This is a genomic window from Virgisporangium aurantiacum, assembly GCF_016863635.1.
In the GTDB taxonomy this organism is placed as follows: Bacteria; Actinomycetota; Actinomycetes; order Mycobacteriales; family Micromonosporaceae; genus Virgisporangium; species Virgisporangium aurantiacum.
Map to the genome: position 1 here is coordinate 1 of NZ_BOPG01000113.1, position 57,671 is coordinate 57,671.

General features: G+C 72.2%; 48 protein-coding genes (1 of these 48 running past the window's edge). 18 read left to right on the forward strand and 30 right to left on the reverse strand.

The window, feature by feature from the left end:
* Nucleotides 1–295 precede the first annotated feature (295 nt).
* On the forward strand, nt 296–490 hold the full coding sequence (locus Vau01_RS58795) for a DUF7455 domain-containing protein (protein ID WP_204012464.1): 195 nt from the start codon (nt 296–298) through the stop codon (nt 488–490).
* Nucleotides 491–601: 111 nt separating this feature from the next.
* Entirely contained in the window at nt 602–1,810 is a 1,209-nt protein-coding gene (locus tag Vau01_RS58800; RefSeq protein ID WP_204012466.1) for an oxygenase MpaB family protein, read from the forward strand.
* On the opposite strand, the gene Vau01_RS58805 is transcribed toward Vau01_RS58800, so the two are convergent.
* Nucleotides 1,807–2,997, reverse strand: a complete 1,191-nt coding sequence (locus Vau01_RS58805) for a TetR/AcrR family transcriptional regulator (RefSeq protein ID WP_239152970.1) — start codon at nt 2,995–2,997, stop codon at nt 1,807–1,809. The genes Vau01_RS58800 and Vau01_RS58805 overlap by 4 nt on opposite strands.
* 39 nt (nt 2,998–3,036) lie before the next feature.
* On the reverse strand, nt 3,037–3,903 hold the full coding sequence (locus tag Vau01_RS58810) for a LysR family transcriptional regulator (RefSeq protein ID WP_204012468.1): 867 nt from the start codon (nt 3,901–3,903) through the stop codon (nt 3,037–3,039).
* Nucleotides 3,904–4,015: 112 nt separating this feature from the next.
* Between Vau01_RS58810 and Vau01_RS58815 the strand changes: the two genes are divergently transcribed.
* Genes Vau01_RS58815 through Vau01_RS58840 form a run of 6 tightly spaced genes read left to right on the forward strand, consistent with a single transcriptional unit; the run spans nt 4,016 to nt 10,678 of the window.
* Nucleotides 4,016–4,648, forward strand: a complete 633-nt coding sequence (locus Vau01_RS58815) for a dihydrofolate reductase family protein (RefSeq protein WP_204012469.1) — start codon at nt 4,016–4,018, stop codon at nt 4,646–4,648.
* A 5-nt stretch (nt 4,649–4,653) separates the two neighbouring features.
* Nucleotides 4,654–5,445 carry a methyltransferase domain-containing protein gene (locus Vau01_RS58820; RefSeq protein ID WP_204012470.1) on the forward strand — a complete coding sequence of 264 codons (792 nt, stop codon included), beginning with the start codon at nt 4,654–4,656 and terminating at the stop codon, nt 5,443–5,445.
* Nucleotides 5,446–5,467: 22 nt separating this feature from the next.
* Nucleotides 5,468–6,646 (forward strand): hypothetical protein, encoded by a 1,179-nt coding sequence (locus Vau01_RS58825; RefSeq protein ID WP_204012472.1) that lies wholly within the window; start codon nt 5,468–5,470, stop codon nt 6,644–6,646.
* A complete protein-coding gene (locus Vau01_RS58830; RefSeq protein WP_204012474.1) occupies nt 6,640–8,622 on the forward strand; it encodes a hypothetical protein in 1,983 nt (660 codons plus the stop codon). Before Vau01_RS58825 ends, Vau01_RS58830 begins: the two co-directional genes overlap by 7 nt.
* Complete coding sequence (locus tag Vau01_RS58835) at nt 8,619–9,812, forward strand: aminotransferase class I/II-fold pyridoxal phosphate-dependent enzyme (protein WP_204012477.1); 1,194 nt, start codon at nt 8,619–8,621, stop codon at nt 9,810–9,812. The genes Vau01_RS58830 and Vau01_RS58835 overlap by 4 nt, the downstream gene beginning before the upstream one ends.
* A 2-nt stretch (nt 9,813–9,814) precedes the next feature.
* Nucleotides 9,815–10,678: a galactosyltransferase-related protein gene (locus Vau01_RS58840; protein ID WP_204012480.1), complete on the forward strand. Its 864-nt coding sequence runs from the start codon at nt 9,815–9,817 to the stop codon at nt 10,676–10,678.
* Here the strand turns inward: Vau01_RS58840 and Vau01_RS58845 are convergent.
* A complete protein-coding gene (locus Vau01_RS58845; RefSeq protein WP_204012482.1) occupies nt 10,675–12,462 on the reverse strand; it encodes an ABC transporter ATP-binding protein in 1,788 nt (595 codons plus the stop codon). The two genes, Vau01_RS58840 and Vau01_RS58845, sit on opposite strands and share 4 nt — an antisense overlap.
* Nucleotides 12,455–14,317: an ABC transporter ATP-binding protein gene (locus Vau01_RS58850; RefSeq protein WP_239152971.1), complete on the reverse strand. Its 1,863-nt coding sequence runs from the start codon at nt 14,315–14,317 to the stop codon at nt 12,455–12,457. The genes Vau01_RS58845 and Vau01_RS58850 overlap by 8 nt, the downstream gene beginning before the upstream one ends.
* A gap of 64 nt (nt 14,318–14,381) precedes the next feature.
* Between Vau01_RS58850 and Vau01_RS58855 the strand changes: the two genes are divergently transcribed.
* Nucleotides 14,382–15,413 carry a hypothetical protein gene (locus Vau01_RS58855; RefSeq protein WP_204012487.1) on the forward strand — a complete coding sequence of 344 codons (1,032 nt, stop codon included), beginning with the start codon at nt 14,382–14,384 and terminating at the stop codon, nt 15,411–15,413.
* Between the two features lie 11 nt (nt 15,414–15,424).
* On the opposite strand, the gene Vau01_RS58860 is transcribed toward Vau01_RS58855, so the two are convergent.
* The gene (locus tag Vau01_RS58860) at nt 15,425–16,063 is read right to left on the reverse strand and encodes a LysE family translocator (RefSeq protein WP_204012489.1); all 639 of its coding nucleotides are present in this window, start codon (nt 16,061–16,063) and stop codon (nt 15,425–15,427) included.
* Between the two features lie 77 nt (nt 16,064–16,140).
* On the opposite strand from Vau01_RS58860, the gene Vau01_RS58865 reads away from it, so the two are divergent.
* Nucleotides 16,141–16,878 carry a carbon-nitrogen hydrolase family protein gene (locus Vau01_RS58865; RefSeq protein ID WP_239152978.1) on the forward strand — a complete coding sequence of 246 codons (738 nt, stop codon included), beginning with the start codon at nt 16,141–16,143 and terminating at the stop codon, nt 16,876–16,878.
* Here the strand turns inward: Vau01_RS58865 and Vau01_RS58870 are convergent.
* Genes Vau01_RS58870 through Vau01_RS58880 form a run of 3 tightly spaced genes read right to left on the reverse strand, consistent with a single transcriptional unit; the run spans nt 16,820 to nt 18,942 of the window.
* Nucleotides 16,820–17,653, reverse strand: a complete 834-nt coding sequence (locus Vau01_RS58870; RefSeq protein WP_204012493.1) for a hypothetical protein — start codon at nt 17,651–17,653, stop codon at nt 16,820–16,822. The genes Vau01_RS58865 and Vau01_RS58870 overlap by 59 nt on opposite strands.
* A complete protein-coding gene (locus tag Vau01_RS58875) occupies nt 17,650–17,964 on the reverse strand; it encodes a PadR family transcriptional regulator (RefSeq protein WP_204012495.1) in 315 nt (104 codons plus the stop codon). Before Vau01_RS58875 ends, Vau01_RS58870 begins: the two co-directional genes overlap by 4 nt.
* Before the next feature lie 51 nt (nt 17,965–18,015).
* Nucleotides 18,016–18,942: an AraC family transcriptional regulator gene (locus tag Vau01_RS58880; protein ID WP_204012496.1), complete on the reverse strand. Its 927-nt coding sequence runs from the start codon at nt 18,940–18,942 to the stop codon at nt 18,016–18,018.
* Between the two features lie 102 nt (nt 18,943–19,044).
* Here Vau01_RS58880 and Vau01_RS58885 point away from each other — a divergent pair, with 102 nt between their 5' ends.
* Nucleotides 19,045–19,458 carry an organic hydroperoxide resistance protein gene (locus tag Vau01_RS58885; RefSeq protein ID WP_239152972.1) on the forward strand — a complete coding sequence of 138 codons (414 nt, stop codon included), beginning with the start codon at nt 19,045–19,047 and terminating at the stop codon, nt 19,456–19,458.
* Here the strand turns inward: Vau01_RS58885 and Vau01_RS58890 are convergent.
* The gene (locus Vau01_RS58890; RefSeq protein WP_204012497.1) at nt 19,407–20,402 is read right to left on the reverse strand and encodes a helix-turn-helix transcriptional regulator; all 996 of its coding nucleotides are present in this window, start codon (nt 20,400–20,402) and stop codon (nt 19,407–19,409) included. The two genes, Vau01_RS58885 and Vau01_RS58890, sit on opposite strands and share 52 nt — an antisense overlap.
* Before the next feature lie 62 nt (nt 20,403–20,464).
* Here Vau01_RS58890 and Vau01_RS58895 point away from each other — a divergent pair, with 62 nt between their 5' ends.
* Nucleotides 20,465–21,586 carry an epoxide hydrolase family protein gene (locus Vau01_RS58895; RefSeq protein ID WP_204012498.1) on the forward strand — a complete coding sequence of 374 codons (1,122 nt, stop codon included), beginning with the start codon at nt 20,465–20,467 and terminating at the stop codon, nt 21,584–21,586.
* A gap of 72 nt (nt 21,587–21,658) precedes the next feature.
* The gene (locus tag Vau01_RS58900; protein ID WP_204012613.1) at nt 21,659–22,330 is read left to right on the forward strand and encodes a DNA alkylation repair protein; all 672 of its coding nucleotides are present in this window, start codon (nt 21,659–21,661) and stop codon (nt 22,328–22,330) included.
* Between the two features lie 68 nt (nt 22,331–22,398).
* Here Vau01_RS58900 and Vau01_RS58905 read toward each other — a convergent pair whose 3' ends face one another.
* The 4 genes from Vau01_RS58905 to Vau01_RS58920 all read right to left on the reverse strand — a co-directional run bounded on the left by Vau01_RS58905 (nt 22,399) and on the right by Vau01_RS58920 (nt 25,484).
* On the reverse strand, nt 22,399–23,772 hold the full coding sequence (locus tag Vau01_RS58905; protein ID WP_204012501.1) for a PLL family lectin: 1,374 nt from the start codon (nt 23,770–23,772) through the stop codon (nt 22,399–22,401).
* A 28-nt stretch (nt 23,773–23,800) separates the two neighbouring features.
* On the reverse strand, nt 23,801–24,562 hold the full coding sequence (locus Vau01_RS58910; protein ID WP_204012503.1) for a hypothetical protein: 762 nt from the start codon (nt 24,560–24,562) through the stop codon (nt 23,801–23,803).
* 110 nt (nt 24,563–24,672) lie between these two features.
* Nucleotides 24,673–25,152 (reverse strand): peptidoglycan-binding domain-containing protein, encoded by a 480-nt coding sequence (locus Vau01_RS58915; RefSeq protein ID WP_204012512.1) that lies wholly within the window; start codon nt 25,150–25,152, stop codon nt 24,673–24,675.
* A 2-nt stretch (nt 25,153–25,154) separates the two neighbouring features.
* Nucleotides 25,155–25,484, reverse strand: coding sequence for a hypothetical protein (locus Vau01_RS58920; protein ID WP_204012515.1), 330 nt, complete (start codon nt 25,482–25,484; stop codon nt 25,155–25,157).
* 142 nt (nt 25,485–25,626) lie between these two features.
* Here Vau01_RS58920 and Vau01_RS58925 point away from each other — a divergent pair, with 142 nt between their 5' ends.
* The gene (locus Vau01_RS58925; protein ID WP_204012529.1) at nt 25,627–27,951 is read left to right on the forward strand and encodes a putative bifunctional diguanylate cyclase/phosphodiesterase; all 2,325 of its coding nucleotides are present in this window, start codon (nt 25,627–25,629) and stop codon (nt 27,949–27,951) included.
* 228 nt (nt 27,952–28,179) lie between these two features.
* Here the strand turns inward: Vau01_RS58925 and Vau01_RS58930 are convergent, their stop codons facing one another.
* The 4 genes from Vau01_RS58930 to Vau01_RS58945 all read right to left on the reverse strand — a co-directional run bounded on the left by Vau01_RS58930 (nt 28,180) and on the right by Vau01_RS58945 (nt 33,746).
* A complete protein-coding gene (locus tag Vau01_RS58930) occupies nt 28,180–30,165 on the reverse strand; it encodes an alpha-1,4-glucan--maltose-1-phosphate maltosyltransferase (RefSeq protein WP_204012532.1) in 1,986 nt (661 codons plus the stop codon).
* A gap of 10 nt (nt 30,166–30,175) precedes the next feature.
* Nucleotides 30,176–31,972, reverse strand: coding sequence for an AfsR/SARP family transcriptional regulator (locus tag Vau01_RS58935; RefSeq protein WP_204012542.1), 1,797 nt, complete (start codon nt 31,970–31,972; stop codon nt 30,176–30,178).
* An 85-nt stretch (nt 31,973–32,057) separates the two neighbouring features.
* Nucleotides 32,058–32,858, reverse strand: coding sequence for a class I SAM-dependent methyltransferase (locus tag Vau01_RS58940; protein ID WP_204012544.1), 801 nt, complete (start codon nt 32,856–32,858; stop codon nt 32,058–32,060).
* A gap of 9 nt (nt 32,859–32,867) precedes the next feature.
* Nucleotides 32,868–33,746: a galactosyltransferase-related protein gene (locus tag Vau01_RS58945; protein WP_204012546.1), complete on the reverse strand. Its 879-nt coding sequence runs from the start codon at nt 33,744–33,746 to the stop codon at nt 32,868–32,870.
* A 147-nt stretch (nt 33,747–33,893) separates the two neighbouring features.
* Between Vau01_RS58945 and Vau01_RS58950 the strand changes: the two genes are divergently transcribed.
* Both Vau01_RS58950 and Vau01_RS58955 read left to right on the forward strand, forming a co-directional pair.
* Nucleotides 33,894–34,592, forward strand: a complete 699-nt coding sequence (locus tag Vau01_RS58950; protein WP_204012548.1) for a hypothetical protein — start codon at nt 33,894–33,896, stop codon at nt 34,590–34,592.
* A 29-nt stretch (nt 34,593–34,621) separates the two neighbouring features.
* Nucleotides 34,622–35,725, forward strand: coding sequence for a hypothetical protein (locus Vau01_RS58955; RefSeq protein ID WP_204012551.1), 1,104 nt, complete (start codon nt 34,622–34,624; stop codon nt 35,723–35,725).
* On the opposite strand, the gene Vau01_RS58960 is transcribed toward Vau01_RS58955, so the two are convergent.
* Genes Vau01_RS58960 through Vau01_RS59010 form a run of 11 tightly spaced genes read right to left on the reverse strand, consistent with a single transcriptional unit; the run spans nt 35,666 to nt 47,080 of the window.
* Entirely contained in the window at nt 35,666–36,880 is a 1,215-nt protein-coding gene (locus Vau01_RS58960; RefSeq protein WP_204012554.1) for a glycosyltransferase, read from the reverse strand. The genes Vau01_RS58955 and Vau01_RS58960 overlap by 60 nt on opposite strands.
* Nucleotides 36,877–37,938 (reverse strand): ABC transporter permease, encoded by a 1,062-nt coding sequence (locus Vau01_RS58965; RefSeq protein WP_204012556.1) that lies wholly within the window; start codon nt 37,936–37,938, stop codon nt 36,877–36,879. The genes Vau01_RS58960 and Vau01_RS58965 overlap by 4 nt, the downstream gene beginning before the upstream one ends.
* The gene (locus Vau01_RS58970) at nt 37,935–38,837 is read right to left on the reverse strand and encodes an ABC transporter ATP-binding protein (protein ID WP_204012558.1); all 903 of its coding nucleotides are present in this window, start codon (nt 38,835–38,837) and stop codon (nt 37,935–37,937) included. Before Vau01_RS58970 ends, Vau01_RS58965 begins: the two co-directional genes overlap by 4 nt.
* On the reverse strand, nt 38,834–40,075 hold the full coding sequence (locus tag Vau01_RS58975; RefSeq protein ID WP_204012560.1) for a DegT/DnrJ/EryC1/StrS family aminotransferase: 1,242 nt from the start codon (nt 40,073–40,075) through the stop codon (nt 38,834–38,836). The genes Vau01_RS58970 and Vau01_RS58975 overlap by 4 nt, the downstream gene beginning before the upstream one ends.
* A complete protein-coding gene (locus Vau01_RS58980) occupies nt 40,072–41,403 on the reverse strand; it encodes a hypothetical protein (RefSeq protein ID WP_204012562.1) in 1,332 nt (443 codons plus the stop codon). Before Vau01_RS58980 ends, Vau01_RS58975 begins: the two co-directional genes overlap by 4 nt.
* On the reverse strand, nt 41,400–42,659 hold the full coding sequence (locus Vau01_RS58985; RefSeq protein WP_204012564.1) for a DUF6365 family protein: 1,260 nt from the start codon (nt 42,657–42,659) through the stop codon (nt 41,400–41,402). Before Vau01_RS58985 ends, Vau01_RS58980 begins: the two co-directional genes overlap by 4 nt.
* Entirely contained in the window at nt 42,656–43,918 is a 1,263-nt protein-coding gene (locus tag Vau01_RS58990; RefSeq protein WP_204012566.1) for a DUF6365 family protein, read from the reverse strand. The genes Vau01_RS58985 and Vau01_RS58990 overlap by 4 nt, the downstream gene beginning before the upstream one ends.
* 5 nt (nt 43,919–43,923) lie before the next feature.
* Nucleotides 43,924–44,598 carry a hypothetical protein gene (locus Vau01_RS58995; RefSeq protein WP_204012568.1) on the reverse strand — a complete coding sequence of 225 codons (675 nt, stop codon included), beginning with the start codon at nt 44,596–44,598 and terminating at the stop codon, nt 43,924–43,926.
* Entirely contained in the window at nt 44,589–45,512 is a 924-nt protein-coding gene (locus tag Vau01_RS59000) for a radical SAM protein (RefSeq protein WP_204012582.1), read from the reverse strand. Before Vau01_RS59000 ends, Vau01_RS58995 begins: the two co-directional genes overlap by 10 nt.
* Nucleotides 45,509–45,811: an Os1348 family NHLP clan protein gene (locus tag Vau01_RS59005; protein ID WP_204012585.1), complete on the reverse strand. Its 303-nt coding sequence runs from the start codon at nt 45,809–45,811 to the stop codon at nt 45,509–45,511. Before Vau01_RS59005 ends, Vau01_RS59000 begins: the two co-directional genes overlap by 4 nt.
* Before the next feature lie 18 nt (nt 45,812–45,829).
* The gene (locus Vau01_RS59010) at nt 45,830–47,080 is read right to left on the reverse strand and encodes a glycosyltransferase (RefSeq protein WP_204012587.1); all 1,251 of its coding nucleotides are present in this window, start codon (nt 47,078–47,080) and stop codon (nt 45,830–45,832) included.
* A 177-nt stretch (nt 47,081–47,257) separates the two neighbouring features.
* On the opposite strand from Vau01_RS59010, the gene Vau01_RS59015 reads away from it, so the two are divergent.
* Both Vau01_RS59015 and Vau01_RS59020 read left to right on the forward strand, forming a co-directional pair.
* Nucleotides 47,258–48,049, forward strand: a complete 792-nt coding sequence (locus Vau01_RS59015; protein ID WP_204012590.1) for a nucleotidyltransferase family protein — start codon at nt 47,258–47,260, stop codon at nt 48,047–48,049.
* A gap of 12 nt (nt 48,050–48,061) precedes the next feature.
* Entirely contained in the window at nt 48,062–48,904 is an 843-nt protein-coding gene (locus Vau01_RS59020; RefSeq protein ID WP_204012593.1) for a glycosyltransferase family protein, read from the forward strand.
* A gap of 9 nt (nt 48,905–48,913) precedes the next feature.
* Here Vau01_RS59020 and Vau01_RS59025 read toward each other — a convergent pair whose 3' ends face one another.
* Together Vau01_RS59025 and Vau01_RS59030 are read right to left on the reverse strand one after the other, a co-directional pair.
* Entirely contained in the window at nt 48,914–49,750 is an 837-nt protein-coding gene (locus Vau01_RS59025) for a glycosyltransferase family protein (RefSeq protein ID WP_204012596.1), read from the reverse strand.
* Between the two features lie 48 nt (nt 49,751–49,798).
* Nucleotides 49,799–57,671, reverse strand: part of the annotated coding region (locus tag Vau01_RS59030) for a non-ribosomal peptide synthetase (RefSeq protein ID WP_204012608.1) (this coding region is incomplete at its 5' end). Its footprint extends 394 nt past the window's final position; 7,873 of its 8,267 annotated nt are in view.

The window sequence follows — 57,671 nt, forward strand, 5'->3', positions numbered from 1 at the left end:
CGCCTTCGGCCGGGGTGGTGGCGGCGGTGGCGGGGGCGGCGCCGAGGGCACCAGCGGTGAGCGCGGCCACGCTGCCGGCGGTGAGCGCGGCGAGCAGTCGGTTCAGAGTGGTGGGGGTACGCATGCCCACAATAAGACGGGCACCGGGTGGCGCAGCCGGGACCCGCGCGGGTGCGACCCGGTTACCCCCGTCGGCGGCGATCGCAACCAACCCGCAGCCGCACGTCACCGTCCTCGAACTCCAGTACCCGGATCGCCGGCCGAACCCAAGGACGACCCGCGAGAAGGAGAAACGATGACCCTCACCCTCACCGCCGAACTGACCGAGCGCTGTGACCGCTGCGGCGCCGCCGGCAAGGTCCGCGCCTTCCTGCCCGCCGGCGGCGACCTCACCTTCTGCGGCCACCACGCCCACAGCCACACCGACACCATCCGCACCAGCGCCGACTGGGTCGTGATCGAAACGGGCTTCAGCTGGGGCGCCATCTGATCAATGCCGAACCCCTTGCCGACAGCGTCAGCGCCCTCTATGTTAATAGAAAATCACATATAGATTTACATCGAAACCTGCGCGCATCCCGACCGGGAAGTAGGTAAGCGAATGGAAAATCTCAGCAGACGGCGAGTACTGACGCTCGGCACCGCACTCGGCCTCGCGGGCGTGGCCGCCCCCTCCACGGCCTGGGCGTGGTCGTCCGCCGGGTCGATCGCCCGGACCGACACCGTGACCGACCCGTGGTTGGTCTGGGACGACGCCACCGACCCGCTCGTGGCCTCGCTCCTGGAGAACGGACAGATCTCGGGCGTGAACACCGCGTTCGAGTCCTGGGTCGACAACGGCGACGCGCTGCCCGCCGGGCTGCCCGCCAACCTCGTCACCTATCTCCAGCAGGTCAACCGGCTGCCGTCGTGGGCCGATCAGACCAAGCTGGCCGCCGCCGCCCAGTTCAACAAGCGGATGAGCCTGTACCTGTTCGTGCTGTACGGGCTGGGCAGCGGGATCATGAGCACGGTGATCCCGCGGGAGGCCCGCAACGTCTACTACTCCGAGGGCGGCGCGGTCATGAAGTCGCGCGCGGCCAAGACGTTCACGTACGGCTACGACCTCAGCGCGCCCGACGCGTTCCAGCCGACCGGCCACTTCGTGGTCACGTCCAACAAGACCCGCCTGACGCACGCCGCCGTGCGGCACCTGCTGCCGCAGTCGGCGCCGTGGCAGGCGGTCACCGACAACGCGATACCCATCAGCAACGGCGACATCCTCATCACGTTCCACAGCCTCGGCACCTACGTGCACGGCAAGCTTGCCTCCTGGGGCATCCGGATGTCGGCCCGGGAACAGGACGCGTTCCTGCACCAGTGGCAGGTCGCGCTGCATCTGCTCGGCGTCCGCGATGATTTCATCCCCGCGACCTGGGCCGCCGCCAAGCAGCAGTCGCAGTACGCGCTGACGCCGCTGCTCGCCCCGACCCCCGAGGGCATCAACCTGGCCAACATCCTGTTCGGGCTGACCTCGGAGATCGACCTCGGCGTCACCCGGGGATTCCTGCACGAGTTCGCCCGCTACGTGCTCAGCGATCGGATCGGCGACTGGCTCCGGCTGCCGCGCGACCTCGTGTCGCGCGCGCTGATCGAGATCGCCTGGCCGGCGTACGTCAGGTTCCGCGAGGGGCTGTCGCCGATCCTGCCCGACGGCTTCTCCATGATGGACCGGTTCGTGCGCGGCCTGGCGATGCTGTTCCTCAACAACGGAACCTCGCCCGACTACACCCCCATCACGATCCCCACGGGAAACCGGCCTGGCACCTAGGACATCAACAACGCGCCCGTCGCCAACGCGGTGACGGTGTCCCGATGGCCGGGCGTGTCCTGCCAGCGCAGGGCGCGTCCGGCCTCGACCACCACCCCGAACCCCGCGTGCACCAGCAGCCGCGCCTGGCGCGGGTCGAGATCGGGCCGGACCATCCGCAACTGCTGCTCCCACACCGCGATGTGCTCGCGCTGCGCCAGGATCAGCGGCCGCTGCAGGTCGGCCGGCAGGCCGGCGATCTCGGCCTCGGCGACGCTGTTGAGCGCGTTGTGCTCGAAGCTGTAGGCGACGTACGTCGCCGTCAACGCGAGCACGGCCTGCCGCGGGTCGGCCGCCTGCCGGAGGCTCCGCTCGGCGGCGTGCGCCAGGAGTCCCGCCGCCTGCAGGCACGCGGCCACCAGGATGTCGACCTTGCCGGGATAGTGGCGGTAGATCGCGGACGGGGCGAGGCCCACCGCCCGGGCGATCTGCCCGTTCGTCACGGTGGCGAAGCCGTCGCGGGCGAACATCGGGATGGCCGCCGCCAGAATCTCGGCGCGTCGGGTGCGGGGCACCGGCTGGGTGGGCAGTTCCACCCGGCGCGCGCTGCCCGCGGCCGCCGCCGGGTCGGTGGCGACGACGGACATCGCCGACGCCAGCAACAGCTCCTCGATCCGCCGTTGGGCGATCGAGGTGCGGTGCATCGTGACGGACCCGATCGCGCCGAGCGCCGCCACGGCCCGCAGGTGCTCGTCGGGCCGCGGGTACTCGCGCCGCACCATCTCGGTGACCCGCCCCACGACGTGCGCGAACTTGGCCCGTAGCCGCCGGCGGTCGGCGCGCTCGAGGTAGCGGGCCTCCCACCGGTACAGGCCGCCCGACGCGCGATGGGCCACCGTCGTGCGGGTGACGTCGGTGAGCACGTCGGTGAGCGTCGCGTCGGGCGGCGCCTCGTCGATCGTCGCGACGAGCCGGCCGGCCATGACGTCGGCGCACTCGGCGAACAGCGCGTACTTGTTCGGGAAGTGCCGGTACAGCGCCGCCGCGCTGATGCCCACGCCGGCGGCGATCTCCTCCATGGACGCCCCGTGGTAGCCCCGCTCGCTGAACACCTGGCCGGCCGCCTCGACGATGAGCTGCTTGCGGTTGTGCGGCCGGGTGGCGGCTGCCGGCCCTGTTGCCGGCCCTGTTGCCGGTCCGGCGGTCACGGAGTCATCCGGGCGAGCACGGCCATGCGTGCCAGTCAATCACAGCACCGTCGAGGCCAGGATCTCGATCAGTGCCGTGGTGGCGGGCGGGTCGGGCGGGTCGCCGTACGTGGCGGCGTAGATCCGGCGCGGGCTCTCGGTGAGCCGCGTGGCATGGACGCCCGGCGCCCGGTGCGCGCGCAACGCCAGCCCGTTCACGATCGCGACGCCCAGCCCGGCCGCCACCACCGCCTGCGCGATGACCGTGTCGTCGCAGGTAAACGCGATGCGTGGCGAGAAGCCGACCCGTTCGCACGCCGCGATCGTGGCGGCCCGGCAACGTTCGCAGCCGCCGACCCAGGCGGCGTCGCGGTGGTCCTCGAGACGTTGCCGGGGCTTGTCGCTGATCAGGTAGACGGGGTCGTCGAGCAGGTGGGTGAGGCGGAAGCCTTCGCTCTCGTCGGGCGGGGTGTCGTCGTTCCGGAAGATCAACGCGATGTCGACGTGTCCGGCCCGCAGCATGGTCAGCCCCACCTCCGGGTGGGCGTCGACGAGGTTCAGCTCGATGCCCGGGTAGGACAGGGCCAGCTCGGCCGCGGCCTTGGGGACCAGGGTGCTGAGGACCGTCTGGAAACCGGCGAGCCGCACCCGCCCGGCGCGCAGGCCCACCCGGGCCGACAGCTCGACCGACGCGGCGTTCAGCCGGCCCAGAATCTCCGTCGCCCGCTGCGCCAGCAGTTCCCCTTCGGGGGTGAGCCGGATCCCGCGGCCGACCCGTTGGATGAGCTTGGCTCCGGTGTCGGCCTCCAGCCGGCCGAGGTGGTGGCTGACCGACGGCTGCGAGTAGTGCAGCTCCTTCGCGGCCTCGGTCACCGATCCGTGGCGGGCCACCGCGTCGAGCACCTTGAGGTGGGTCAGGCTCAGCATGGATTAAGTTTATCTATGAGACGTGAGAAGAGTTGGCATTGGACGTCATGACTGCGGGGCGTCCATCATCGGTTCACGGCCACAACGGCCCGCAACCGAAGGAGATCCAGCCATGTCCCGCACCCGCGTCCACAACTTCGCCATCTCGCTCGACGGCTTCGGCACCGGCGAGGGCCAGACCCGCGACCTGCACTTCGGCCACGCCGGCGAACGGCTGCACGAGTGGATGTTCGCCACCCGGTGGTGGCACGGCGACGAGCCGGGCGGCAGCGGCGGCGTCGACGACGTCTTCACGCGGCAGTTCGACCCGGGGATCGGTGCCGAGATCATGGGCGCCGGGAAGTTCGGTCACCCCGGCTGGCACGAGGACCCGGAGTGGACGGGCGCGTGGGGCCCCAACCCGCCGTTCCACACGCCGACGTTCATCCTCACCCATCACCCGCGCCCGTCCGTCGAGATGGAGGGCGGCACGACGTATCACTTCCTCGACGCGTCACCGGCCGAGGCGCTGGAGACCGCGCGCAAGGCCGCCAACGGCAAGGACGTGCGCATCGGCGGCGGCCCCACCGTGGTCCGTGACTTCGTCGCCGCCGGACTCGTCGACTACATGCACGTCGTGGTGGTCCCGATCCTGCTCGGCCGCGGCGTGCGGCTCTGGGACGGGTTGGAGGGCATCGAGGCCGACTACCGGGTCGAGTCCACCTCCTCGCCCAGCGGCGTCACGCACGTGACGTTCACCCGGTAAACGCGATGCTCGAGTTCGACGAGGGCGCGTCCCGGCAGGTCGAGGAGCTCTACCTCACCGACGACGTGGTCGGGCAGCGCCGGGGGGTCATGCGGCTGCTCGCGTTGACGGCGGGCGAGGCGGTGCTGGACATCGGGAGCGGACCGGGCCTGCTGGTCACCGACATGGCGCGGGCCGTCGGCCCGACCGGCCGGGTCTGCGGCATCGACGTCAGCGACAGCATGCTCGCCCTCGCCCGCGACCGCACGGTGCCGCCCGGCGGCGCGCCGGTGGAGTACCGCCACGGCGGCACCGACGCGGTGCCGTACCCGGACGGGTCGTTCAACGTGGTGGTCTCCACGCAGGTGCTGGAGTACGTCGCCGACATCCCGGCGGCGCTGGCGGAGGTGGCGCGGGTGCTCCGGCCCGGTGGGCGGCTGCTGATCCTGGACACCGACTGGGACTCGATCGTGTGGCACAGCACCGATCCCGACCGGATGCGCCGGATCCTGCTGACGTGGGAACAGCATCTCGCCGACCCGTTCCTGCCCCGCACCCTGGGCCGGGAACTGCGGCGGGCCGGGTTCGACGTCGCGTCGACGCGGGTGTTGCCGCTGCTCAACGCCGGCTATGAGAAAGCCACCTACAGCGGCGGGCTGATCCCGATCATCGCGCGGTTCGTCGCCGGCCGCGACGGGTGGACCACCGACGACGTCGACGCATGGATCGAGGATCTTCGCTCGCTCGACGCCGACTACTTCTTCAGTCTCAACCGCTACGTTTTCCTCGCCGACGGTCCGGGTATCGGTGATCGTTGACGTCTTCATTACGGGGGAAACGATGAAGATCCTGCAGGTGTCCATTCCCCGCAGCGGTTCCAACGCCGTCGCGCGGATGATGGAGCAGAGCCCGTCGGTCGCCGCGGTGTTGCGGGGACGGGCGATGGAGCGCGGTGGAGCCGGTTTCGGATCGGCGATCGCGCAACTGCAGGCCCAGCGTCCCGACCGGTTGCCCTACGTCAAGGAACTGGCGGCGTACCTGGGCGACGAACAGATCGAGCTGTTCGACCGCGACGACCGGTTCCTCGTCGTGGTGCGCGATCCGGCCCAGCAGGTCGCGTCCACCGTGCTGGGTGTGCTGCGCAATCCCGGCCCGATGCGCCAGCATCTGGCCGGGCTGCGCGGCCGCGAGGTGTCCGAGGCCGAGCTGACCGCGTACCTCGACGCGCGGGCGCGGCCCCGCTTCGCCGGCTGGGCGGAGCTGATCCGTCACGTCAAGCGAACCCACGACTTCGCACCGGTCGGGCCGACGCTGTCGGAACTGTTCGGCGCGCAGCCCGACCGCGCGGCCTGTGAGGACGGGTTGGAGTGGTTCGACCGGTCCCTCTTCCAGGTCGGCACGCGGTCCTGGAGCCGGGCGGTGGAACTGCTCGCCCGGCTGTGCGACCTCGGCGCCGAGCGGGTCGCCGTCGTCGACTTCACGGTCCTGCAGACCCGGCCCGAACTGGCCGCTGAGATCTGCGACCGGCTCGACATCCGGTTCCACCCGCGGATGACCGACGGACCGTGGGAACCGGCCAGCCGGTGGTTCACCTCCGGCCTCGAACTCTCCGACGGCGACCTGTGGGTGGGAAAGGCGGCGCGCAGCCGGGCGCTGGAGCGCCCGTTGTCGATCCCGTACGACCCGCTCGCCCTCGGGCCGCCCGCCGGCGAGGCGTTCCGGTCGGGGCTGGCCGACTACCTGCGCGTGCTCGCGGATCCGGCGCTGGTGTGGCCCCGCACCGCGGCCGACGTCGAGGAGGTGCTCGGCTCCCCCGCCTGGCGGCGCGAGGGTGACGGCTACGCACCCGACGACCGCTACCCGACGTTCGCCACGAAGCACCCGGTGTCGGCCTGGTGCCTGGCCGCCGCCGTGCCGGGCGCGTCCACCCACGCGGTCGAGGCGGCCAACCCGCACCTGGCCGGGTTCTTCGGTCTGGCGCGCGCCACCGCCGAACCGATCACCACGGTGTCGTGCTGACGGCCCGGGTCCACAACGCTCTCGTCCGCCGGATCCGTTGCCGGACCCGGTTCGCGGCGCGGCTCGACCCGCGCCTCGGCGACCTGCTGCGCGCCGACCCGGCCGCGGTCGCGGTGCTCGCGGGTCTGTCCGGCGACGCCGTGATCGAGGCACCCGACCGGTCCGTGGCCGCCGACCTCCTGGTGCTGCTCGACCATCTCAATCTCCATGCGGGAACGCGGTTGTCGGTCGTTCCGGTGGGCCCGTCGCGGTACCGGGTGCACGGCTCCGGAATCGAGGCCGACAACCGTGCCGTGCCGCGGCCTCCAGCCGAATACCTGCCGTGGCCGGGCCGCATCGAGCGGATCGCCGTCATCACCCGCGACCGGCCCGAGACGCTCGCCGCCGGGCTCGACGCGTACGCCGACAACCTCGCCAGGTTCGGCCGCGGATACGTCGGGATCGTCGTCTACGACGACAGCGGTGCCGGCGCGCGGCACGCGGTCCGGGACCTGGTCGAGGGGCGCGGGCTGCGGTACGTCGGCCCCGACGAGAAGCACGCGCTGCGCACGGAGATCGAGGCCGGCCTGCCCGGCCCGGCACCGGAACGCGCCGAGGCGCTCGACGCGCTCCTCGGCCGCCGCGAGGTCGACGGCACGTGGACGGGATCCGCGGCCGCGCAACGCAACTGGGCGATCCTGTCGGCCGCCGGGTCGCGGGTGCTGGTCTGCGACGACGACGTGCGGCCGGCCGTCCTCGACGCCCCGCTCGACGCGTTGCGCGCCGCCGCCGGGCGGGCCGTGGCAACCGGTTCGGCCGGGGTGCCCGGCGACCTGCTGGAGCACCACCTCCGCACGTCCGAGGTGGAGGCCTGGCCGACCGACCTGCTCGGCCAGTTGGAGGACACCGACGCGCGGCTGGTGTCGGCCGCGTACACGGGTCATCCCGACCGTCGCACGGCCCTGTGGCTGGAGCGGTTCTTCGAGCCGTCCGACGAGAGCGTCGACGTGCTGGGTACCGGGATCCCGCCGCACCGGGTCCGGCGCGGCGCCCCCGCCGCCACCGCCCGCAAGTTCCGCGGTGCCGCGTTCGCGAGCAGCGGCAGCCTCGACGGGCTGGAGTTCGCCGTCCGGCGCGGCCGCAACGAGGACTTCAGCCTGGCGCTCAGCGCGCGGATCACGTCGCGGGGCCGGCGCGAACCGACGGAGGCGGCCGGCGCGCACATCCTGCACCTGCGCGGCCCCCGGGCCACGAGCACGTTCACCGCGCACCGCGAGGAGCGCGAGGGCAACGCCGTCAACGCGATCGTGCGCAGGATCGCGGACGCTCACGCGGTCACCGATCGGGGTTCCTTCGACGCCGTGGCCTTCCGGGTGTTCGGCCTCGCGCACCTGGACGCCGAACTCGATCGGGAGTTCGCGACCGCCGACCTCGGGTCCGAACTGTTCGACGAGGGCCTGTCCTACCGCGACCGCGCCGGGAAACCCGACGGCCGGTGGCTCGACGACCCGGCGACGGCGCGTGCCGACCTGCTCCGCGAGGGCGTCGCCCGGCTGCGCGACGGCCTGGTGCCGGCCGACGCGGTCCTCATGGAGTGTGCCCAGGTGCTCGTGCCGCAGGGCTTCCTGACGACGCTCCGCCCGCCGGCCATGCGGCGCGCGTTGGCCCGACTGTCCGATGTGGAGCGTGCGGAGGCGGTGCGGTGCCTCGCCGACGAGGCCCGGTACCTCACGTCGACGCGCGGGCCCCAGCAGCCCGGCCCGCAGCAGCCCGGCCCGCAGCCGGAGCGCGTCGCCCGCAAGGCGGAGCAGGCCCGGGAGCTCGCCGACCACATCGAACGGGAACTGGGTCTGCGCCACCACCGGTCGGAACCGGAGGCGCGCGAGGCGTTCCGGGCCGACGTGCGGCGCCGGGTCCGGGCGGAGGTCCGGTTGTACCTCACCGCGATCCCTTACGTGGCAACGGTCCGCGCCGAACTCACCCGGGTGGCCCGATGACGCTCACCGACCAGGAGATCGAGGCCGCGCGGCGGGCGACCTTCGATCTCGGCCCCGGCTATCCGCAGATCGCGCTCCCGGGCTACCTGCGCTCGGCCTACCTGGAGGAGCGGATCGTCGAGGATGTCGCGTTGGCGAACCCGCCGGCCTGGGACACCACCTGGCAGGCCGCCGTCGACACCGGTCTCGAGGAGGCGGTCCGGTCGATGCTGAGGTTGCCGGCGGGATCGTACGACTCGGTGTCCCCCGCCCTCAGCGGCAGCGTCGCGCTCGACCGGGCGCTCGTCGCGGCGCTGGCGATGAGCGGCGACGACGGCCACCGGTCGACGATCAACGTCGTCACGACCACGCCGTCGATCGACATCATGCCGTTGTTCCTCGGCGAGCGGAGCCAGGTCGTCACCCGGTACGCGCACAGCCGCGACGGTGACCCCGCCACGCTCGACCGCGACGCCGTGCTGCGCCGGATCGCCGACGTCCGCGCGTCGACGAACACCGGGCTCGTCGTGCTGCTCACCTCGCCGGAGAACCCGACCGGTGCGGTGTGGCGGCCCGAGGACCTCAAGGCGATCGGTGACGCGTGTTTCGAGGCCGGCGGAGTCCTCGTCGTCGACCACACGTTCCTCACCGCGGGTGTGCACGGCCGCGCCGACGTCGAGTGCACGTGGCAGGCGTTCGGGGCGGGCGAGGACTGGATCGCGATCTGGGACACCGGCAAGACGTTCGGACTCAACGGGGACAAGCTCGGTTTCCTCGTGTCGGGGTCAACCCGCACGACGGACGCGGTCCGCCGGTCGTTGAGCGTGATGCAGTACGACGTGTCCCGCCGCCAGAAGGTGCTCTTCGCCGAGCTGTTCCGCCGGGCGGCACGGATGGACTACGTCGGGCACCTCACGTCCGTCTGCTGCCGGAACCTGGCCGTGGCCGCGGACATGGTCACCGCGAGGTCCGGTCTCCGGATACGCCGCCCCGCGGCCGGGTCGCTGCTCCTGCTCGAACTCCCGCCCGGCGCCGACGACGAGCGCACCCGGTGCCGGCTGCTGCGGGCGGGCATCGGCGTGGTCGCCGGCTCGGTGTTCTTCCACGCCGGCCCGCGCCCGCGCAACCTGCTCCGCGTCGCACTCGCCCGCGATCCGGACTACTTCGCCGACGGTTTCTCCCGGCTGATCGAGCACGTGACGGAGGGATGACGATGTCCGAGGTGAGCGTGATCATTCCGCTGTACGGCGAGCACGTCGGCACCTTCCGGCTGCCGGTCACCGTCGGGGCCTGGCTCGACCAGCGGGTACCGGTGACCGTGGTGATCGCGACCGCCGGCGCGCTGCCCCTCGGCGACGACGTCACGGCACGGGCCGGCGTTCGGGTGGTCGTGGCACCGCCCACCGAGACCGCGCCCGGTCTGCTGCGCAACATCGGGGCGGCACAGGTGTCGACGCCGTGGGTGTATCTCGCGGACGCCGACGTGGCGCCGCTGGGCACCGACTTCCTCGCCCGCGCGCTCGACGTCGCGGGTGACGGCGCGTTCGTCCAGCCGGCGATGCTGCGGATGACGAAGGCTCCGCCGGAGCACCCGGTGTCCCGGTGGCGGCTGGTCGAGGACCCGGACCGCTTCTCCTACGTCACCGCCGACCCGGCCGGGACGCTGCGCCGGCTGCCCGGCGAGCGGATCGTGTGGGAGGACGGCGCACCGATGGTGTATCCGCCGCCCGGCCAGGGCCACCCCGACGACGCCCGCGAGGTCGACCTGCGGCCCATGTTCCACTGGGGATCCGTGCTGCTGCGTCGCGCCCGGTTCGACGAGCTCGGCGGATACTGCACCGCGTACCGCGGCTGGGGCTGCGAGGACGACGACTTCCTCGTCAAGCTGACCGGCACCACACCGGTGCGGCACGGCTGGCGCGAGGCACCGTCGCTGCGGCTCGTGCACTTCGAACACCCGCGCCCGTACGGCGGCGAACCCCTCCGGGCCAATCGCGACCGGCTGACGGAACGGAAGCGGGCCGGCGTGGCCGCGATGGTCGAGGCCGACCGCGCCGCCCTGCTGTCCCGCCGTTAGCGGTAGCCGGCGGCCTGCAGCCGGTACAACTCGGCGTACCGGCCGCCCCGGGCGATGAGGTCGTCGTGGCTGCCCGCCTCGGCGACCCGCCCGTCGGCCAGCACGACGATGAGGTCGGCCATGCGGACCGTGGAGAACCGGTGCGACACCAGCAGTGTGATGCCACCGGTGCGGTCGGCGACCCGCGCGGCGTTCGCGGCGTAGCCCCGGAACAGCTCGAACTCGGCCTCCGCGTCGAGGGCCGCGGTGGGTTCGTCGAGCACGAGCAGGAGCGGTGCGGCGCGCATCATGCCCCGGCCGAGCGCCAGCTTCTGCCACTGGCCGCCGGACAGCTGCCGGCCGTCCGGGAGCGATACGCCGAGCGTCGTGTCCAGCCCGTCGCCGAGCTGGTCCACCACGTCGTGCGTCCCGGCGCGGTGCAGCGCCGCGGTCACCGCGTCGGTCGAGTCGACCAGCGGCAGGTCGCCGAGGCCGACCACCGTGCGGGCGACGAACTCCGGGCGCAGGAAGTCCTGGAAGGCCGCGGCGGACCGGGACCGCCAGTCCGCCAACGGGAACCGGGCGATGTCGACGCCGTCGAGCTCCACCCGCCCCCGGGTGGGTTCGTAGAAGCGGCACAGCAGCTTCACGAGCGTCGTCTTTCCGGCGCCGTTCTCACCCACCAGCGCGACCGTCGCGCCGGCCGGCAGGAACAGGTCCACACCGTCCACTGTGGACCGATCGGTCCACGGGTACCCGAACGACACGTCGCGCAGCCGGATGCCGTGCCGGATCCGGTCCGGTACCGCCGCGTCGGGCGCCGGCGGCTCCTGCCGGGCGTACACCGCCCGCATCCACCGGAAGTCGGCCAGCGTCCGGGCCACCCGTTGCAGTTCCCGCAGCAGCGACACCGCGACGGCCACCTGCTGGTTCACCTGCGCGGCCAGCGCGATGACGAGCACCGCGTCACCGACGCTGTGCCGCCCGGCCGCCGCGTCACGCACCACGAGCAGTGTCGCCGCGCCGAACCCGACGGCGAACACCACCTGTCCGGCCACCCGCAGCGCCGCGGCGTGCACCTCGGCCGACCACAGGATGCCGGTGGCGCTCCGCCACAGCGCGGCGTGCCGGTCGCGGATCTCCGCGCTGAGGTCGCCGACGCGCAGTTCCTTGCCGGCCTCGGGATCGATGGCCAGGTCGAACAGGTGCTGCGCCCGCCGGCCCGACTGCGCCGCGGCCTCGCGGGCCCGGGCGAGCCGGGCCTCCGCGGTGCGGCCCAGCAGCAGCGGCGGCACGGCGGCCAGCGGGAGCAGCAGCAGCCACGGGTCGAGCCGGGCCAGCAGCACCGCCGTGATCGCGACGGCCACGGCGGTACCGAACGCCGACAGCAGCGCCTCCATGCTGCTCGACCCGGTGCGCCGCAGTTCCTGCCGCAGCACCTGCATCCGGTCGGCGTACTCGGGTCGCTCCTGGTGCGCGAGGCCGGCCGCGCCGGTCACCAGTTCGATGAGTTCGCGGTCCTTGGCGAGCAGGTTCTCCTCGCCGAGTTCGAAGTAGGCGACGTGGGCGAAGTGGCCGAGGGTCAGCGCGGCCATGGCGAGCACGGCGGCGACAGCGGCGGCCCGTGCGGCGGCGGCCGCATCGCGCGCGACGGCCGCGTCGGTGAGCGCGCCGAGCGCGGGCGCGGCCAGCGGCAGGGCGGCCGCCTCGGCGGTCTTGAGCAGCACCGCCAGCACCAGTTTCGCGGGGTGCTGCCGCCACGACATCCGCAGCAGTTCCCAGCATCCGCGAACGGTCTCAGTCATGCGCGAACCTCTCCGCCTGCAACTCGAACAGGTCGGCGTAGCGGCCGCCGGCGGCGACCAGTTCGTCGTGGCCGCCCTGCTCGGCGACCCGTCCCCGGTCGAGCACCACGATGCGGTCGGCGTGCCGGATGCTGGAGAACCGGTGCGAGATCAGCAGGACCGTCGCGCCCTTGGTGAGCTCGGTGAACTGCGTGAAGAACTCGGCCTCCGCGCGGACGTCCAGCGCCGCGGTGGGTTCGTCCATGACGAGGATGCGCGCGCCGGCGTCGAGACCGTAGAGACAGCGGGCGATGGCCACCCGCTGCCACTGCCCGCCGGAGAGGTCGGTGCCGTTCGGGTAGGCGCGGTGCAGCGGCGTGTCGAGGCCCTCGGGCAGCCGCTCGAACTCGCCGAGCAGGCCGACGCGGTCGAGCACGCGGCGCACGCTGTCGGGGTCGCGGGGGGCGTGCACGGCGCCGAAGGCCACGTTGTCGGCCACCGAGAGCTCGTACCGGATGAAATCCTGGAAGACGACGCTGAGCTGGCGGCGCCACTGCGGCACCGGAATCGCGCGGATGTCGGTGCCGCCGAACCGGACCGTGCCCGCGGTCGGTTCGTGCAACCGGGCCAGCAGCTTGACGAGCGTGGTCTTCCCGGCACCGTTGACGCCGACCACGGCCGTGCAGGCGCCGGCCGGCAGTTCGAGGTCCAACCGGTCGAGCACGTCGCTCTTCCGGCCCGGGTACCGGAACCCGACACCCTCGAAGCGGACGGTCGCGCTGCTACCGGAGCCGGCCGGAACCGGTTGCGGTTCAACGGTTTTCGCGGCCGGCTCGGCGTCCGACAGCTTTTCGAACCGCCGCAGCGCCTCCGCCGCGAGCATTCCGAACTGGGTCGGGCCGTCGCACTCCGGGTAGTACGCGGCCAGCATCAGCGCGGCAACCGTCGCCTGCAGCCCGAGCGCCAGTTCCGTCAGCGAGATGTCGCCGCCGGCGCCGCGGTGCGCGATGAGCAGGAACACCACCACCGCGACCGCGAGACCCACCAGCGTGGCGGCCAGGTACGGCAACACGTAGACCTTGCGCCGGGCCAGCCAGATCGGCGCGAGCCAGGTGCGGTACGCGCGCTCGTACCGGTCGGCGATCCATCCGGTGAGCCCGAAGACGCGCACCTCCTTGGCCGCGGCGTCGGACATCGCGAGGTCGCGCAGGTACCCGCCGCGCCGGACGAGGCCGGTGACGTCGGCCCACACCTGGGAGTACCGGCGCAGGCCGGCCCGGTTGGCGTGGCGCAGCAGCATGGTGGCGGCGCCGAGCGCGGCCGCGGCGGGCCACCCGGCCACGACGCCGACCACGACGCAGAGGCCGAGCAGCCGGACGTACCGGCCGAGCAACGCGACGAGACCCGCGCACGCCATGCCCGGGGTCTCCCAGTTGCCGGTCAACCGGCGGCTCGCGTCACCCAGCGCGTCGAGGGCGTCCGGGTCCTCCATGGCGCCGAGATCGGTGCGGCGCAGGGCCGCCGCCATGATGCGGCCGTGCACCCATCCGTCGACCCGTCTTTTCATCAGTTCGCCGAGCGCGACCTGGACCGGCGCGAGTGCCTGTTGCCCGACGAAGGCCGCGCCCGCGAGAAGGAACGGTGCGAGGAACGCGTTCCAGGCGGGCGTTCCCGCCCCGGCCGAGGCTCCGGCCGAGACGATGGCCGGAATCCGCCCCACCAACCAACTGGTGGCCACGACGAACACCACGGGCAGCAGGCCCAGCAACAGATTGACGACCACCAATGCGGCGACCAGGCCGCCGCCGGCCACCCGCACCTGACGCGCGATGGCGAGACGCGGCCGCACCGCCTGGCCCCACCACCCGTGTTCCACTCTTTTCGAGCCTAGGTGCGCGCACCCGGGCCCGCCACTCGAGCCGTCGTTAGACTCGTCGGTCATGAATGTGTCGGCGGCGGTGATGACCCATCCCACGCGGTTACGCGCGGCGCGGCGGCTGTGCGTGGCGCTGTCGCCGATCGAGGCGCGGCCGGCCGTCGACCCGGAGCCGGACGCGAAACCCGGTGCGATGCGCAGCGCCCGGCTCGCCTGGGCCGCGGCCGAGCCGCACGCCACCCATCACCTGGTGGTGCAGGACGACGTCGAACCCGCCGCGGGTTTCGCCGCGGCCGTCGCCGCCGGCGTGGCACAGCACCCCGACGCCGCGCTCAGCTTCTTCGCCGAGTGGGGCTCGCGCACGGCCGCGCTCGTGCGCCTGGCGGCGATGGCCGGCGCGTCGTGGGTCCCGATGATCAATCCCTACGTGCCCACGCAGGCGCTCGTGCTGCCGGCGCCGCTGGCGTCCGATCTGGCCGCGTTCCTCCGCGCGGAGACCGCCGACGACGAGCCCGACGACGAGGCGATCCTGCGGTTCCTGGAACGCCGCGGCACCCGCATGCTCGTGTCGGTGCCGAACGTCGTCGAGCACCTGGACCTGCCGAGCCTGACCGGGAACGAGGACCACGGCGTGCGGCGCGCCGCGTGTCTCCTCGACGGGTCGGCACTCGGATCCCGCGTCCTCGACCCGCCCCCGCTGCTGCCGTTCCTCGCCTGGGTCGACGCCACGGCGACCACGGTCAACACCACGACCTTCGCCCGTTTCCCCACCCTCGACGTGCTGACCGCCCGCGGTCTCGACGCCGACCGGATCGTCGCCGCGTGCGAACCCGTGTTTGCCGGACTGTCCGATCCGGCCGTCCTGCGGGCCGACATCGGTACGGGGTACCTGACCGAACTGTGGGTCACGGCGGTCGCGACCGGCGTTCTCGGCCCGGCGTCCGACCTCGACACCCCGATCGTCCGCGCCGCCCTCCGGACGATGGCGCCGGGCGCACTACGCACCCACGTCGACTTCGGTGCGCTGGACCGCCACGCCGACGACCTGGCCGCACTGGTGACGGCGGGAGTGCGGTACGGCCACGAGACCCGTTGACAGGCGTTCGTTCAGTCCTTGCGGCCGGTCAGCGCGACGGTGACGCCCAGGCCGATCATCGCGAGCCCGCCCGTGCCGCCGACCGCGGCCAACCGGCGCGGTGAGCGGGCGAACCAGTTCCGCGCGCCCGCCGCGGTCAGCCCCCACAGCCCGTCGCACACGAGTGCCATGAGCGTGAAGCAGAGGCCGAGCAGCAGCATCTGAACGGTGACGTGTCCGGCCGAGCGGTCGACGAACTGCGGCAGCACCGCCGCGTAGAAGACGAACGACTTGGGGTTCGACACGCCGACGATCAGCCCCTGCCACAGCGTGCGCCAGGTTCCCTGCACGGGCTCCGCGTCGGGGACCGGCGAGAGCGCGGTGCGGCGGTGCCGGAACGCCTGCACGCCGAGGTAGACCAGGTACGCCGCGCCGAGCAGCTTCAGGACCGTGAACGCGACCAGCGACCGCTCGACGACGGACCCGACGCCCAGCGCCACCAACGCCAACGCGAGATAGGCACCCGCCGTGTTTCCCGCCACCGTGATCAGCGCGATCCGCCGCCCGTACGACAACGCACGGCCGATCACGAACAGGACGCTGGGACCCGGAATCACGATGATCACGAATGCCATCGCCACGAACGCCGCCAGCCGCTCCACGTCCACCATCTCTGCCCCCGCCCCGGTTACCCACGCCAACATAGCCCGGTTGATCGAAAGCGGGGAAGATGGTCACCGTGCGTGCGATGCTGGCGGCGATCCGCTGCGACAAGGGAGACGTCGACGGGAACCTGGCGACGCACCTGCGGCTGCTGCGCTCGGCCGCCGCGGCGGGCTGCGACCTCGCCGTGTTTCCCGAGATGTCGCTGACCGGGTCGGTCGATCCGGCGACCCGGCCGGAACGGCTCGTGACGCTGGACCATCCCGCGATCGGCGCGCTGGCGGACGCGTCCGGTAGAACCGGTGTGGGCGTGTGCTTCGGCATCGCGGAGCGCTCGCGCGAACCGCACATCACCCAGATCCTCGCGGCCGGCGGACGGGTGACGGGCGTGCAGCGCAAGCGGCACCTCGGGCCGGGCGAGGAGCCGTTCACGGCCGCCGACGCGGCGCAGGTCTTCGAGCATGCCGGCGTCCGGTTCGGCGTCGCGATCTGCTTCGAGGCCGGCTTCGACGCCCCGTTCGACGCGGCGCACGCCGGTGGTGCCCGGCTCGTTCTCTTCCCGGCGGCACCGGGTCTCTACGGACGTCGCACCGGGGAGGAGTCCTGGCGGGCGGGCTTCTCCTGGTGGCAGGAGAGCGCTCTGGGTGACGCGCGCCGCCACGCCCGGCGGCTGGGACTGTGGATCGCGCTGGCCGGCCAGGCCGGCTCGACCGAGGACGAGGACTTCCCCGGCCTGGCCGCGCTCGTGTCGCCCGGCGGCGACGTCACGGACCGTCTGCCCGACTGGCGGGAGGGCGTGCTGACCGTGGACATTCCGGTGTGACCGCGGACAGGATCGCGAACGTGAACGGCGTGCAGACGACGAGGACCGACATGAGGCTCATCGGCCAGAACAGCATCTCCCCGGGAAACAGCGTCGTGGTCAGGTGAACGGTGGCGGTCACCGCCAGCACGGCCGGCGTGCCGACGACGGCGAGGCCGCGCGCGGCGCCGGTGCGCCCGTGCCGGATCAGTGTGCGGTACCGGGCACTCAGCACCAGGACCATCAGCCACCAGCACGGCACCGTCGCCCAACCCCCGAAGTACGGGAGGACGGTGGGCGGCAGGATGCCGACGCCGAGGCACCCCAGCCCGAGCAGCGTCGGCACGAGGAACGCGGGCGCGGGCACGTCGAGCGAGTCGACCCAGCGCCGGGCGTTCTGCGTCGCGACGAAGGCGACGAACCCGATGGTCACCAGGCCGCCGGGGATGAAGGCGGCGAAGCTGACGTCGGGGCCGAGTCCGAACCTGCCCCGGGTGACGAGCCCGCCCACCGCGAGGGTGCCGAACGCCACGGTCGGCAGCAGGATCAGCAGCGCGACCCAGAACACGGCGGGAAACGTGACCAGCGCGAGCATCTGCCGCCGGTACGGCCGCAGCCGCCCGTACCGCACCGTGCCGACCCGTTCGAGCACGGCGTTCCACGCGACGTCGCCGAGATCGCGCCACGGCCGGGGCGAACCGTCGAGCAGGTCGGCGATCTCCACGCCGTACCGGTCGCGCACGTCCTCCGGGTACACGGCGAACGTGGCGCGGACGAGCCACGCGGGCGGCCTCATGACGTCGCCAGCCGGCGCAGCCCGGTCCGCGAGACCGCGCGCATCCGCTGCAACTCGGCCGCCAGCACCGTGCGACCGAGGTCGGTGAGCCGGTACGGCTTGCGGCGGCCCTCCTCAGCCAGGGCCTCGATGTACGCCTGCTCCTCGAGCCGCCGGATCGCCCCGTACAGGGTGCCCGGGCCGGGCCGCTCATCGGTCATCGCGGCGATGTCGTCCTGCATCGCGTAGCCGTGCTTCGGCCCCCCGGCCAGGGCGACCATGATGAGCAGCCCGGGTTCGGAGAACCGCCCCAGCTGGGAGAGTCCGGCCATCACGCCCCTCTACTACGTTTCGCGTAGCATCGCGCACCGTAGTAGAGGACGTCAAGCTCCGTCGATGTGTCGGGACTGTTGGCGGTACCGGCCGGGGGCCAGGCCGTGTTCGCGTTTGAAGGCCTTGGCGAAGGCGAACTCGGACGCGTACCCGGTGCCCTGGGCGATCGCCTGCACCGGTTTGTCGCTGCCGCGCAGGGCCTGTGCGGCCAGGGTCATCCGCCACCAGGTCAGGTAGCCCAGGGGTGGTTGGCCGACCAGCGCGGTGAACCGGCGCGAGAAGGCGGCCCGCGACAGGCCGGCCTTCGCGCCCAGGGTCTCGACCGTCCACTGGTGGGCGGGGTGCTCGTGGATGTGGCGCAGCGCGGTGGCGATCGCGGGATCGGCCAGCGTCGCGGCCCAGCCGGTGGCGGCGCCGCCGCGGGTCTGGTCAGCGAGCCAGGCCCGCAGGATGTAGAGCAGCATCATGTCCAGCAGGGCCGACACGACGGCCTCGGCGCCGTGGTCGGGGTTGGCGATCTCGTCGCCGAGCAGGTCGACGGCGGCGCGCAGCGGCGAGCGGTGGCCGAGGCGGGCCGGCAGGTGGATGACGTCGGGCAGCTCCTGGAACAGCGGATGCGGCCGGGTCCGGTCGAGGGTGTAGGCGCCGCACAACAGGACCGTGGCGGCGCCGTCGCCGGCGTCGGCGAACGGGATCAGGTCCGACAGGATCGCCGAGGGTGCGTCGGCCAGCGGTCGGGAGAGGTCGTCGGCCAAAGCGTGTCCGCACCCGTGCGGCAGGCACACCACGTCGCCCGGACCCAGCGCGAGCGGCGGGCCCTCCGACGGGATCAGCCAGCACGTGCCCTCCAGCACCACGTGGAAGCCGGTTCCGGAGAACGGCTCGGCCCGCACCCCCCACGGGACGCGCTTGCGGATCTCGGCGGAGTGCGGGCGTCCCGTGCGCATGGCACGGATGGCGTCGCTGAGTACGTCCATTGCCCGATCGTATCGGCCGATGACCCGCGGCGAGATGATCGGACAAAGAAGCGAGACCCTGAGCCATGGAGAGCCGTCGAAGGTCTCCATACGGTGATGGACATGAGCCACTACACCGCAATCGCCACCGCGACCGGCCGCGACGGCCGCGCCGTCAGCTCGGACGGCAAACTCGACGTCAGGCTGGCCATGCAGAAGGAACTGGGCGGCACCGGCGACGGCACCAACCCCGAACAACTCTTCGCGGTCGGTTACGCCGCCTGCTTCGCCACCTCGATGCGGTTCGTGGCCCAGGCGAAGAAGCTCGACGTCACCGGCATGTCGGTCACCGCCGAGGTCGGTCTCGTCCCGAAGGAGGACGGCAGCGGGTTCCGCCTCGAGGTCGTCCTGCGGACGAAGCTGCCCGAGAGCCTGCCGCCGGAAGCCAAGAGCGACCTCATCGAGGCCACCCACCAGGTGTGCCCCTACTCCGGCGCCACCCGCGGCAACATCCCGGTCGAACTGCTCGCCGAGTAGGCGCGCTGGAAGCGCTGGGCGAGCTGCCCCAGCGCCGCCGCCAGTTCCGGCGCGTCGACGATCTCGAAGTCGGCGTCGAGCATGCCCAGGTGGAGCGCGAGCAGGAGCGGATGGTCCGAGCCGGGCTCGAAGGCGCACCGGTCGTCGCCGAGCGGCTCGACGTCGATCGGGATCGGCAGGCGGGCACGCACGTGGGCCGCGGACGCGTGCACGACGACGCGGGCGCGGTACCGCCAGGTCGCCTCGCCGACGCCGCGGGCGACGCGGGCCGCGATCTCGTGGTCGGGCGGCAGGTCCCGGGGCGGGAAGCGGGGACCGGTCGGGGTGCGCGGGTCGAGGCGGTCGACGCGGAAGGTGCGCCAGTCGTCGCGGTCGGGATCCCAGGCGACGAGGTACCAGCGTTGCCGGTCGCAGACGAGGCGGTACGGCTCCACGTCGCGCCGGGTGACGGCACCGGAGTGCGCCCGGTAGTCGAACCGCAGCCGCTCCCGGTCGCGGCAGGCGGTGGCGATCGCCGTCAGCACGTCCGGGTCCACCTGGGGTCCGAACGACGGCACCGGCACCAGGTGCGACTGGAAGGCGCTGACCCGGTGGCGCAGCCGCGCCGGAAGGATGTGCTGCAGCTTGGCCAGCGCCCGTACCGACGTCTCCTCCAGGCCGGAGATCGACCGGGACGCGGCGGTGCGCAGCCCGATCGCGACCGCCACCGCCTCCTCGTCGTCGAGCAGCAGCGGGGGCAGCGCGCCGCCGGCGCCCAGCCGGTACCCGCCGGCCACCCCCGGACGCGCGTCCACCGGGTAGCCCAGCGCGCGCAGCCGCTCGACGTCGTTGCGGACGGTGCGGGTCGTGACGCCCAGCCGCTCGGCGAGTTCGGTACCGGTCCAGTCGCGGCGGGCCTGCAGCAGGGACAGCAGGCGCAGCAGGCGCGCCGAGGTCTCCAACATTCCCCGATTCTGCCCGACAACTAGGAACGGACCTTTCCGCGTTTGCTTCTAGCGTTCTCCTCATGACGACGAACCCGTTCCGCATCGAGATTCCCCAGGCCGACCTGGACTACCTGCACCGCCGCCTCGCCGACGCCCGCTGGCCCGGCGAGCTGCCCGGCGTCGGCTGGAGCCGGGGCGTGCCGCTCGACCACCTCGTCGAGCTCGCCGGGTACTGGCGCACCGGCTACGACTGGCGGGCCGAGGAGGCGAAGCTCAACCGGTTCCCGCAGTTCACCACCGAGATCGACGGCCAGCGCATCCACTTCCTGCACGTGCGGTCGGACCGGCCCGGTGCGAAGCCGTTGCTGATGACGCACGGCTTTCCCAGCTCCGTCGCCGAATTCCTGCACCTGATCGAGCCGCTGGTCAACCCGGATGACGACGGCCCGGCGTTCCACGTCGTCGCGCCGTCGCTGCCCGGCTACGCGTTCTCGACCCCGCTGAGCGCGACCGGCTGGACGATGGCGCGCACCGCCCGCGCCTGGGCCGAGCTGATGCGGCGGCTCGGCTACGAGCGGTACGGCGTGCACGGCGGCGACATCGGCGCCGGCGTATCGGGGACCGTGGCCGGGCTCGACCCGGAGCACGTCGTCGGCGTGCACGTGGTCACCGATCCGCTGACCGCCGCGAACGTGGCCACCTTCATCCCCGGCCTCGCCGACCGGCTCGACGAGAACGACCCGGTCGACAAGGTCGCCCTCGACCGGATGGAGACGTTCCGGGCCGACGGCTCCGGCTACCTGGCGATCCAGAACACCCGTCCGCAGACCATCGGATACGGCCTGGTCGACTCCCCGCTCCTGCAACTCGCCTGGATCGCGGAGAAGTTCGAGGCGTGGACCGACCTCCCGATCGACCGCGACCAGCTGCTCACCACCGTCAGCCTGTACTGGTTCACCGGCTCCGGAGCCACCGCCGCACACACCCTCTACGAGCAGGCACACTCCTCGGACTGGGGCGCACCACCGGCGTGCCCGCAGGGCTTCGCGGTGTTCGGCGCCGACCCCACGGTCCGAAAGCTTGTTCCCGCACCAGCCGACGCCCACTGGACCGAGTTCGACCGCGGCCTGCACTTCCCGGCGATGGAGGCCCCGGCACAACTGGTGGCCGACCTGCGAACCTTCTTCGGGCCGTTGAGCTGACCGGAGTCCCCGTAGGCTGGCCGGCGTGACGCGCAGGAGGCCGAGGTGACCGGGACGACGGTGGCGGACGTGATGGCCGAGCTCGCCTCGCTCGAGGACCCGAGGGCCCGCGAGGTGAACGGCAGACACGGTGACGACCACGGGGTCAACCTCGGCAGCCTGCGCGCGCTGGCGAAACGCCTGAAGACCCAGCCGGACCTCGCCCGCGAACTCTGGCAGACCGACGACTCCGCGGCGCGGCTGGTGGCGATCCTGATCTGCCGGCCGAAGGCCTTCACCCGCACCGAGTTGGACGCCATGCTGCGCGCGGCGCGCACCCCGAAGGTGCACGACTGGCTGGTGAACTACGTGGTGAAGAAGAGCCCGCACGGTGAGGAGTTGCGGGTGGTCTGGTCGGCCGATCCGGATCCGGTGGTCGCCAGCGCCGGCTGGGCGCTGACCACCGAACGCGTGGCGAAGAACCCCGACGGTCTCGACCTCACCGAACTCCTCGACGTCATCGAGGCCGGGATGAAGGACGCCCCGGACCGCCTGCAGTGGGCGATGAACCACTGCCTGGCCCAGATCGGAATCGAGCACCCCGACCACCGCGCCCGGGCATTGGACATCGGCGAACGCCTCCAGGTCCTGAAGGACTACCCGACGCCGCCGAACTGCACGTCGCCGTACGCACCCGTCTGGATCACCGAAATGGTCCGCCGCCGAACCGATCCGGTGGGAAAGGGTCGGCTCCATGATCGTTAGCGGTGCGACGTTCTTGCTGTTTTGAGCGACTCGGGACAGCAAAAAACGTCGCACCGCTTTCGATCACCTCACGGCAGGTGGGCCTCGGCCGTCGCGCCCGAGGCGTCGGTGGCCTTCACCTGCGCGCCGCTGATCTCGGTGGCGGCCTTGATGCGACGGGTGAAGCGGCCCTCGGCGTCAGCGGTCACCGCGTCCTCCCCGAACGTGTGGGTGGTCGGCCCGCCCCCGACGAACAGGTCGTACGCGAGCCGCACGGTCTGGTTGCCGCTGAACCCGGTGCCGGTCACCTCGACGAAACGCCCCTCGCCCGGCACCAGGATCGCGCGCAGCGTGATCGCCGGGTGCCGCGGACGCGGTGCGAGCGGACCCCAGTTGTCGTGGATGCCCGACCATTCCGAGCCGTTGTACCACCACGACGTGTAGACGCGCCGGTCGTTGCCGGTGATGAACAGGTCGATGCTGATCGACGACTTCGTGGTGGCCGCGACCGGCGCGCCGGCGGGGAAGAAACCCCCGATGGACCGCCAGTTGTCGTTGATACCGGACCATTCCGACCCCTCGTACCACCACTCCGTGTAGACGCGCCCGTCGTTGCCGGTGATGAACAGGTCGATGCTATTGGGCGTCTTCGTGATGGCCGAAACCGGTGCGCCGGCCGGGAAGAAACCCCCGATGGGACGCCAGTTGTCGTGCCTGCCGGACCACTCCGAACCCTGGTACCACCAGGAGGTGTAGACCCGACCGTCGTTGCCGGTCACGAACACGTCGAGGTTTCCGGCGTGCCGCGAGGTGACGCTCAACGGCGCGCCCCGCGGGAAGAAGCCGCCGATGGACGGCCAGTTGTCGTGGATGCCCGACCATTCCGAGCCCTCGTACCACCACGAGGTGTAGACCCGTCCGTCGTTGCCGGTGATGAACAGGTCGATGCTGTTCGGCGACTTCGTGATGGCCGCGACCGGTGCTCCGGCGGGAAAGAATCCGCCGATGGAACGCCAGTTGTCGTTGATGCCGGACCACTCCGAGCCGTGGTACCACCAGGAGGTGTAGACCCGACCGTCGTTGCCGGTCACGAACACGTCGAGGTTCCCGGCGTGCCGCGAGGTGACGCCCAGCGGCGCGCCCGGCGGGAAGAAGCCGCCGATGGACCGCCAGTTGTTGTTGAGCCCGGACCAGTCCGAGCCCTCGTACCACCACGACGTGTAGACGCGGCCGTCGTTGCCGACGACGAACAGGTCGATGCTGTTCGGCGACTTGGCGATCGCCGCGATGGGCGCGCCCGGCGGGAAGAAGCCGCCGATCGGTCTCCAGTCCCCCGCGATGGCTCCCCAGTCGTGGCCGGCGTACCACCACGTCGTGTAGACGATGCCGTCCGACCCGACCGTGAAGAGGTCGAGGTTGCCGTCGGACCTGGTGGTCGCGGCGATGTTGCGTCCTGCCTGCATGACTGTTCTCCGTTCAGGCTTGTTCGGTTCAGGCGAGTTCGTTGATTTCGAGGTACAGCTCCCGTTCGACCGCGACCTCGACGGTGAAGTGGCCGAGGGAGGCGCGGGTGCGGGTCGCCGGGAACGACGCGGTGACGGTGTCGCCGGCGCGGAGCCGGTGCTCGACGTCGTCGTCCGGCCCGAAGAAGGCGCGCCGTCCGAACCGGTTCGCCACCACCGTGTCGTCCAACGGGCGGCCGCTGCGGGTCCGGGCCGTGCCGGGGACGAACCGCACGGCGAGCACCTGGTCGAAACTGGGCCGCTCGCGCAGTTCGTGTGCCAGGTGCCGGCGGTCGCGCCCGAAGCACAGGTAACTCAGCTCCCGGCCGGGCTCCCGCTTCGCGTCGACGTCGAGCAGGCTGTACGACACCACCCGGTGGACGTCCACGCGAACATTGCTCGCGATCGGGGTGCCGCCGCGCTCGAAGTGGCCGCGCACGAGCGTCCCCTCGAAAGCGTTCCGGGCCGCGACGCCGTCGTGACGCTCCAGTTCGGCGATCGGGAAGGGGACGGGGTCGAACGTGTACAGGCCGTCGCCGTGCCGTGCGCGGTCGGCGCGGAGCAGGTCGAGTGCCTCGGGGTCGAACCCGACCTCGCCCACGAACTGGACGTTGTGCGGGCACTCGTACATCGGCAGGTGCGACAGATAAAGTGGATCTTCGCCGAACAGCAGCATGCCGTGCCGGCCGGTGGTGTCGCATTCATCGGATCCGTGCTGGTGACCGCTGTGGTGGCTGTGTTCGCCCGTCATGGCGCCTCCTCGGCAGACCGGAATCGGTCGGTTCCGAGGAACGGTCACACGCAGGCCTCATCGCGGACCTTGCGGCGACCTTGCGGCGGACGCTTTCGGGGGACGGGTGCCTACTCGCCGGCGTGCTGAATGCCGACCATGAACTCCAGCGACGTCGCGGCGTCCCACGTCTGCTGGCCCACGACGCCGTCGACCTGGATACGGGCCCACTGCTGGAACGCGCGGACCGACGCGGCCGTGTTGGAGCCGAAGTCGCCGTCGACGCCCTGCGGGGTGACCCCCCACAGCCCGGACGCGCCGTTCGTGAGGACCGCCTGCAGGCTCTTCACGGCGTCACCCTGCGAGCCCTGGGACAGGACCGGCATCGGGGACCCGGTGGGCAGCGCCATCCACGTCGCCTCGTCGACGACCCCGGTGACGGGCAGGCCGGCCTGCTGCTGGAACTGCTTCGTCGCGGCCTCGGTCAGCGGCCCGAAACTCCCGTCGACCTCGAGCGACGTGTTCGGGGTGCGGCGCAGCGCGCGCTGTGCCCGTCGCACCGGTTCACCGGAGTCGCCGACCCGCACGGTTGGCTGGCCAGGATTCGCCATCGTCATGCACCGTCCTCGGTGGGAACGTCGATTCGCGCGGTACGGGTGGCGCCGATCAGCTCGACACCGTGGAGACCGGTGATGCCGGCAAGATCGATCTGGACGCTGTAGGCCGCCGATCCCCCGTCGGTCTGCGTGCCGTCGCCGGCCGTGCACACCACCTGGATGCCCCGGTACGGCGGACGCCCGATGTGCTCCAGTGGCACCAGACTCACCTCGGCACCCGGAAACGGCGCCACACCGCCGACCACCAACGCCGGCCGCGGCGGATAGATCATCGGGGTGACGACGTCGACCTGGTTGAAGTCGATGAGCTGGAACGACTGCGCCATGTGCTCACCGGTCCCTCGACGGAGTGGGCGACAGCGATTGCCGTCAATCTATGGGGGCCCGGTCCCGAAAGGCAAGGGCGCTCGCTCATACCCGGTCCCGCGATGCCGATATTCGCGAAGGGACCACGACAGAGAGCGGGCGGTGGTGCGGACAGCACGGGACGGTCGGACGTCGCGACGGCTGGTGGCCGCGACCACGGCCTGTCTGGTCGCGGGTGTTGCCTGGGGCGTGCTGCACGCCCTGGGCGTGGCGGTGCCGAAGCTGTCGGTGCTGCTGCTGGTGCCGGTGTCGTTCGGGTGCACGGCGGCGGTCACCGTCGTCGCCGCCCGCGCGCCGGGGCTCGCGGACACCGGGCGGCGGTTCTGGCGACATCTCACCCTGTGCGTGGTGCTCGTCGCGGCCGGGTCGTCGCTCATGTCGCCGGCACGGCTGACCCCGGAGGCGCCGCGTGCGTTGACGCTCATCCAGCTGTCGGCGCCGCTGCTCGTGCTCGGGATCCTCGTCCTGTTCTACGCCCTGCTGCGGCTTCCCGTGCGCGCCCGGTCGCCGGGCGAGTGGTTGCGGCTGGGGCTCGACGGGATGATCGTCCTGTTCACCACGGCGCTGTTCCTGTGGCATCTCGCCCTGCGGCCCCTGGTGCAGCGGCACCTCGACCTCAAGGTCGTGCTCGTCCTGTGCATCGTCACCGTCACCTGCCTGGTGACGCTGGTGGCGGTGATGAAGGTGGTGATGCTCGGCAGCGGCCCGGTCAGTGGACGGTCGATGGGTGTACTCGCCTCGACGATGCTGCTCGGCGCGCTGGGCGCGGTCCTCACGCCGCTCATCGACGAGCCCCGGTGGGTCGGCGTGCAGCCGGTGCTCACGTTCACCGCGTCGCTGCTGGTCGCGACCGCCGCGCACGTGCAGTACGTCACGGCGGTGAACCCCGCCGCGGAACGGTCGCGGACGCGGCCGGACCGGCCGTACAGCAAGCTCCCCTACTTCGCCGGCGGGGCCACGCTGCTCCTGCTCGCCACGGTGGCGTACGGCGTCGACCACGGTGACATCGCCGCCGTGGCCACCGGGGCCGTCGCGGTCAGCGGGGTCGTCGGTGTCCGTCAGCTGGTGGCGCTGCGCGACAACGCGCAGTTGCTCGAGTCGGTGCGCCGGCACGAACAGCGGCTGCGGCACCAGGCGACGCACGACGCCCTCACCGGTCTCGTCAACCGCGCCCGGTTCACGGACCTGCTGGCCGACGCGCTCGACCACGGTCGCGGCGGCGTCGCCGTGCTGCTCATCGATCTCGACGACTTCAAGCTCATCAACGACACCCACGGCCACGCCGTCGGCGACGAGGTGCTGATCACGGTCGCCCGGCGGCTCGGCGACGCGGTGCGGGCCGGCGACGTGGTCGCCCGGCTCGGCGGGGACGAGTTCGCCGCCGTGCTGTACGACGCCACCGACGAGCACGGCGTCGCCGTCGCCCGGCGCATCCGCGACGGGCTGTCCGCCGCCGTCACCGCGGGCGGGCACGAACTGCTCGTGCGCGCCAGCGTCGGCATCGCCGCGTCGGCGGCCGGCGACGAACTCGACACGCTGCTGCGCAACGCCGACCTCGCGATGTACGGGGCGAAGGAACGCGGCAAGGGCGACTACTTCGCCTACGTGCCCGGGATGACGACGCGGATCGTCGCGCACGCCGAACTCGGCGCCCAGTTGCGCGAGGCCATCGACGCCGGGCAGCTCTTCATCGAGTACCAGCCGATCGTCCGGCTGTGCGACGGGCACATCGTGGGCACGGAGGCGCTGGTGCGCTGGCGCCACCCCGAGCGCGGGATCGTGCCGCCGGCCGAGTTCATCCCCGCCGCGGAGCAGACGGGACTCGTGGTCCCGCTGGGCCGGTGGGTCCTGCGCGAGGCGTGCGCGCAGCAGAGCCGGTGGCGGCAGACCCTCGGTGCCGCCGCGCCGGGCTCGGTCGGCGTCAACGTGGCCGGCCGGCAGCTCACCGAGCCCGACTTCGTCGCCACCGTCGGCGCCGCGCTCGCCGACACCGGCCTCGATCCCCGGCACCTGATCATCGAGGTCACCGAGACGGCGGTGGTCGACGCCGCCGCGACCGCCGCCCTGCAGGCGCTGCGCGACATGCGGATCCGGATCGCCCTCGACGATTTCGGCACCGCCGCGTCGTCGCTGGGGCTGCTGCTGACCTGCCCGGTGACCGCGCTGAAGCTGGACCGCACGTTCGTCGACCGGATCACCACCGTGAACCGCCAGGAGGCCGTGGCGATGGCGGTGGTCCGCATGGCGCAGGCGCTCGAGCTCGACGCCGTCGCCGAGGGCATCGAGACCGAGGAGCAGGCCGTGCTGCTGCGGAACCTCGGCTACCGGTTCGGCCAGGGGTACCTCTACGGGCGTCCGCTGGCACCGGACGATCTCGCCACGCGGGTCGCGCCCGCCCTCTCCTCCGTCGGTCGTCGCACCGGGTAACCGACGCGTCGCCTCCCGTTCATCCGGTCATCACCGGACGCACGCCTTCCGGTCGGTCCGCCGGTGGACCGTAGGAATTCCGGAGCGGTGGTCATGAACAGTAAAAAGCACCTACCGGACGTGCTGGTGCCACGTCGGCAGAACAGGAACGGCGCGCCGAAGCAGCACCCGACCCACGGTCACGGGTCCGGTCTCCCGGCCGCGCTGAGCCTGTGCGGATCGACCGGCTCAGTACGGCTGGACGTGGACGATGTGCACCGGTTCGGTGTCGGGGCCGACGCGGACGAACGCGTGCTCGGCCCAGTTCCAGTACTGGCCGGTGATCAGGTCGTGGGCCACGAACCGGTCGGCCCAGCCCAGGCCGAGGTCGGGCATGGTCAGGTGGAGCCAGGTGTCGCGGGTGTGCGCGGGATCGAGGTTGGCCACCACCACGATCACGTCGTCACGGTCGTAGATCCGGCGGGCCTTGGAGAAGACCAGCACCTGGTCGTCGTCGGCCCGGTGGAAGCGCAGATTCCGTAACCAGTGCAGCGCCGGGTGGGCGCGGCGGATCTCGTTGATCCGGGCCAGGTACGGCCCGAGGGTCCGGTCGCCGCGCTCGGCCCAGCGCCGGTCCTTGTACTGGTACTTCTCGTTGTCGAGCTGCTCCTCGGCGCCGGGGCGGGCGACGTTCTCGATCAGCTCGTACCCGGCGTAGATGCCGTAGCTGGGTACCAGCGTCGCGGCCAGCGCGGCGCGCATCTTCCACGCCGCGACGCCGCCCTGCTGCATGAACGGCGTGAGGATGTCGTGGGTGGTGGGCCAGAAGTTCGGGCGCATGTACGCCGCGGCCGGCCCGGCCAGTTCGCGGCAGTACTCCTCGATCTCCGGCTTGGAGTGCCGCCAGGCGAAGTAGGTGTACGACTGCTGGAACCCGGCCTTCGCCAGGTTGTGCATCATCGGCGGGCGGGTGAACGCCTCGGCCAGCCAGATGATCTCCGGGTGCCCGGCGCCGATGTCGGCGATCAGCCGTTCCCAGAAGGCGACCGGTTTGGTGTGGGGATTGTCGACGCGGAACAGCGTGACGCCGTGCCGGATCCACACCAGCACCACGCGGCGGATCTCCGCGTAGATGCCCTCCGGATCGTTGTCGAAGTTCAGCGGATAGATGTCCTGGTACTTCTTCGGCGGGTTCTCGGCGTACGCGATCGAGCCGTCGGCGCGGGTGGTGAACCACTCCGGGTGTTCGGCGACCCACGGGTGGTCGGGCGCGCAGTTCAGCGCCAGGTCGAGCGCGACCTCCAGGCCGAGCCGGCGGGCCTCGGCGACGAACGCGTCGAAGTCGGCGAACGTGCCGAGGTCGGGATGGATGGCGTCGTGGCCGCCCTCGGCCGAGCCGATGGCGTAGGGCGATCCGGGGTCGTGCTCCTCGGCGTGCAGGGCGTTGTTCCGACCCTTGCGGTTGATCCGACCGATCGGGTGGACGGGCGTGAGGTACACGACGTCGAACCCCATCGCCGCCACGGCTTCCAGACGACGGGACGCCGTGGCGAACGTGCCGCTCGTCCACCGTCCCGTTGACTCGTCGAACGTCGCGCCCTCCGACCGGGGGAACAACTCGTACCAGGCGCCGTACAGGGCCCGGTCGCGCTCGACCAGCAACGGCAGGTCGGGGCTCGCCGACACGTTGTCGCGCAGCGGTCGCTCGGCGAGCTCGCGGCGCACGTCGCCGGACAGGCCCGCGCTCAGCCGGGTCTCCGGCGCGGATCCGGTGTCCCGCAACGCCTTCGCCGCCTGTTCCAGTGCGGCCGCCCGATCCGCCGGACGCGGCACCTCGGCCACCGCGCGGTCGAGGACCCGCGCGCCCTCCTCGAGCATCAGGTCGACGTCGACACCCGCCCCGACGTTGATGACCGCGTCGTGGTTCCACGTGCCGTACGGATCGGACCAGCCCTCGACCCGGTACGACCACAGCCCGGTGCGGTCGGCGCTCACCGTCGCCGCCCACGCGTCGAGACCGGCGTTCACCCGGACCATCGGCACGTGGTGCTCGACGCCGGCCGGATCGGTGAGCACCACGGTCGCGTTCACCGCGCCGTGCCCCTCCTGGAACACCGTCGCGGTGACGTCGAACTGCTCACCGACGACCGACTTCGCCGGCCGGTTGCCACCGTCGACGACCGGTGCGACATCGGTCACCGGAACACGGCCGAACGGCCGGCGGGGCGCTGTCATATCGACCACGCTAACGCCCGTCGCCGCAACCCGCCCGCGGACCGTCCTCCTCGGCGAGCTTGCGGCCGGCGTACCGGTGCAGCAGCGGCGGGACGGTGATCCGGTCGTCGGCGTGCCGTTCGACCAGGTGTGCGTCCGCGAGATTGTTCAGCAGCGCGTGCGCCGACGCGGCCGGAGCGCCGCTGAGAGCGACCACCGCCGCGGCCGGACAGCCGGCGGCGGGCAGTGCCCCGAGCGCCCGGAACATCCGACGGGCCGGGTCGGGCAGGGCGGCGTACGACACGTCGAAGGCCGACAGGACGCTGAGTTCGTCGGGCCCGGCGAACCTCAGCTCGTCCAGGGGATCCAGGCCGGCGATCCGCGCGACGTACGCCGCGACGCTGTGATGGTGCTCCGCGGCCAGCTTGGCGGCCAGCATCCGCAGCGCGAGCGGTAGATGGCCGCACCAGGTGGCGAGGTCGGCGACGGCCGGATCCGGTTCGAGCTGGCCCGCCGTGAGCAGGAGTTCCGCCGCCTCGGGCGAGGAGAGCGCCGGCAGTTCGATCTGTTCGGCACCCTCGAGCGCGACCAGCCCGTCGAGGCGGCGGCGGCTGGTCACCAGGATCCCGCAGGCACCGCTGCCGGGCAGCAGCGGCCGGACCTGGTCGGCCGTCCGCGCGTCGTCGAGCACGACCAGGACGCGCTGACCGGCGAGCGCGGAGCGGTACATTCCGGCCAGGTCGGGCAGGCGGTCCGGCACCCGGTCCGGCTCGGTCCCGAGCGCGCACAGCATCGACCGCAACGCGTCCTCCGGCGCGACGGGCGGACCGGTGGCGTGTCCCCGGAGATTGACGTAGAGCTGGCCGTCGCGGAACCGGGCGGCGTTCTGCTGCGCCCAGTGGACGGCGAGGGTGGTCTTCCCGACGCCCGGGCCACCGGTGACGACGGCGATCGACGGTGCGGTCGGCCGGGTCCGGGCCAGCGCCGCGCCGAGGGAGCGCAACTCCGCCGCCCGGCCGACGAAGTGCGGCACGTCGGCGGGGAGTTGGGCCGGAGCGGCGCCGGCCGTGCGGCGGCGGTGCCGGAACGGCGGATCGCCGCGCAGGATCGTGATCTGGAGGACCTTGAGCTCCTCGGCCGGCTCCATTCCGAGGTCACCCTTCAGGCGGTGCCGGGTGCGCGCATAGGCGTCGAGTGCGTCCGACGCCCGGCCGGCGTCGTAGAGAGCGTGCATCAGCTGGCCGGCGAAACGCTGGCGGTACGGGTGGCGGGCCACGAGGCCGCTGAGCTCGTCCACCAACTGCCGCCCGCGGCCGAGTTCCAGCTCGGCGTCGAGCCGCTCCTCGACCGCCGCCAACCGGGCCTCGTCGAGACCCCGGCACAGCTCCTCGCGCACGTCCTCGGTGGCCGCGTCCGCCAACGCCGGTCCCCGCCACAGCCGCAGCGCCTCGTGCAGCAGCCGGCTCCGGTCCACGGCGTCCGTGCTGCACCGGGCCCGGTCCAGCAGGTGTCTGAAGACGTGGGCGTCGACCCGCTCCGGTGGGCACGTCAGCAGGTACCCGGGGCCGCGCCGCACCAGCGAAACGTCCGTGGTGGCGCCCGCACCCGTCAGCACGGTGCGCAGCCGGCTGAGGTGCGCCTGCACGGTGCGCCGCGCACTGCCGGGCGGGTGCTCGGGCCACAGCAGGTCGACCAGCCGGTCGATCGAGACGAGTTGATTGCACTCGAGCAGCAGGACCGCCAGGATCAGCCGCTGCTTGCGGCCGCCGAGCGTCATCGACTGGCCGTTCGCGCAGGCCTGGACCGGACCGAGCAACTTGAACTGCATGTGACGCCCCATACCGCAGGTGAGCCGAACCGCTGCCGGCGGACCCAGTGTCACGACCGTCGCTAGACACGCGCTGTACGTCGACTTAACGCGCGTCCTTGCCGATGATCAGCATGGGGTAGTTCGCCAACGGCAGCACGAGGCGCGGCACCAGCCGCTCGGTGATCGACGCGAGTGCCAGGGTCGCCCGTCCCAGGACGTTGTCCGGCACGAGCGCGCGGGTCACCTCGGCCGCGAACAGCGCCCACGTGCCGACCTCCACGGGGATTCCCCGCGTGCCCAGCGCCTTGCACAGCGTCCGGACGCCCACCGGGTGGTACGGCAGCGCCGGGTGTCCCGGCGACCCGTCGGCCGGCTCGTCGGCCGGTCGCCGCCGGTGTGCCAGCCGCAGCGGGAGGGTGTCCAGGCGGGCGTAGACGACCACGGCCCGTCCGCCCGGCGCCAGCACCCGGTGCATCTCCGACACGGCCCGCAACTGCCGCCGGTACGGCAGGTGGTAGACCACGTGCGCGCACAGGATCCGGGCGAACGTGTCGTCGGCGAACGGCAGGCGGCACACGTCCGCCCGCACGTACGTCGAGCGGTCCCCGAGCACGTCGCGTGCGCCGCGCAGCGCCGCACCGGCCACGTCGAGGCAGACACGCGTCGCCGGCGAGTCGGCTCCGGTGGGCGTCGGCGACCCACCACAGCCGATGTCGAGCAGCGCCCCCGTCGGCGGCCGGACCAGTCGGAGCGTCCGGCGGGCGATCCGGGCGCGGTAGCGGCGGGTGACCGGTCGCAGGTCGACGAACGCCTCGGTGTCCCGGTACTGACCCGAGGCGCCGCGTTCCCAGCCCTCCTTCTCGTAGAACTCGCGCAGCGCGTCCCCGGAGCCGGCAGCGGACACGGTGGACTCCTAACGACCGGCGACACTCGGCGACGATGCCCGCAGGTCCTGCGCGATCATGGCCTCGTGCCCGCCGGCGAGGCGCTGATCCAGGATTCTCCGGTTGGCGTCCAGCGCCGGCCCCGCATACGACCGGGGATGCTCGAAGTGCAGGCACCGCAGCGTGCGGGCGGCACGCCACGCGTGCACGAGGCGGGTGACCGTGCCGAGCTTGGCGAACAGGTCGTCGTCTTCGCAGCCCCACCCGACGTACCGGGTGCAGTAACCACCCACCCGGTCGAACTGATCCTTCCGGACGAGCACACCGCCCCAGTGGAACGGGCAACGGAAGACCATCTCCGGGCTGTCGGCCGGGTTCACCAGGTGCGGCGGCGGCTCCGCCCACAGGCTCCGGTCGATCCGGTGGAACCGCTCGCCCGGCACCGGCGTCAGCCGACCGGAACGGTCGCCGGTGACGAGGCACGCGCGTACCGGTCCGGGATCCCGCCACGCCGGTGCCGTGCCGATCTCCGCGTGGTTGACCAGTCGGTACATCCACGGCTGCACGAGAGCGTCGCCGTTGGCGCAGAGGGCCAGGGCACGACGGAGAAAGTCCGCCCCGACGGGCACGATGTCGGCGTCGCCGAGATAGAGCATCGCGGCTCGGGCCACCGACGCGGCCAGGTTGCGCAACGTCCCCGGAGCGGGCGGCCCGCCGGACAGCACCCGGATCCGGTCGTCGCGGGAAAGCTCGACCGCCGTGTCGGCGGCGGTCGCGACGAGCACCTCGCAGCGGACGTCCTGGGCGAGCCAGGCGGCCGCGACGGCGGGCAGGGTGTGGCGCGCCGGATGGTCACCGAACAACGGAAGCACCACGCTCACCGCGGGCACCGATGCGCCTGTCGTCATGTGACCGCCCTCCCGGTTGGCGTCACCGTACAAGCCACCGGCCGGCGTGCACCAGGACCGTGGGGTCCGGCCACAACACGAACGCAGCATTACCGCAACGGCCGCCACGTACCGTCGAGCGGCGACCCCTCACCCGAGAGGACCCACATGCGGCTGATCACCTGGGAGGACGAGGGGCTGTTCCGCACGGTGATGTCGGCGGCCCGACTCGGCCGGGCCGGCGCGCTCATCGAGCACCTCGGCAAGCGGTACGCCGAGGAGTGGGACGACGCGGAAGCGGGCCTCCCGTACGCCCTCGCGATGGTCGCGGCGCTGCAGACCGGCGTGCTGTTCCCGGAGAGCGCCGGGCCCCGCCAGCACGGCACGACCTACGACGAGCTGACCGAGACGCTCGAAGACGTGCTCTACGTCGCACCGGATCACTGGCTCGCCCGGTACTGCCGCATCTTCGTGCGGGTGCTCCTGCCGACCACCGGCGGCCGGGAGGCGAAGTTCGCCCGGGACGAGCACGCGAAGGCGCGCGCGGACGTCGCCGAACTGATCGGCCTCCAGCGGCGGGCACCCTGGCAGCCGTACTTCTCGTGCGCGTACGCCGTCGCGGCCCGGCTGGCGGCCGCGGGCGAGTACGGCGACGCGTCGGCCGGACAGCTCATCGCCGAGGCGTGCGACAAACCCAACGGGCCGATCCCGTTCCGGATGCTCGGCTCCGTCATGTGTCCCTCGTTCATCGCGCTCCACGCGAACCCGGACCTGCCGGAACGGGCCCGGCTCGGCACGCTGATGGCGACCCTGTTCCCGAACGAGCCGGCGGTCACGGCGGCACTGCGCGGACAGCCGGCCCGGTAGAGGTGTCGACGGTCCTCCGAGCGGTCGTGATGGCCCATCCCCGGCGGGCGGCGCTGGCGGCCCGGCTCGCCGACCGGCTCGGCCGGCAGACGTCGGTCGTCTTCGACCCGGAGCCGGACGGGGAGCCGAATCCGTTGCGCTGCGCCGTGCGCGCCTGGCAGCGCTGCCCGCCGGGGTCGACCCACCACCTGGTGGTGCAGGACGACGTCGAGCCGTCGAGCTGGCTGTGGGAGCTGGCGGACGCGGCGGTGGACCGGTTTCCGGACGCGGTGCTCGCGCTGTACGTCAACGCGAACAGCTTCAACGGCGATGCCGCCCGGGTGGCGATGCTGGCCGGACACACGTGGTTGCCGCCGTTCCGGTACGAGTACTTCCCCACGCTCGCCGTCGTGATGCCGTGCCGGACGGCGCACGAGTTCGCCGCGTGGAGCGGCCCGCGCGTCCCGGTGGAACGCGACGACGACCAGGCCCTGGCCCGGTTCCTCCGGAGCCGGCCGGATCCGGCGTTGCTCCGGGTTCCCGCCCTGGTGGAGCACGGCCGGCACGCCAGCCTCGCGGGCTGGGGCCACCAGGGGATCCGTCGGTCGGTGAGCTTCCAGGCGGATCCACCCGGGTCCGACCCGGAGCTCGAACTGGCGGCGCTGCCGGCGCTGCCGCGGTTCGTCGACGGCCGGTCGAGCCTGGTGGTCTTCGGAGACCGGGGCGACCGGCCGCCCCGCGTCCTCCCCGACGACGAGCATCTGTCCTTTGTGGACATGACCCGGTTGGGTGTCCCCCGGCTCGCCACGGTGCTGTTCGCCGGCGTCACGGATCCGGGCGGCCCGCCGACCGGCCGGCTGCGTCTCGTCCGCCAGCTCACCCTCGCGGGGTACAGCCTCGGCCGGGTGCTCGCCGCCGCGGGCGCCGACCCCGTCACGGCGCTGCGTCGAACGGACCGGCGGGATGCCGCCATGCGGTCCTACATCGAGGCCGGGCTGGCCGGCACCGGGTTGCTCGACCGCTGGAGCGGCCAACTCGACGCGCTCGCCGAGGGCGTGTGGACGGCGGTCGCGGCGGGCCTACGCGGGCACCCGTCAACGGATGCCGCGGAACGGCACCCGGACCTCGTGCCCGACGCGCTGCGCCTCCTGTAGCAGGTTCTTGCCCCACAACTCCCACAGGCCGCGCAGCCGGGACGTGATCACGACCAGATCGAACGACTTGTCGGGCAGCCCGGTGCGCAACCCGATCCCGTACCGACCGGTGTGCCCGGGCCGCACGGCGCGGCAGAGGAGGTCCCGGTCGAAGTCCAGCAACGTGTAGACCGAGCCGTCGGCCGCCCACGACGCGGGAACGCTGCCGCCGCAGCCGAACACCGCCACCCGCCGCGGCACGTCGGAGCCGACCGTTTCGAGTTCGCCGAGCACGTCGACGCGGCGGGACCGGCGGGCCCACGACAGCAGCCGGTGGCCGGCGTCCTCGACCATCATGGGGTACCGGGTCAGCAGGATGAACGCGCACAGCTCCACGATCGGCGTCCGGTGCTTGTCGAGGAACAGTTGCATGTTGGCCATCGACGTCACGACGTTGTTCGCATCGCGCCCGTGCGGCAGCTCGACCGACCACGCGTCGCGGGACAGCACGATCGGGATCCCGTGCTCGGTGACGCGGTAGCCGAGCTCGATGTCCTCGGTGCCCCAGGAGTGGAAGTCCTCGTCGAACCCGCCGACCGCCCAGAAGTCCTCGACGCGCATCGAGATGTTGCCCGACCAGAACAGGTACCACGGCGCCGCCATCCTGCCGACGTCGAAGTCGACGAACTCGAACTCGTAGTGGCGCGAGTCGAAGAAGGTCCGGTCGTCGGCGAGGCGCTCCACGATGGTCACCGGATCGAGCCGCATCACCGCGTCGTCGAGTGACCGGCTCTCGCCGAGCGGGGCGTAGCCGTGCACGTACCCCATGACGGCCGCCCGGTCGCGGTGGGCGTCGACGTGTGCGTGGACGTAGTCGGGGTTGGCCAGCGCCCCGTCGTCCAGGAACGCGACGACGGGAGCCGTCGCCAGCCGCGCGCCCGCGTTGCGGGCGGCGCCGGCCCGGAAGCCGAGGTCCTCCTGGAAGTGGTACCGCGTCCGCAGCCGGGTCGCGTACTCCGCGACGACCCCGGCGGTGTCGTCGGAGGACCCGTCGTCGGCGATCACGACCTCGAAGGACTCCACCGGGAACCGTTGCGCGACAAGCGTTTCCAGCGTCCGTCGCAGGAGCGCGGCACGGTTGTAGGTCGGTATGACCACCGAGAGCGCGACCGTCACACGTCCTCCCAGCGGAACAGCCAGGCGGCGACGGCGGTGAGGACGACCGTGAAGCCCAGCAGGATCGCGAGTTCCGGAACCACCTGGCTCACGTGCCCGTCCCGCGCGAGCACGTCCAGCATCCCGATGTTCAGGTGCCGCAACGGCAGCACCTGCGCGATGGTGCGGACCCAGGCCGGCGCGACGTCGAGCTGGAAGAACGAGCCGGACAGGAACGCCATCGGGATGACGATGAGGTTCGCCACCACCGTCGACGTCTCGATGGTCTTCGCCTTCGCGCCGGCGAGCAGGCCGATGGACAGGAACGCGAGCGTCGCGGCGAGCACCAGCGGGATGGACAGCCACCAGTCGCCGGTCAGCCGGAGCCCGAAGAACAGGGCGGCCACCGCGAAGAACACCACGGTCTGCACCAGGGCGAGCCCGAGGCTCACCACCACCCGGGCGCCGATGATGGCCGGCACGCCCACCGGTGTGAACGTCAGCCGCCGCAGGAGTTTGTTCTGCCGCCAGGAGACGAGCGTCGACGCGGCGGTGAACGTGGCGCCGGTCGCGATCGCCCAGCCCAGCAGTCCCGGAGTCAGGTACTGAATGGGCTTGAGCGACGCGTCCGTCACGCTCGAGACGGTCAGCTGGAACTGCGCCGGCTGGCCGGTGGCGGCCAGGTTCGCCGCCTCCACCAACGAGTTCAGGACGCTGCGCACCGTGCCCGCCGAGGCCGGGTCGGCCGCCGACGTGTGCAGAACCACCTCGTCGCCGCGCTGCTCGACCACCGCGGCGGCCGTGCCGTCACGCACCCGGGCGAGCGCGGCGGCCAGATCGTCGGACCGGCCGAGGTCGAGGACCCGGCCGATCCCGGCGCGCCCGTCCGGCGGCAGCGCGTCCAGGACGGGGACCGGGCCGACCTGGATCACCGTGTACCGCGGCGACTGGCCGTTGCCGAACAGTCCACCGACGATGATCAGGAAGATCAGCGGGAACAGGATCGTGAAGAACAGCGACGTGCGGTCGCGCACCGTTCCCCGGAACAGCACCACAGCCATCGTCCCAAAACCGCTCATGGCCGGTACTCCCGCCCGGTCAGGGTGAGGAACACGTCTTCGAGGGTGGCCCCGCGCACGCTCAGGCCGCGCAGCGCGTCGCGGGTCGCGAGGTGGGCCAGAACGGCGGCCGGGTCGGGCGTGGCGATGGTGAGCGACTCGTCGTCCCCGGTGACCACGGCGTCGGGGAACGACCGGACGGCCGCCTCGACGGAGATGGCGCCCGCCTGGACGGTGATGCGATGCGCCGCCGCCAGGTCCCGCACGAGTGCCGCCGGCGCGCCGCAGCGGAGGATGCGGCCATTGTCCATGATGGACACCCGATCGCAGAGCACCTCCGCCTCGTCCATGAAGTGGGTGGTCAGCACGACCGTGCGACCCTCCGCGTTGATCTTCCGCAGCAGGTCCCACAGGTTGCGCCGGGCCTGCGGATCGAGGCCCGAGGTCGGCTCGTCGAGGAAGACGACCTCCGGATCGTGGACGAGCGCGCACGCGATCGCCAGCCGCTGCGCCTGCCCGCCCGACAGCGCGCTGGCGCGGGCGCGCGCCTTGCCCGTCAGGCCGAACGCCTCCAGCATCTCGTCGGCCCGCCGGACCGGCACCCGGTACAGGGCCGCGAAGGCGCGTATCTGCTCGGCCGTGGTGAGCCGCTCGAAGAGCGCGGTCGTCTGCAACTGCACGCCGATCCGCGACCGCAGCGCCGCGTTGCGGGGCCACGGCGGGACGCCGAGGACGCGCACCGTGCCGGAGTCGGGCCGGCGCAGGCCCTCCACGATCTCGAGGGTCGTCGTCTTGCCCGCGCCGTTCGGGCCGAGGATCCCGAAGAACTCCCCGGTGCCCACCTCGAACGACAGGCCGTCGACCGCGACCGTGGTGCGGTAGCGCTTGCGGATGTCGTCGACCACGATCGCGGAGGTCATGCCGCTACCTCTCGCATCACCTTGGTGAACGCCGCGGCGTAGTGGGCCATCAGGCGCCCGTCGTTGGGTGGGGTGAGGCCCAACGGCTGGACGATGTGGTCCCGGGCCCGGCACGCCTCGGGAAAGTCCGCGGCGTCGTACGTGCGCGCCGGGCCGGCGTGGCCGCACGTCCACGGGCAGCCGCGGCCGTATCCGCGCCGCCGCTGGAACAATCGCATGCCGGGCAGGACGAAGTCCGGACGCCCCAACGGGACGCCCTCCGCGGCCAGGGCCGCCCGGATCGTCGGCACCCGCTCCCCCGGCACGTCGAGACGGATCGGGTACCGGTAGTAGGCGTGCCGTCGTCCGGCCGGCTCGTGCGGCAGGACGAGGCGCGGCACGTCGGACAGCGACGCGGTGAGCGCGGCCGCGTTCGCGCGGGTCGCCTCGATCGTCTCGGCGAGGCGGCCGAGTTGGGACCGGGCGAACGCGGCGGTGAGCTCCGGCATCCGGTACATCCATCCCATGGCGTCGGCGTCGAAGTCGCGCGGACCGCCGGGATCGCGGGTCTCGCCGAACTGTTGGACGCGGGCGGCGGCCTGCCACACATCCTTGTCCCGGGTGACGAACAGCCCGCCTTCGCCGGCGCTGAGCAGCTTGCCGCCGTTGAGGCTGAACGCGGCGGCGGTGCCGAACGTGCCGACCCTGCGGCCGTCGAACTCGGCACCGTGCGCCTGGCAGCAGTCCTCGATGACCGGCAGCCCGTGCCGGGCGGCGACCGCCAGCACGGCGTCCATGTCGGCGGCGAGCCCGTGCAGGTGGACGACGAGGATCGCCCGGGTGCGTCCGGTGATGGCCGCCTCGATCGCGGCCGGGTCGATGGTGTACGTGGTCGGCTCGATGTCGACGAAGACGGGGATCGCGTTGTGGTGCAGGACGCACGTCGCGGACGAGGTCCACGAGTACGCGGTCGTGACGACCTCGTCGCCCGGTTGGACACCCACCGCCGCGACGGCCATGTGCAGGGCGGCGGTGCCGCTGTTGGTGGCGAGGCAGTAGCGGGCGCGGACGAAGTGCGACCATTCCCGTTGCAGGGCCGTCGTCTCCGGCGCGTCGACCCCCCACATCACGCCCCGGTCGAGTACCCGCAGCACCGCGTCCCGGTCGACGGGCAGGATCCTGGGCCAGGGTGCGACGGCACCGGGCGGAACCGCCGGCGCACCGCCGTGCAGCGCGAGCCGCGTCCCGGTGACGGTCATTCCCCGTCCTCCAGCCGCTCCAGCAGCCGGACGAGGGCGGCCAGCTCCGCCCGCAGACCCGCCATGAGCCGCTCCAGCGCGCCGATGTGCACGGCGGTGCCGAGCCGGGCCGTCTCGTCCACCGAAACGCCGCAGTAGGCCAGCAGGCCTTCGAGGATCCGCAGATACGGCGCGAGATTCGGCGGGACGGCGAGGTCGCCGCCGGCCCACGCGGCGAGTTCGGCCCGCAGCGCGGCGAGCTCTCTCATGGCGCCGGCGTAGTCGGTGCCGACGATGCTGCGGAAGCCGACGTCGGCCAGCGGCTTCAGCTCCTCGGACAGGTGACGCATCGACAGCAGGTGCGCGCGGACGCTCGCCTCGGCCTTGTCCGCCTGCCGGCTCGCGGCCGCCACCAACTCGGCGTCCACGACGTTGCGCGCCTGAGCGGCGCGCGGGGCGGGCTCGTCGCCATGCGCGGTGTCGTCCTCCGCGACCATCCGCACCAGCCGGCGCCGGTAGATCGGCACCTCCCGGCCGGCCCCGTCGGCATAGACGCCCACGATGACCTCGGTGAACTCGCCGGCCAGGAGGTCGCCGGTGTCCTGGGCGAGCTGGATCGTTCCCCAGTACGACGATCGCCCCCGCTGCAGCGTGGCGCCGGCCCGGGTGGTGAGCTCGCAGTCGAGGCAGTCGAAGCCGTACGCGGCGGCGGGCTTCCCGTTGCGCAGGCTGTACCCCAGCTTGACCGCGTGCATCTGGTTGTTGCGGAAGACCGCGTTGGTGGCCGGGTCGGAGAAGTGCAACATGCCGCCGGTGCCGGAGTGCCGGTCGAGGTTCACCCGCACGCCCGTGCGGTCCAGCGCCGACGTGGTGCCCAGATGGGTGCACAGGACCTCGAACAGCAGGACGTCCCACGTCAGCATCAGCAGCAGGTCGACGGCCGGTGACTTGGGCAGGTCCGGATACCGGATGTTGGTCATTCCCCAGCCGGCACCGTCGCCCTCGACGAGGTCGCCGCTGACGTCGCTGTGCGGCAGGATCATCGTGAACGACTGCCCGCGGGCGAACGTCCAGTCCCGCCACGGCACGGTGTCGGGTTCCGGTCCGGTGGCGGCGGTGCGGACGCCGACGTCGAGCCAGGTGTACCGGGCCCGGGCGAGCGTCGGCGCGGCGGCGGGATGCACGCTCCGGGTGAGCGTGCTGCGCACGTCCTGCCACTTGTAGGGGGTTCCGCGCGGGGTCATGAAGTCGTTGTGCATCGTTGCGGTGAACCGGCACGGGACGTTCGGGTCGATGGTCCGTCGCCCGATCGCGTGCGGCGTTCCGAGCGCCGCGAACGTGTCCATCATCGGTTGGCCACCTCCACCTCGAGGACGTCGCCGGCCGGGGGCATCCGGCCGAGCCGGTCGCGGAAGTCCATCTGACGGCTGTGGAGCACAGTCCGGATGCTCGCGTCGTCAAGCAGGCCGTGCTGTGTCCGCAGCACCTCGTCCCGGTCGAAGACGTTCGCGGTGACGAAGCAGTCGGTGTACGGGTTGTCGCGCAGCACGGGGGTGAGGAAGCCGTACCAGCCCCACGGGCAGACCCGGAACGGGTACGCGGCCGTCAGGCCCGGCGCCGCGTCGACGAGCCAGCCGTGCCCCGCGCGGTCCCGGCCGTCCGGGCCGAGATAGAGCGTGCGGTCGTTCTGGAGCAGCAGCGACGGGACGCCCGCGAGCACGGCGTGCGAGAGCGTCACCGACGCCGCGTTCGTGGTGACGTACAGGTCCGCGCCGACGAGCTGTTCGTAGAACGACGTGGGCGGAAGCGTCGGCAGGTGCCGGTACTCGATCTGCTCGGCGATCGGGAACCGCCAGGGCACCGGGCCGACGTGCACCACCGTCAGCGGCCGGCGCAGCGCCGCCAGGTGGCTGTGCAGCACCCGCGGCATCGCGTCGATGAGCTGCGCCATGCCGGACGCTCCGGACCGCTTGTTGACGTCGACGTACTCCCACCGCGAGTTGGCGAGGAACACCGTCGGCCGGCGCACACGGCCCGACCCGTTCGTCCGGCGGTCCGGTGGGTCCAGGCCGCCGTCGTGCGGCCCGCCGCCGGCCAGCGCGACGTGCACGACGCCCCCGGAACCGCCCGATCCACCCACGGCCGGGCGGTTCAGCGGGCAGTTGCGGATCAACAGGTCGCACGACTCCAAGAGGGGTGGGAACCGCTTGAGGTGGTGGCCGTAGAAGTCGACCACGTAGTCGGCGGCCCGCCAGTCGTACTGGTCGAAGCTGGCCAGCGGCAGGCCGTACCGCTCGCGCAGGATGCGCACGTTCAGGCCGGACCAGCCGACCGAGTAGTTCAGCGTGAACGCGTCCGCGGCGACGAGCATGGTCGGCCGGAAGCTCGCCACCACGCCGTCGACGATGTCGAGGTTGGCCGCGGTCGACCGGCCGTCCAGCGCGATCGCCGGGATGCCGAGATCGCGCAACTGCGGCACCACGTCGGCGGTGGCGAGGAAGGCGATCGTGTACGTCGACCGGGGCAGCCGGCGGGCGGCGTCCGCGGCGATCGTCACGTCTCCGCGCGACAGGTGACCGAGGCCGAGGAACAACAGCTTGATCACGCGTGCACCTCCGCGGAGATCCCGTCGAGGATGGTCGGCACGTCCGGAAGGTCGGCGAGCGCGGCCAGGTAGCGCTCCCGGGCGGCGGCCAGCCGGTCGCGTTCCGGCCCGGCGTCGAGCAGGGACCGGATGACGGCCAGGCCCGCCACGTCGTCGAAGATCTCGACGTGCCGGATGACGTCGGTGAACGGGTTGCCGTCGACCAGCGAGTGCAGGAAGTGGAACCAGCCGACCGGGAACATCCGGAACGCGTACAGGTGCCCGACGTCCCGGATCGCGTCGGTGGCGGTGCCGCTCAACGCGACCTCACCGGTCAGCAGCGACCGCGGCCGGTCGCCGCCGACCAGCGAGCTGAACAACGCCACCGACGGGATGCCGGCCAGCGCCAGCCGGTGCAGGCTGACCGAGATGAGGTTGTTCGAGATGTGCAGGTCGACGGCGGCGGCGAGGCGCCGGAACTCCATCGGGCTCAGCGACCCGGTGGTGTGGAAGCCCGGTGGCGCACCGTCGTGGAAGACCAGCGGCGAACCGACCGACACGACGTCGGCGTGGTCGAGCAGCCCGCGCAGCAGCCATTCGAGCATCGTCGTGCTGGCCCGGACGAAGTTCTCGACGATCGGGTACGCGACGTGCATGCGTTGCCAGGTCGCCCCGGTGAGCAGGATCAACGGGTTCCCCGGCCGCACGCCGAGGTCGGCGCGCACCTGCCGGGCGGCGTCCGGGCCACCGATGGCCGGCCCGGCCGGGTCGATCAACGGGTACGCGAACGCGTCGACGTCGGTGACCAGCGGGTTGTTCAGCGGACACGGCCGCAGCCGGAACGACAGGCCGTCGACCGCCACCTCGTTCTGGTAGGCGGCGCGGAAGCCGTACGTGTCGAGGAACGAACCCGGCCGCCCCCAACTGAAGTTGTCGAACGTGCCGATCGGGCACTCGAAGACGGTCAGGTCGTCGCGGGTCAACCCGTAGTGGCGGTCGCAGAAGTCGTAGTTGAGAAAGTCGGCGAGCACGACCGCGACGGGCCGGTGCACGTGCTGGATGTCCTGGAGCTGAAGCCGGTTGACCTTTCCCGCGCCGGGGATCAGCACCTGGTACGGCAGGCCGGTGCCGCCGATCAGCGCGCGGTGCGAGGGCGGTATCAGGAACAGCGGCTGGAAGCCCGAGCCGCGCATGCGGCCGGCGAACTCGGTGGCGATTGTCAACTCGCCGTGCGCCCAGAAGCTGGTCACGATGAACAGCACCACGCGGCGACGGCCCACCGGGCTCACCGCACCGACTGGGCGAGGGCGGCGGTCACGGCCGCCTGGTCCGGGAACATCGCGGCCATCAGGGCGCCGACGACCGGCCGCTGGCCCACACCGACCGACGAGTACAGCGCGAGCAACGGCTCGCAGAGCATCGAGCCGAGGGCCTTGAACCGCACCGGTGCCGGCGGTTGCCGGCCGGCCAGTTCCAGGAACCGCGCCACCGCGGGCCAGTCGTCGCTCATGCTCGCCACGTACGCCTGCTGCACGTGCGTGCACGCGAAGTACGGCTCCCACGGCTCGGCCGCCTGCCGGTCGGCGAGGTCGTCGAGATCCTCCCGGGCCATCGTCCGCTCGTGCTCGACGAACATCGTGTACGCGCTGAACCCGGTGGGTACGAGGGCACGCAGCCGGGCCCGGCAGTAGCGGGCGGGCCAGTGGTCCGGCGCGGCGGACAGCACGTCGCCGAGCGCCTCCATCGCGGCGTTGTAGCTGCGGTGACCCTCCACATCGGACCGTACGGTGTGGAGGGTGGCCATGACGGCGAGCGTGTAGCGGAAGCTCACCTCCGGGTCGTCCCAGTCCGTCTGGTACCGCTCGTTCAACTGGTCCACGATGCGGTTCGCGCGTCCGAGCCGCAGCGCGACCCGGACCGCCTCGTACAACTCGTCGTCGGCCCTCGTGATCAGGCGCACGTCTGCTCCCCGTCGGGCACCGTGACCACCGGTTGGAACTCGTCCCAGCCGACGAGTTCGGCGTACTCCTTGTAGACCCCGCCGCACTTCGCGTTGTGCGCGCAGCCCCGGCAACGCGCGTCCTTGACCCGGGTGAACGCGTCCATGTAGTGCTCGTAGTCGTCCAGGACGAACGTCCGGTAGAGCATCTTGAACTGGTTCGTCTCCCAGTCGATCATGTACCGCTCGTAGCCGGGTACCGAGCAGTACGGGAAGCCCTCCAGGGTGACCGTCGTGTTCCGGGCCACCGCGCGGTCCACCGCCTCCAGCACGTACGGCTGGATCTCGTCGTAGCGCGGCGTCACGTCCCAGAAGTTGCGCAGCGCGGTGCCCGACGTGTGCAGGGCGGAGATGTTGATGTGGTCCGCCCCGTGGGTGACGCAGAGGTCGACGATGTCCGGCATCTCGGTGTAGTTGTCCTTGCTGACAACCGAGTTCGTCCGCACCTTCTGCCCGAGGAGCTTGATGTTGCGGATGCCCTTGACCGCCTGGTCGAAGCTGCCGCGGGCCAGGCTGATCCGGTCCTGCGTCTGCGCGGTGGCTCCGTGCATCGAGACGATGAACAGCGTGACGTTGCGCGCGACCACCTCCTCGGCGAACTTCATCAGCGCCAGCTTGCGGCCGTTCGTCTGCAGGTAGACCGTCGGGTAGCCGAGCTCCTTGATCTCGTCCAGGATCTCCAGGAAGTCCTTGCGGATCGTCGCCTCGCCGCCGTGCAGGTTCACCGCTTCGTAGCCCTGGCCGGCGTTCTCCCGCAGGAACCGCGACACCCGCGCGCGGACGATCGTGTCGGCGCTCATGTGCGGCGAGTCCACGATGCAGAAGTTGCATTTGCTGTTGCAGACGTCGGTGAGGTGCACGCTGAGGGCCTTCACTGGTTCGCCTCCAGATCGGAGTCGGCCAGCTCGTAACTGCGTTCGAGTTCGGCGAGACCGTCCGGTGTGTACACCGCGGAGTCGACCGTGAAGTACTCGTCCAGGTTCGCCGGCGTGAGCTTGTCCAGATCGGACTCGTCCAGGCTCCGCAGCAGCATCACCTGCACCTCGCTCAGCTCGTACCCGGACAGCGCGGAGTCGGGGTCGTCCAGCAGTTGTCTGCGGAACGTGTCGTCGTTGATCGACCGCTCGAGTACATCCTTGACCGGGCTGCGCCCGGCGGACTCGTCTGTTTCCACGCTCGTCCTCCTGACTGGTCATGAGCTTGCGTGTGTCGCCGCGACGGACGCGGCGCCGAGCCCGGCGACGAGGGACGCCGCTGTCCGCGCCGGTGCCGCGGCGCGCAGTTCGGCCATCACCCGCGCCGCGTTGCGCCGGTAGGTGGCGTCGCCGCAGACCGTCTCGACCGCGGCACGGAAGTCGGCCGGGCCGGCGGTGAGCGGGTCCACCGCGATGCCGAGACCGAGTTCCTGGCAGCGGTTCGCGACGTACGGCTGGTCGATCGCCGTCGGCACGACGACGAGGGGAACGCCGCGCACGAGCGCCCGGGACACCATTCCCCAGCCGCCGTGTGATGCCACGGCGGTGCACCGCGCGACGAGCGCGTCGAACTCCTCCGGCGGAATCAGGCCGGTGAAGCGCGTTCCGGCCGGCGGCGGGCCGAGCGTGTCGGCATCCAGTCCGGGTGGGACGATCACCACCGCGTCGACGTCCATTCCGCGCAGGGCGCGCGCGACGATGCGGAAGTACCGTTGCTGGCGGCGGGCTCCGTCGCCGAGTCGCTGCCAGATGTTCGACCCGGCCGCCACCACGATGCTCGGCCGCGCCGGGCCGCCGGTGCCTCCGGCCGTGTCGCCCGTAGTGACACCCGCCGTCACGCCGGCCGGCACCAGCGGGCCGACCAGGCGCACCTGGGCTGGTAGGCGGGCCACCGCCGTCGGCCCGGCGAACGACGGCGTCACCGGGATCAGGTGCAGGTACGGCGAAACGCGGCCGAGCAGGTTGCCGCCGGGCTCGGCGTCGAGGCCCAGTTCGGCGAGCGTCGACGCCGCGTCGAAGTGCGGCGCCACCACCGGATCGATGAACATCGTGTACGAGTCGACCGCCGGCACCGGGCTGCACGCGATCGACGCCCACGGCAGACCCATGCGTTGCGCCGCAAGGCCGGCCCCCGGCATGAACACGTCGCCGACCACGATCGTCGCGCCCGTAGCGGTGAGTGCCTCCTCCACGTCGAGCGTCATGTCCACGATGGAGCCGAGGGCGAGGTGCCGGAAGATCGCACCGGTGTCACCCGACGCCAGGAGCCCCGGCGGGAGCGGAGCGTCGGCGCGCCACCGCCGCGGGGCCACGGTCGTCAGGCCGTACCGGGTGAACTCCCCGGCCCGGTGCGGCTCGGCGAGGACGGTGACGCCGATACCACGCGCGCGCAGTGCCACGCCGAGAACGGCCATCGGATTCGTGTGCCCCGCCAGCCCGTACGGGACCAGCAAAATGTCGCTCTCCACTGGCGCTCCGCTGCGAGATGCTGCCGATTGGAAGTGCGAACGATACCCGCTGCCGAACGCCGTGCCAGTCCGGTTCGCGGCCACCGCAACAGCACCGCAGCAAAAGCACAACAACGACCGCCTACGGTTCTCGTACGTGTCTCGTACGTGTCGAGGCGTGGTCCGGCTGGAGGCCGAATGGGACGGGTGTTCGGGGTGGTGCCGGCGGCCGGTGTCGGGTCCCGGCTGTCGCCCTACCGCGCGCCGAAGGAACTCATCCAGGTCGGCTACCGCCGGGCCGCGCCGGACGACGCGACACGGCTGCTGCCGATGGCCGCCGTCGAGCACGTCCTCTACGGAATGCGGACCGGCGGTGTGCACAACGTTCTGCTGACGCTGTCGCCGGCGAAGTGGGACATCTTCCGGTATCTCGGCGACGGCCGGGAGATCGGCCTGGAACTGGCCTACCTCTGCCAGGACGAGCCGCTCGGCATGCCGCACGCGCTCGATCTGGCCCGACCGTTCGTCGCGGACCACACCGTGTGCATGGGCATGCCCGACACCATCGTGGCCCCGCGCGACTGTTTCGCTCAACTGCTGGAGTTCCACGGGACCCACCGCGCCGACCTCAGCCTCGGTGTGTTTCCGACCGACGAGCCCCAGGCCCTCGCGCCGGTGCTGATCGAACCCGGTGGCCACCGCGTCATCGCCGTCGTCGACAAGCCCGCGGTGCCGCCGGCCGCGAACACGTGGGGAATCGCGTGCTGGTCACCGGCGTTCACCGAGCTGCTGCACGAGTTCGTCCGTGGTGCCGCGGACACCCGCGAGCAGCTCCTCAGCGACGTGTTCGTCGCCGCGATGACCGCCGGGCTCCGCGTGCACGGTCTAGCCTTCGGCGACGGCGCCTACCACGACATCGGCACGGCGACCGGTGTGCTCCGTGCCCGGGCCCGGTTCGAGGCGCAGGAACGCATTCCGGCCGCGCTCTGAGGCGGGGACCCGTTGATACACCTCGTGGCCGTGGTGGGTGGTGGCGACAGCCTCCTGCTCTCACACTTCGTCGACCACTACCGCGGCCTCGGCGTCGAGTCGTTCTTTCTGATCCGGCACGCCGAAACCACCGCGGAGCCGGCCTACGAGGAGATCGCGTCCCACGCCCGCGCGGCCGGGGTGTCGTTGTACCGCACGCATGTCGGCCCGTGGAACGACAATCTGCACGGTCGCCTGATGAGTGCCGCGATGGCCGAACACCCCGACGACTGGTACGTCCTCGCCGATCTGGACGAGTTCCACCTCTACGACCGCCCGTTGCGCGAGCTCGTCGGCCTCTGCGAACGGATGGGCAAGGACCATGTCTGCGGCTGCTACGTGGACCGCATCGGCCCCGGCGGCACCCTGCCGCCGGTGCGCACCGGAGCGCTGTGGCCGCAGTTCCCGTTGGGCGGCGCCGTCACGTCCCGGCTGCTGTGCGCGCCGAGCGTGAAGGTGGGGCTGGCGCTCGGCCGGCGCGGAACAGGGGGTGGCCACCACGGTGTTCCCGGCCGCACCGGCATGCCCGGCCGGCGAAGCTACATCCAGGTGCACCACTTCAAGTGGACGGCCAGCCTTCCGGCCCGCATGCGGCGACGCATGCAACGCTACGAGAACGGCGACTGGGAGCTGGTGTACCCGTCGGTGCTCGACGAGGCCAAACGGGTCCTGCGGTTCCTGCGCCGGCAGGGCGGCCGGATCGACGTCGCCGACCGGCGGCTGCTCGTCGACGAATGCGGGCCCGGCTACGACGCGTACCGGCCGTGGCCGAAGGTCGTCCGCGACGCCCGTCGGTGGAACGTCATCTTCAGGTGAGGTCGGCGGTCACGCCGGATCGCTGTAGTAGTTCCAGAGGTCGGCGTACGGGATCGGCCGGTTCTCCTGCCTGGCCCGTTGCCATTCGCCGGCCCAGTGCACCATGAGGGTCGGCGACTGCGGCCGTACCACCCGCCCGGCCCGCACGACATACGACGGGTCACCGGCCCACCGTTCCATCGGAATGTTCCATGCGCCGCTGTCGGTCGCGATGGTGTGGAGGCTGGTGTACGGTCGGCCGGACGTGACGATCAGGTAGTTCAGCAAAGGCTGCTCGCAACACAGAAGCTCCATGTGGTCGGCCAACGCCAGTGCCGCGGGCAGCCGGGTGTCGACGTCGGCGGGAGCCAGGCACCCGCGGCGCGAGGCGACGAAACCGGTGCTCGCGGCGTACGCGATCTGGTCGTCCGCCAGGGCGCCCGTGCCGTGGATCGTGTCTTTCCAGACCCACCTCCGCGTCTCGGGCACGTGCGAGAACGAGGTGACGAAGTCGTTCCCGCGGAGGTGGTCGAAGACGAACCCCACGTTGGCCAGAACCACGGTGTCACAGTCGATGTAGACGAACTCGTCGAAGGGCCCGTCCCACAGCGCCAGCTTGCGGTACTGCCCGACCCGCCGACCGTGGAACATGCGACTGATGTCGTCACACCAGCGCAGCCGGTCGCCGTCGGGCCAGATCGTGAAGCCGTACCGGTCGGCGAGCCGGCTCAGGTCGTCGATGTCGTCGCCGTACGGAATCAGACACAACGGCAACGACCGGTTGTAGACCCGGAAGCTGTTCAGAAACGTCGTCGCGAGGTTCAGGATGCCGTCGTTCGCCAGGAAATACGCGCCTCGTTCAGCCACCTGATCCTCCTGCCAGAGGCAAACCGGCCAGCCACTCCCAGCGGCAGCTTACCGGTGCCGCGACCCCCGGTCGTCGCGCCGGTCTACCTCGGTTTCGGAGAGGTGGGCGGCGAGGTCGGCGACCCTCGGGTGCCGGAACAGGTCGGCGATCGGCACCTCGAGTCCGGTCTCCGCGCGGATCCGGTCGCGCACCTGCACGGTGAGCATCGAGTGCCCACCGAGGTCGAAGAAGTCGTCGTCGACGCCGATCTCGGCCACCTCCAGAACCTCGGCGAACACGCCGCACAGCGCGGCCTCCAGGCCGGTGCGCGGGCGGCGGCCGCGACCCGTGGCCGGGCCCGGGGCCGGCAGCGCGGCCCGGTCGAGTTTGCCGTTCGGCGTGACGGGCAGCGCCGGCAGGCCGACGAACGCCGAGGGCACCATGTAGTCCGGCAGGTGCCGGGCGACCCAGGTGCGCAGCTCGCCCGCGTCGCCGGACGGCACCACGTAGGCGACCAGCCGCCCGTCGCGCACGACGACGAGCGCGCGGTCGACGGCCGGGTGCCGGGCGAGCACCGTCTCGATCTCGCCCGGTTCGATCCGGAACCCGCGGACCTTGACCTGGTCGTCGGACCGGCCGAGGAACTCCAGGTTGCCGTCGCGGTCCCAGCGGGCCAGGTCGCCGGTGCGGTACATCCGGACGCCGGGCGGGCCGTACGGGTCGGCCACGAACCGCTCGGCGGTGCGCGCCGGCTGGCCCAGGTAGCCGCGCGCGAGGCCGGCACCGGCGATGTACAACTCGCCGACGACCCCGCGCGGCACCGGCGTGAGTCCGTTGTCGAGAACGTAGGCGCGGGCATTGTGCACCGGACGGCCGACGACCGGTCCGGCGCTGTCACGCAGCCGGGCCACCAACGAGTCGACGGTGCACTCGGTCGGGCCGTAGAGGTTGTACGCCTCGGTGCCGGCCAGCCCCGCGAGCCGTTCCCACAGTTCCGGCGGCACGGCTTCGCCACCGACGCCGACCACGGTCAACGCGCACGTGTCGCCGTCGACGATGCCCTCGCCGGCCAGTTGCGTGAAGTGGCCGGGGGTGACCTCGAGGAAGTCGAGGCGCCGGTCGCGGATGGTCGCGGCGAGCAGCGCCGGGTCGCGCCGCGTCTCCTCGCTGACGACGTGCACCTCGTGCCCGTCGAGCAGCCACAACTGCGGTTGCCAGGACGCGTCGAACGAGAACGACCAGGCGTGGCCGACGCGCAACTGCCGGCCGCCGGCCGCCCGCACCGCGGGGCGGTACAGCGTCTCCCGGTGGCTGTGGAACAGGTTCACCAGACCGGCGTGCGGCACCACGACGCCCTTCGGCCGACCGGTCGAGCCGGACGTGTAGATGACGTAGGCCGCGTTCGCCGGGTCGATCGGCGGCAGGTCGACATCGGGTGCCACCAGGTCGTCCACTGTTTCGTCCAGTGTTTCGTCCACTGTGGACAGCACGGCGACCGGGCGGGTCTCGGCGAGCAGGGCGTCGATCCGGTCGGTCGGCTGGTCGGGGTCGACGGGCAGGTACGCGGCGCCGGTCTTGAGCACCGCGAGGATCGCCTCGACCACCGCCGCCGAGCGTGGCAGGGCCAGCGCCACCACCCGTTCGGGTCCCGCCCCCGCGGCGACGAGCCGGCGGGCCAGCCGGTCGGTGCGGGCGTCGAGTTCGGCGAAGGTGAGGCTGACGAACTCGTCGCTGAGCGCGGTTGCGTGCGGCGTCCGGCGTACCTGGCGGGCGAACAGGTCCGGCACGGTGCACGGGGAATAGGAGAGCTCGGCGCCGTGGAACCCGCGCGGCTCGGCGGGATCGAGCAGGTCGATCCGGCTGACCGGCCGGTCGGGGTCGGCGGCGACGTCGGCGAGCAGCCGCACGAGCCGGTCGGCGAGACCCTGGACGGTGTCCGCGTCGAACAGGTCGACCCGGTACTCGATGTCGCCGGTGATGCCGTCGACGCCGTGCTCCTCGATCAGGTCGACCGACAGGTCGAACTTCGCCGGCCGCAGCCCGCTGTCCACGTACTCGGCGTCGAGGCCGAGCAACGCCTCCCGCCCCGACGGCGCGTGGTAGAAGGCGAACATCACCTGAAACAGCGGGTGCCGGGCCAGCGACCGGGGCGGGTTGAGGATCTCGACGAGCCGCTCGAACGGCAGGTCCTGGTGCGCGTAGGCGGCGAGGTCGGCCTCACGCACGCGGCCGACGAGGTCGCGGAACGTGGGGTCCCCGGCGGTGTCGGTGCGCAGCACCAGGGTGTTGACGAAGAACCCGGCCAGATCGTCGAGTGCGTGATCGGCGCGGCCGGCGACCGGTGAGCCGAGCGGGATGTCGGTGCCGGCGCCGAGCCGGGTCAGCAACGCCGCGAGGCCGGCCTGGAGCACCATGAACATGCTCGCGTCGGCGGCCGCGGCGAGCGTCCGCAGGCCGCGGTGCACCTCGGCGGGCACCCGCACCGGCACCGTCGCGCCGCGATTGTCCGAGCGCGGTGGGCGGGGACGGTCCGTCGGCAGCGGCAGTTCCGCGGGCAGGTCGTCCAGGACCGCCCGCCAGAATGCGATCTGGCCGGCGATGAGGCTCTCCGGGTCGCGGTCGCTGCCGAGGAGGTCGCGCTGCCACAGGGTGTAGTCGGCGTACTGGACGGGCAGCGGGGTCCACTGTGGAGCGTGGCCGGCCCGGCGGGCGGCGTAGGCGGTGTCGAGGTCGCGCACCAGCGGCGGCAGCGACCAGCCGTCGCCGGCGATGTGGTGTACCAGCAGGAGAAGGACGCCGTCTTCGAACAGGTAGGCCCGGAGCGGTAGCTCGCGGTCGATCGCGAAGTGGTGCCCGGCCGCCGCGCGCAGCTCTCCCGAAACACCCAACCGCGGTGCCGCGCGCGGGTCGTCCACCGGAAGCACGAGCTGGTGCGGGACGCCGCGCTCCTCGACGATGAGCGTGCGCAGCACCTCGTGCCGCGCCACCACGTCGCGCAGCGCCGCTTCCAGCGCGGCCGGGTCGACGTCGCCCGACAGCCGCCACGCCCACGGGATGTTGTACGTGGCGTTGGGCCCCTCCAGCCGGTCGAGGAACCACAGCCGGTGCTGGGCGTACGACAGCGGAAGGACGGCGGGCCGCTGTTCGGCCCGCCGCAGCGCCGGACGGGTGTCGCGGGCGGTGTCGAGGAGATCGGTCAGCCGGGCCGGGGTCGGCGCGTCGAACACCGCCCGGATCGGCACCTCCGCGCCCAGGACCCGACGGATCCGGCTGACCAGCCGGGTGGCGAGCAGCGAGTGCCCGCCGAGCGCGAAGAACCCGTCGTCGATCCCCACCCCGGGCAGGCCGAGCACCTCGGCGAACAGTTCGCACAGCACCTGTTCCGCCGCCGTCCGCGGCCTTCTGCGGGGTTCGGCCGCGACCGTCGGCGCGGGCAGCGCACGGCGGTCGATCTTGCCGTTCGGCGTGCGGGGCAACCGGTCGAGCACGACCACGGCCGACGGCACGAGGTGAGCGGGGAGCCGGGCGGCGACATGGTCGAGCAGCCGGGCCGGTTCGGGCGGCGTCGGGCCGGCAGGCTCCACATAGGACACCAGCCGGTCCGCGCGGGCCACCACGACCGCGCGGCCGACGGTCGGATGCCCGGCGAGGACGGCGGCCACCTCGTCGGGCTCGACCCGGAACCCGCGGATCTTCACCTGGTCGTCGGCGCGGCCGAGGAACTCCAGGGTGCCGTCGCGGTCCCGGCGGGCCAGGTCGCCGGTGCGGTACATCCGCGCGCCGGCCGGACCGAACGGGTCGGCCACGAACCGCCCGGCGGTGCGCGCCGGCTGGCCCAGGTAGCCACGGGCGAGCCCGGTACCGGCCAGGTACAACTCCCCCGGTACGCCCGGCGGAACCGGTCGCAGCGCGGCGTCGAGCACGTAGGCGCGGGTGTTGGCGATCGGTGTGCCGATCGGCACCCGGGTCGGGCCGGACGCGCACGCGTGGTGGAGGCTGTCGCCGGCCGCCTCCGAACAGCCGAACAGGTTGACGACGCGGGCCCGCGGCCACCGTTCGGCCACCGCGTCGACGAGCCCGCCCGCCAGCGCCTCACCGCTGCTGATCCACGTGGTCACCGAGTCGAAGGCACCCGCCGGCGCCGACTCGACGAGCGTCGACAACAGGCTCGGCACCACCGTGACCACCTCGACGCGATGACTGTCGGCCAGGCGCGCCAACGCGATCGGGTCCGCGGCCGCGTCGTCGTCGGCGAGAACGACGGTGTCGCCGACGACCAGACCGCCGAGCAGTTCGGTGGACCCGTCGATGAACGTGAGGGCGCTCTTCGCCAGCCTGATGCGGGGCGGGCTCCCGGTCCCCCACCACAGCCGGTTGGCGAGCGCGTCGTGGGTGCCGGCGACCGCCTTGGGGCGCCCGGTCGACCCGGACGTGAAGATGACATAGGCGATCGCGTCGCCCGGTGCCGCGTCCCACCGAAGGGCCGGCGCGTCGGCGGGCACCGCTGGATCCACCACCCGATCGGGCGCGAGGCCGAGGCGCGCGGCGACGGTGTCGTCGGCGACGGCGATGACCGGGTCGACCTCGGCCAGCATCAGCGCGAGGCGTTCGGTCGGATGGTTGAGGTCGAGCGGCAGGTAGCCGGCCCCGGTCCGCAGCACGGCCAGGAGGGCCGCGACCAGGTCGACGGACCGCGGCACCGCGAGGGCCACCACCCGGTCGGGCCTGGCTCCGCGCGCGGCCAGCAGCCGCGCCAGTCGCTCCACGCGGTCGTTCAACTGGACGTACGTGAGCGCGTCGCCGCCCGCGATCAGCGCGGTGGCGTGCGGTGTGCGGGCCACCCGGGCGGCGAACAGCGCGTCGACCCCGCCCGCGGGTACCTCGGCCTCCGTCGCGGTCCACCCGGCGGCGAGCCGGCGGTGCTCGTCCGCGTCGAGCAGGTCGATCGTCCACATCGGACGGTCGGGATCGGCGGCGGCGGCCCGCAGCAGCCGCACCAGGCGGTCGAGGAACGTGTCCACAGTGGACCGGTCGAAGACGTCGGTGTTGTATTCCGCGGTGCCCGTCAGCCCGCCGTTGTCCGGCTCCTCGCCGACGAAGAAGACCAGGTCGGCACGCGATGTGCCGGTCTGGAACGGTTCGTGGTCGACGGACAGGCCGGGCAGCCGGACGTCGGCGGCGGCGTTGTTCTGCCACGCCAGCATGGTCTGGAACAGCGGGTGGTGCGCCATCGACCGGGCCGGGTTGAGGTCCTCGACCAGCCGCTCGAACGGGACGTCCTGGTGGGCGTACGCGTCGAGATCGCGGTCGCGGACCCGGGCCAGCAGGTCACGGAACGTCGGGTTGCCGCCGGTGTCGACCCGCAGCACGAGTGTGTTGAGGAAGAAGCCGACGAGGTCGTCGAGCGACTGGTCGGTGCGGCCCGCGATCGGGCTGCCGATCGGGATGTCGGTGCCGGCACCCAGGCGGGTCAGCAGCGCGGCGAGCCCGGCGTGCACGACCATGAACAGGCTGGCACCGCAGTCGCGGGCGAGCCGGCCCAGCGCGGCGTGCAGCTCGCCGTCCCAGTCGAAGCCGAACTGCTCACCGCGACCGGAGGCCGTCGCCGGGTGCGGTCGGTCGGTGGGCAGCGCGATCCGCTCGGGCAGACCGGCCAGGGTGGCCCGCCAGTAGTCGAGCTGGGCCGTCATCAGGTCCTGCAGGTCGCGCTGCCAGAGCGTGAAGTCGGCGTACTGCACCGGCAGCGGTGTCCACTGTGGAGGCTCTCCGGCGCGGCGTGCGGTGTACGCCACGGCCAGGTCGCGCCACAGCGGCGCCATCGACCAGCCGTCGGCGGCGATGTGGTGGAACACGAGAACCAACACGTGCTCGTCGGGCGCCAGGGTCAGAAGTTCGGCCCGCACCGGGGCTTCACGTTCAAGATCAAAAGCATACTGGACCGCGTGCGCGACCGCCTCGCCGACAGTCGCCGGGTCGACGGCGCGGGCGTGCACCGCGATCGGATGGTCGTCGAGCACCTGCTGGTACGGCTCGCCGTCGTGCTCCCGGAACACGGTGCGCAGCGCCTCGTGCCGGCCCACCACGTCACCCAGCGCGGCCGCCAGCGCGGCGACGTCGAGCGTGCCGCGCAGCCGCAGCGCCACCGGCATGTTATAGGTCGCCGACGGCCCTTCCAGCCGGTGCAGGAACCACAGCCGCCGCTGGGCGAACGACAGCGGCACCGGGTCCGGGCGTGGCTCGGCCCGGCGCAGGACCGGCCGGACCGCGCCGGCGTCCGCCAGCCGTTCGGTCAGGCCGGCCACCGTGGGCGCCTCGAAGACGGCCCGGACGGCGAGTTCCACGCCGAACACGGCCCGGACCCGCGACACCAGCCGGGTAGCCAGCAGCGAGTGACCGCCGAGGTCGAAGAAGTTGTCGTCGATGCCGACCGCCGGCGCCGCGAGCACCTCGGCGAACAGTCCACACAGGACTTCCTCGGCGGGGGTGCGCGGCGGCATGGCCGCCGAACTCGTGCGCGGCTCGGGCGACGGTAGCGCCCGCCGGTCGAGCTTTCCGCTGGGCAGCAACGGGAACCGGTCGAGCAGCACGACGTGCGCCGGCACCATGTACTCCGGCAGGTGCCGCCGGGCGTGCTCGCGGACCGCGCCCACCAGTGCGGCCTGCTCGCGGTGACCCGCCGGGTCGTTGGCGTACGCGTCCAACGGCGTGGTGGGCGCCGTCGCCGGGCGGTAGGCGCCGGGTGCCGGGTCGGCGAGGTCGAATACGACGTCGAGAACGCCGGGCTCGTCGGTGAGGGTCGCGGCGACACGGTAGCCGAGCCGCTCGCCGAGATCGTGGAGGTCGTCCGGCTGCGCACCGGTCGGCCGTACGGCGAGTGCGGCGACCGCGCCGGCCGTGTCGCTCTCGGCTGTGTCGAGGTGGCACAGCGCGGCGACCTCACCGGCCATCCGGGCGTCCGGTATCCCGGTGACCCGCACCCGCGCCGGGCGGTGCCGGCGGATCCGGTCGGCGATCCGGTCGAGGCCGCTGTCGGGCCCGCCGTCCCAGCTCACCACGGTCTCCGCCGGCGGTGCCGCGGATGCGCCGGTGCGCAGCACCACGTCGTAGCGGTGCCGGGTCAGTTCGTTGCCGGCCCGCCCGCGCTTGGCGAGAATCTCGACGCCGCCGAGGCCGGCCGTACGGTCGGCCAGCGCCACGAAGAAGTCGGGGTCGAGCACCAGCTCGCCCTCCCGGCCGATGGCGCGGTCCACCGCGGCCCGCACGGTCGCGGCGTCACCCGGCCGGCGGGTGCGGGTCAGTTCGACGGCGGTGCGCAGGTGCCGCAGGGTGCGCAGGTTCCGGATGTCGCCGAGGAAGATCGCGCCGCCGGGCGCGAGCCGGGTGAGGGCCGCGGTGACGACGTCGGCCAGGTACCGGCCGCTCGGGAAGTACTGCGCGACCGAGTTGATGACGACCGTGTCGAAGGCGTTCTCCGGTACCCCGGAGAGGTCGTGGGCGGGTTGTGCCAGCAGCCGCACCCGGTCGGCCAGGTCGGGCCGCGCGGCGATCTCGCGCCGGAGGTTGCCGATCGCGCGCGGCGACAGGTCGAGTCCCCAGTACGTGTCGCAGTGCGGAGCCACCCGCGACAGGATGAGGCCGCTGCCGACGCCGATCTCCAGCACCCGGCGCGGGTTCAGCGCCCGGATCCGGTCCACTGTGGACGCGTGCCAGGACCGCATCTCGGCCAACGGGATCGGTGTGCCGTCGTAGCTGCTGTTCCAGCCGGCGAAGTTCTCCTCCAGGCCACCGGCGGCGGCCTCGGCGAAGACGGTCTCGTGCAGTTCGCCCCACTCGTCGACGTGTGCGCTCTCCGCCCCGGCGTCGCGGTCGGCGTCCGGGACGACGTAGGCGGCCAGCTGTCCGTTGTGGACGGTCACGTGCGCCTGGGCCACGTGCGGGTGT

Coding starts and splice junctions, on each gene's coding strand:
- Vau01_RS58795 (WP_204012464.1), top strand. CDS start 296: ATGACCCTCACCCTCACCGCCGAACTGACCGAGCGCTGTGACCGCTGC.
- Vau01_RS58800 (WP_204012466.1), top strand. CDS start 602: ATGGAAAATCTCAGCAGACGGCGAGTACTGACGCTCGGCACCGCACTC.
- Vau01_RS58810 (WP_204012468.1), bottom strand. CDS start 3,903: ATGCTGAGCCTGACCCACCTCAAGGTGCTCGACGCGGTGGCCCGCCAC.
- Vau01_RS58815 (WP_204012469.1), top strand. CDS start 4,016: ATGTCCCGCACCCGCGTCCACAACTTCGCCATCTCGCTCGACGGCTTC.
- Vau01_RS58820 (WP_204012470.1), top strand. CDS start 4,654: ATGCTCGAGTTCGACGAGGGCGCGTCCCGGCAGGTCGAGGAGCTCTAC.
- Vau01_RS58825 (WP_204012472.1), top strand. CDS start 5,468: ATGAAGATCCTGCAGGTGTCCATTCCCCGCAGCGGTTCCAACGCCGTC.
- Vau01_RS58835 (WP_204012477.1), top strand. CDS start 8,619: ATGACGCTCACCGACCAGGAGATCGAGGCCGCGCGGCGGGCGACCTTC.
- Vau01_RS58840 (WP_204012480.1), top strand. CDS start 9,815: ATGTCCGAGGTGAGCGTGATCATTCCGCTGTACGGCGAGCACGTCGGC.
- Vau01_RS58845 (WP_204012482.1), bottom strand. CDS start 12,462: ATGACTGAGACCGTTCGCGGATGCTGGGAACTGCTGCGGATGTCGTGG.
- Vau01_RS58855 (WP_204012487.1), top strand. CDS start 14,382: ATGAATGTGTCGGCGGCGGTGATGACCCATCCCACGCGGTTACGCGCG.
- Vau01_RS58860 (WP_204012489.1), bottom strand. CDS start 16,063: ATGGTGGACGTGGAGCGGCTGGCGGCGTTCGTGGCGATGGCATTCGTG.
- Vau01_RS58865 (WP_239152978.1), top strand. CDS start 16,141: ATGCTGGCGGCGATCCGCTGCGACAAGGGAGACGTCGACGGGAACCTG.
- Vau01_RS58870 (WP_204012493.1), bottom strand. CDS start 17,653: ATGAGGCCGCCCGCGTGGCTCGTCCGCGCCACGTTCGCCGTGTACCCG.
- Vau01_RS58875 (WP_204012495.1), bottom strand. CDS start 17,964: ATGGCCGGACTCTCCCAGCTGGGGCGGTTCTCCGAACCCGGGCTGCTC.
- Vau01_RS58880 (WP_204012496.1), bottom strand. CDS start 18,942: ATGGACGTACTCAGCGACGCCATCCGTGCCATGCGCACGGGACGCCCG.
- Vau01_RS58885 (WP_239152972.1), top strand. CDS start 19,045: ATGAGCCACTACACCGCAATCGCCACCGCGACCGGCCGCGACGGCCGC.
- Vau01_RS58890 (WP_204012497.1), bottom strand. CDS start 20,402: ATGTTGGAGACCTCGGCGCGCCTGCTGCGCCTGCTGTCCCTGCTGCAG.
- Vau01_RS58895 (WP_204012498.1), top strand. CDS start 20,465: ATGACGACGAACCCGTTCCGCATCGAGATTCCCCAGGCCGACCTGGAC.
- Vau01_RS58900 (WP_204012613.1), top strand. CDS start 21,659: ATGGCCGAGCTCGCCTCGCTCGAGGACCCGAGGGCCCGCGAGGTGAAC.
- Vau01_RS58905 (WP_204012501.1), bottom strand. CDS start 23,772: ATGCAGGCAGGACGCAACATCGCCGCGACCACCAGGTCCGACGGCAAC.
- Vau01_RS58910 (WP_204012503.1), bottom strand. CDS start 24,562: ATGACGGGCGAACACAGCCACCACAGCGGTCACCAGCACGGATCCGAT.
- Vau01_RS58915 (WP_204012512.1), bottom strand. CDS start 25,152: ATGGCGAATCCTGGCCAGCCAACCGTGCGGGTCGGCGACTCCGGTGAA.
- Vau01_RS58920 (WP_204012515.1), bottom strand. CDS start 25,484: ATGGCGCAGTCGTTCCAGCTCATCGACTTCAACCAGGTCGACGTCGTC.
- Vau01_RS58930 (WP_204012532.1), bottom strand. CDS start 30,165: ATGACAGCGCCCCGCCGGCCGTTCGGCCGTGTTCCGGTGACCGATGTC.
- Vau01_RS58935 (WP_204012542.1), bottom strand. CDS start 31,972: ATGCAGTTCAAGTTGCTCGGTCCGGTCCAGGCCTGCGCGAACGGCCAG.
- Vau01_RS58945 (WP_204012546.1), bottom strand. CDS start 33,746: ATGACGACAGGCGCATCGGTGCCCGCGGTGAGCGTGGTGCTTCCGTTG.
- Vau01_RS58950 (WP_204012548.1), top strand. CDS start 33,894: ATGCGGCTGATCACCTGGGAGGACGAGGGGCTGTTCCGCACGGTGATG.
- Vau01_RS58955 (WP_204012551.1), top strand. CDS start 34,622: ATGGCCCATCCCCGGCGGGCGGCGCTGGCGGCCCGGCTCGCCGACCGG.
- Vau01_RS58965 (WP_204012556.1), bottom strand. CDS start 37,938: ATGAGCGGTTTTGGGACGATGGCTGTGGTGCTGTTCCGGGGAACGGTG.
- Vau01_RS58970 (WP_204012558.1), bottom strand. CDS start 38,837: ATGACCTCCGCGATCGTGGTCGACGACATCCGCAAGCGCTACCGCACC.
- Vau01_RS58975 (WP_204012560.1), bottom strand. CDS start 40,075: ATGACCGTCACCGGGACGCGGCTCGCGCTGCACGGCGGTGCGCCGGCG.
- Vau01_RS58980 (WP_204012562.1), bottom strand. CDS start 41,403: ATGATGGACACGTTCGCGGCGCTCGGAACGCCGCACGCGATCGGGCGA.
- Vau01_RS59015 (WP_204012590.1), top strand. CDS start 47,258: ATGGGACGGGTGTTCGGGGTGGTGCCGGCGGCCGGTGTCGGGTCCCGG.